44 protein-coding genes and 1 pseudogene (1 of these 45 cut by a window edge) are annotated in these 57,671 nt (G+C 50.2%); 25 read left to right on the top strand and 20 right to left on the bottom strand.

The features are described from left to right. The first annotated feature begins 230 nt into the window (after nucleotides 1-230). From NATSA_RS10200 to pcaF, 7 genes are all read left to right on the top strand, one after another. Entirely contained in the window at nucleotides 231-1,526 is a 1,296-nt protein-coding gene (locus tag NATSA_RS10200) for a BaiN/RdsA family NAD(P)/FAD-dependent oxidoreductase (protein WP_210512278.1), read from the top strand. 66 nt (nucleotides 1,527-1,592) lie between these two features. Then, nucleotides 1,593-2,393, top strand: a complete 801-nt coding sequence (locus tag NATSA_RS10195) for a hypothetical protein (protein WP_210512276.1) — start codon at nucleotides 1,593-1,595, stop codon at nucleotides 2,391-2,393. Nucleotides 2,394-2,639: 246 nt separating this feature from the next. Next, nucleotides 2,640-4,262, top strand: a complete 1,623-nt coding sequence (locus NATSA_RS10190) for a hypothetical protein (protein WP_210512274.1) — start codon at nucleotides 2,640-2,642, stop codon at nucleotides 4,260-4,262. Next, nucleotides 4,262-4,975 carry a 3-oxoacid CoA-transferase subunit A gene (locus NATSA_RS10185; RefSeq protein ID WP_210512272.1) on the top strand — a complete coding sequence of 238 codons (714 nt, stop codon included), beginning with the start codon at nucleotides 4,262-4,264 and terminating at the stop codon, nucleotides 4,973-4,975. Before NATSA_RS10190 ends, NATSA_RS10185 begins: the two co-directional genes overlap by 1 nt. Nucleotides 4,976-4,992: 17 nt before the next feature. Beyond that, nucleotides 4,993-5,652 (top strand): 3-oxoacid CoA-transferase subunit B, encoded by a 660-nt coding sequence (locus tag NATSA_RS10180; protein ID WP_246481785.1) that lies wholly within the window; start codon nucleotides 4,993-4,995, stop codon nucleotides 5,650-5,652. Between the two features lie 94 nt (nucleotides 5,653-5,746). Continuing rightward, nucleotides 5,747-7,126: an aspartate aminotransferase family protein gene (locus tag NATSA_RS10175; RefSeq protein WP_210512270.1), complete on the top strand. Its 1,380-nt coding sequence runs from the start codon at nucleotides 5,747-5,749 to the stop codon at nucleotides 7,124-7,126. Between the two features lie 52 nt (nucleotides 7,127-7,178). Continuing rightward, the gene (gene pcaF / locus NATSA_RS10170) at nucleotides 7,179-8,396 is read left to right on the top strand and encodes a 3-oxoadipyl-CoA thiolase (RefSeq protein WP_210512269.1); all 1,218 of its coding nucleotides are present in this window, start codon (nucleotides 7,179-7,181) and stop codon (nucleotides 8,394-8,396) included. On the opposite strand, the gene NATSA_RS10165 is transcribed toward pcaF, so the two are convergent. Beyond that, nucleotides 8,377-9,834, bottom strand: a complete 1,458-nt coding sequence (locus tag NATSA_RS10165) for a M48 family metalloprotease (protein ID WP_246481784.1) — start codon at nucleotides 9,832-9,834, stop codon at nucleotides 8,377-8,379. The two genes, pcaF and NATSA_RS10165, sit on opposite strands and share 20 nt — an antisense overlap. A 183-nt stretch (nucleotides 9,835-10,017) precedes the next feature. Here NATSA_RS10165 and NATSA_RS10160 point away from each other — a divergent pair, with 183 nt between their 5' ends. Continuing rightward, on the top strand, nucleotides 10,018-12,096 hold the full coding sequence (locus tag NATSA_RS10160) for an acetate--CoA ligase family protein (RefSeq protein ID WP_210512265.1): 2,079 nt from the start codon (nucleotides 10,018-10,020) through the stop codon (nucleotides 12,094-12,096). A gap of 241 nt (nucleotides 12,097-12,337) precedes the next feature. On the opposite strand, the pseudogene NATSA_RS15780 reads toward NATSA_RS10160, so the two are convergent. Beyond that, a pseudogene (locus NATSA_RS15780) lies at nucleotides 12,338-12,622 on the bottom strand (septal ring lytic transglycosylase RlpA family protein); the annotation flags it as partial. A gap of 231 nt (nucleotides 12,623-12,853) precedes the next feature. Continuing rightward, on the bottom strand, nucleotides 12,854-14,632 hold the full coding sequence (gene ggt, locus NATSA_RS10150; protein ID WP_246481792.1) for a gamma-glutamyltransferase: 1,779 nt from the start codon (nucleotides 14,630-14,632) through the stop codon (nucleotides 12,854-12,856). A 376-nt stretch (nucleotides 14,633-15,008) separates the two neighbouring features. Here ggt and NATSA_RS10145 point away from each other — a divergent pair, with 376 nt between their 5' ends. Together NATSA_RS10145 and NATSA_RS10140 are read left to right on the top strand one after the other, a co-directional pair. Further along, nucleotides 15,009-17,399: a penicillin acylase family protein gene (locus NATSA_RS10145; protein WP_210512259.1), complete on the top strand. Its 2,391-nt coding sequence runs from the start codon at nucleotides 15,009-15,011 to the stop codon at nucleotides 17,397-17,399. Beyond that, the gene (locus NATSA_RS10140) at nucleotides 17,396-17,773 is read left to right on the top strand and encodes a hypothetical protein (RefSeq protein ID WP_210512257.1); all 378 of its coding nucleotides are present in this window, start codon (nucleotides 17,396-17,398) and stop codon (nucleotides 17,771-17,773) included. The genes NATSA_RS10145 and NATSA_RS10140 overlap by 4 nt, the downstream gene beginning before the upstream one ends. Here the strand turns inward: NATSA_RS10140 and NATSA_RS10135 are convergent. From NATSA_RS10135 to NATSA_RS10120, 4 genes are all read right to left on the bottom strand, one after another. After that, nucleotides 17,751-19,796, bottom strand: coding sequence for a CocE/NonD family hydrolase (locus NATSA_RS10135; protein ID WP_210512250.1), 2,046 nt, complete (start codon nucleotides 19,794-19,796; stop codon nucleotides 17,751-17,753). The genes NATSA_RS10140 and NATSA_RS10135 overlap by 23 nt on opposite strands. 40 nt (nucleotides 19,797-19,836) lie before the next feature. After that, entirely contained in the window at nucleotides 19,837-21,165 is a 1,329-nt protein-coding gene (locus NATSA_RS10130; RefSeq protein ID WP_210512249.1) for an ATP-grasp domain-containing protein, read from the bottom strand. Between the two features lie 19 nt (nucleotides 21,166-21,184). Next, a complete protein-coding gene (locus NATSA_RS10125; RefSeq protein WP_210512247.1) occupies nucleotides 21,185-22,516 on the bottom strand; it encodes an ATP-grasp domain-containing protein in 1,332 nt (443 codons plus the stop codon). Between the two features lie 120 nt (nucleotides 22,517-22,636). Further along, nucleotides 22,637-24,424, bottom strand: a complete 1,788-nt coding sequence (locus NATSA_RS10120) for an alpha-amylase family glycosyl hydrolase (RefSeq protein ID WP_210512245.1) — start codon at nucleotides 24,422-24,424, stop codon at nucleotides 22,637-22,639. A 117-nt stretch (nucleotides 24,425-24,541) separates the two neighbouring features. On the opposite strand from NATSA_RS10120, the gene NATSA_RS10115 reads away from it, so the two are divergent. After that, nucleotides 24,542-26,515, top strand: a complete 1,974-nt coding sequence (locus tag NATSA_RS10115; protein WP_210512243.1) for an ABC-F family ATP-binding cassette domain-containing protein — start codon at nucleotides 24,542-24,544, stop codon at nucleotides 26,513-26,515. A gap of 227 nt (nucleotides 26,516-26,742) precedes the next feature. Here the strand turns inward: NATSA_RS10115 and NATSA_RS10110 are convergent, their stop codons facing one another. From NATSA_RS10110 to NATSA_RS10100, 3 genes are all read right to left on the bottom strand, one after another. Then, nucleotides 26,743-28,161, bottom strand: coding sequence for a RagB/SusD family nutrient uptake outer membrane protein (locus NATSA_RS10110; RefSeq protein ID WP_210512241.1), 1,419 nt, complete (start codon nucleotides 28,159-28,161; stop codon nucleotides 26,743-26,745). Between the two features lie 100 nt (nucleotides 28,162-28,261). Further along, on the bottom strand, nucleotides 28,262-31,288 hold the full coding sequence (locus NATSA_RS10105) for a SusC/RagA family TonB-linked outer membrane protein (RefSeq protein ID WP_210512239.1): 3,027 nt from the start codon (nucleotides 31,286-31,288) through the stop codon (nucleotides 28,262-28,264). Nucleotides 31,289-32,016: 728 nt separating this feature from the next. Continuing rightward, complete coding sequence (locus tag NATSA_RS10100) at nucleotides 32,017-32,781, bottom strand: hypothetical protein (protein WP_210512237.1); 765 nt, start codon at nucleotides 32,779-32,781, stop codon at nucleotides 32,017-32,019. Nucleotides 32,782-32,957: 176 nt separating this feature from the next. Here NATSA_RS10100 and NATSA_RS10095 point away from each other — a divergent pair, with 176 nt between their 5' ends. The 3 genes from NATSA_RS10095 (at nucleotide 32,958) to NATSA_RS10085 (ending at nucleotide 34,481) form a co-directional block, all read left to right on the top strand. Continuing rightward, nucleotides 32,958-33,848, top strand: coding sequence for a substrate-binding periplasmic protein (locus NATSA_RS10095; protein ID WP_210512235.1), 891 nt, complete (start codon nucleotides 32,958-32,960; stop codon nucleotides 33,846-33,848). A gap of 242 nt (nucleotides 33,849-34,090) precedes the next feature. Continuing rightward, nucleotides 34,091-34,249 (top strand): hypothetical protein, encoded by a 159-nt coding sequence (locus tag NATSA_RS10090; RefSeq protein ID WP_210512233.1) that lies wholly within the window; start codon nucleotides 34,091-34,093, stop codon nucleotides 34,247-34,249. Further along, on the top strand, nucleotides 34,215-34,481 hold the full coding sequence (locus NATSA_RS10085; protein WP_210512232.1) for a hypothetical protein: 267 nt from the start codon (nucleotides 34,215-34,217) through the stop codon (nucleotides 34,479-34,481). The genes NATSA_RS10090 and NATSA_RS10085 overlap by 35 nt, the downstream gene beginning before the upstream one ends. Before the next feature lie 107 nt (nucleotides 34,482-34,588). On the opposite strand, the gene NATSA_RS10080 is transcribed toward NATSA_RS10085, so the two are convergent. Beyond that, nucleotides 34,589-35,863, bottom strand: coding sequence for a U32 family peptidase (locus NATSA_RS10080; protein ID WP_210512230.1), 1,275 nt, complete (start codon nucleotides 35,861-35,863; stop codon nucleotides 34,589-34,591). Nucleotides 35,864-36,064: 201 nt separating this feature from the next. Here NATSA_RS10080 and NATSA_RS10075 point away from each other — a divergent pair, with 201 nt between their 5' ends. Next, nucleotides 36,065-37,507 carry a sialidase family protein gene (locus NATSA_RS10075; protein WP_210512228.1) on the top strand — a complete coding sequence of 481 codons (1,443 nt, stop codon included), beginning with the start codon at nucleotides 36,065-36,067 and terminating at the stop codon, nucleotides 37,505-37,507. Continuing rightward, nucleotides 37,504-38,220: an ADP-ribosylglycohydrolase family protein gene (locus tag NATSA_RS10070; RefSeq protein ID WP_210512226.1), complete on the top strand. Its 717-nt coding sequence runs from the start codon at nucleotides 37,504-37,506 to the stop codon at nucleotides 38,218-38,220. The genes NATSA_RS10075 and NATSA_RS10070 overlap by 4 nt, the downstream gene beginning before the upstream one ends. Nucleotides 38,221-38,336: 116 nt before the next feature. On the opposite strand, the gene NATSA_RS10065 is transcribed toward NATSA_RS10070, so the two are convergent. Together NATSA_RS10065 and NATSA_RS10060 are read right to left on the bottom strand one after the other, a co-directional pair. Further along, nucleotides 38,337-39,716 carry an ammonium transporter gene (locus NATSA_RS10065; protein WP_210512225.1) on the bottom strand — a complete coding sequence of 460 codons (1,380 nt, stop codon included), beginning with the start codon at nucleotides 39,714-39,716 and terminating at the stop codon, nucleotides 38,337-38,339. 135 nt (nucleotides 39,717-39,851) lie between these two features. Then, nucleotides 39,852-40,517 (bottom strand): TorF family putative porin, encoded by a 666-nt coding sequence (locus NATSA_RS10060; protein ID WP_210512223.1) that lies wholly within the window; start codon nucleotides 40,515-40,517, stop codon nucleotides 39,852-39,854. Nucleotides 40,518-40,881: 364 nt separating this feature from the next. Between NATSA_RS10060 and NATSA_RS10055 the strand changes: the two genes are divergently transcribed. Beyond that, on the top strand, nucleotides 40,882-41,952 hold the full coding sequence (locus tag NATSA_RS10055) for a serine hydrolase domain-containing protein (protein ID WP_210512221.1): 1,071 nt from the start codon (nucleotides 40,882-40,884) through the stop codon (nucleotides 41,950-41,952). A gap of 12 nt (nucleotides 41,953-41,964) precedes the next feature. On the opposite strand, the gene NATSA_RS10050 is transcribed toward NATSA_RS10055, so the two are convergent. The 3 genes from NATSA_RS10050 to NATSA_RS10040 all read right to left on the bottom strand — a co-directional run bounded on the left by NATSA_RS10050 (nucleotide 41,965) and on the right by NATSA_RS10040 (nucleotide 44,312). Beyond that, nucleotides 41,965-43,014: an iron-containing alcohol dehydrogenase family protein gene (locus NATSA_RS10050; protein WP_210512219.1), complete on the bottom strand. Its 1,050-nt coding sequence runs from the start codon at nucleotides 43,012-43,014 to the stop codon at nucleotides 41,965-41,967. A 25-nt stretch (nucleotides 43,015-43,039) separates the two neighbouring features. Further along, nucleotides 43,040-43,711, bottom strand: a complete 672-nt coding sequence (locus tag NATSA_RS10045) for an HAD-IB family phosphatase (protein ID WP_210512217.1) — start codon at nucleotides 43,709-43,711, stop codon at nucleotides 43,040-43,042. 385 nt (nucleotides 43,712-44,096) lie between these two features. After that, nucleotides 44,097-44,312: a hypothetical protein gene (locus NATSA_RS10040; protein WP_210512215.1), complete on the bottom strand. Its 216-nt coding sequence runs from the start codon at nucleotides 44,310-44,312 to the stop codon at nucleotides 44,097-44,099. On the opposite strand from NATSA_RS10040, the gene NATSA_RS10035 reads away from it, so the two are divergent. After that, nucleotides 44,302-45,468, top strand: coding sequence for a glycoside hydrolase family 10-like protein (locus NATSA_RS10035; protein ID WP_210512213.1), 1,167 nt, complete (start codon nucleotides 44,302-44,304; stop codon nucleotides 45,466-45,468). The genes NATSA_RS10040 and NATSA_RS10035 overlap by 11 nt on opposite strands. 564 nt (nucleotides 45,469-46,032) lie before the next feature. Here NATSA_RS10035 and NATSA_RS10030 read toward each other — a convergent pair. After that, complete coding sequence (locus NATSA_RS10030) at nucleotides 46,033-46,341, bottom strand: hypothetical protein (RefSeq protein WP_210512211.1); 309 nt, start codon at nucleotides 46,339-46,341, stop codon at nucleotides 46,033-46,035. A gap of 42 nt (nucleotides 46,342-46,383) precedes the next feature. Beyond that, nucleotides 46,384-47,868 (bottom strand): hypothetical protein, encoded by a 1,485-nt coding sequence (locus NATSA_RS10025; RefSeq protein WP_210512209.1) that lies wholly within the window; start codon nucleotides 47,866-47,868, stop codon nucleotides 46,384-46,386. Nucleotides 47,869-48,174: 306 nt separating this feature from the next. Between NATSA_RS10025 and NATSA_RS10020 the strand changes: the two genes are divergently transcribed. The 5 genes from NATSA_RS10020 to NATSA_RS10000 all read left to right on the top strand — a co-directional run bounded on the left by NATSA_RS10020 (nucleotide 48,175) and on the right by NATSA_RS10000 (nucleotide 54,694). After that, the gene (locus NATSA_RS10020) at nucleotides 48,175-49,011 is read left to right on the top strand and encodes a protein kinase family protein (protein ID WP_210512208.1); all 837 of its coding nucleotides are present in this window, start codon (nucleotides 48,175-48,177) and stop codon (nucleotides 49,009-49,011) included. Then, the gene (locus NATSA_RS10015) at nucleotides 49,001-49,927 is read left to right on the top strand and encodes a hypothetical protein (protein WP_210512207.1); all 927 of its coding nucleotides are present in this window, start codon (nucleotides 49,001-49,003) and stop codon (nucleotides 49,925-49,927) included. Before NATSA_RS10020 ends, NATSA_RS10015 begins: the two co-directional genes overlap by 11 nt. A 251-nt stretch (nucleotides 49,928-50,178) precedes the next feature. After that, on the top strand, nucleotides 50,179-50,445 hold the full coding sequence (locus NATSA_RS10010) for a hypothetical protein (protein WP_210512206.1): 267 nt from the start codon (nucleotides 50,179-50,181) through the stop codon (nucleotides 50,443-50,445). Continuing rightward, entirely contained in the window at nucleotides 50,442-52,484 is a 2,043-nt protein-coding gene (locus NATSA_RS10005; RefSeq protein ID WP_210512204.1) for an AAA family ATPase, read from the top strand. Before NATSA_RS10010 ends, NATSA_RS10005 begins: the two co-directional genes overlap by 4 nt. Beyond that, complete coding sequence (locus NATSA_RS10000; protein ID WP_210512203.1) at nucleotides 52,481-54,694, top strand: hypothetical protein; 2,214 nt, start codon at nucleotides 52,481-52,483, stop codon at nucleotides 54,692-54,694. The genes NATSA_RS10005 and NATSA_RS10000 overlap by 4 nt, the downstream gene beginning before the upstream one ends. Before the next feature lie 323 nt (nucleotides 54,695-55,017). On the opposite strand, the gene NATSA_RS09995 is transcribed toward NATSA_RS10000, so the two are convergent. Both NATSA_RS09995 and NATSA_RS09990 read right to left on the bottom strand, forming a co-directional pair. Then, nucleotides 55,018-55,506: a hypothetical protein gene (locus NATSA_RS09995; protein WP_210512201.1), complete on the bottom strand. Its 489-nt coding sequence runs from the start codon at nucleotides 55,504-55,506 to the stop codon at nucleotides 55,018-55,020. Beyond that, nucleotides 55,499-56,191, bottom strand: a complete 693-nt coding sequence (locus NATSA_RS09990; protein ID WP_210512199.1) for a hypothetical protein — start codon at nucleotides 56,189-56,191, stop codon at nucleotides 55,499-55,501. The genes NATSA_RS09995 and NATSA_RS09990 overlap by 8 nt, the downstream gene beginning before the upstream one ends. Before the next feature lie 410 nt (nucleotides 56,192-56,601). Between NATSA_RS09990 and NATSA_RS09985 the strand changes: the two genes are divergently transcribed. Then, nucleotides 56,602-57,510 carry a phage NrS-1 polymerase family protein gene (locus tag NATSA_RS09985; RefSeq protein WP_210512198.1) on the top strand — a complete coding sequence of 303 codons (909 nt, stop codon included), beginning with the start codon at nucleotides 56,602-56,604 and terminating at the stop codon, nucleotides 57,508-57,510. 75 nt (nucleotides 57,511-57,585) lie between these two features. Beyond that, on the top strand, nucleotides 57,586-57,671 hold the beginning of the coding sequence (locus tag NATSA_RS09980; protein WP_272491772.1) for a VapE domain-containing protein. It continues 685 nt past the right edge of the window; 86 of the gene's 771 nt are visible here — the first part of the coding sequence; its start codon is at nucleotides 57,586-57,588; its stop codon lies beyond the right edge, outside the window.

Below are 57,671 nucleotides of genomic sequence, written 5' to 3'. Positions count from 1 at the left end.
GTCACTTCATGAAATGTCCATGACCGGGCTGGCGCCCGGACAAACAGGCGTATGATTAAATACGGTCATGGCATTTCACTTCGTGACCTTCGGTTCATCTGACCATATGAATCAAAAATTATAAACACATGAAACGGCATACCTCTCTCCTGGGGCTATGCCGTTTTTGTTTTTCTGGGTACCTTTACCGGGAGAAGGTTCAGTATCCAGGTGTTCAGTAACAAGGTTTCATGTTCTATTCCGATGTACTTATTGCCGGAGCCGGGGCCGCAGGACTGACGGCCGCGATTTTTGCCGCGCAATCCGGTTCCGCTCCGGGTTCCGGGTTCGGCACACAAACAGGCAAAATTTGCGATGAAGACTCCGGTTCTCATCCTGAAATTACGCTGCTTGAACGGACAAACCAGCCCGGCCGCAAAATTTTGATGTCCGGAGGAACCCGCTGCAATGTCCTCCCTGTAGAGGCGACCAAAGATGATTTTATCACCGAATCTTCGCCGAATCGCCTGCGTAATGTCTTCAAATCATGGTCGGTTGAAGGCTGCCATGAGTGGTTTTCATCGGAAATCGGGCTTGATATGGCATGTGAGAAGGCATCCAACAAATGGTTTCCCAAAAGCAATTCTGCAAAGGAAGTACGGGATCTTCTGGTGAAACGCGCCCGGAAACTGGGGGTAACGATACGAACATCGTCGTCAGTCACGGACATCAGCCGGACCGGTGAGTACTGGAAGATAACCACCGCTTCCGGAGAAACGCACATAGCGCCAAAGGTAATTCTGGCCACCGGCGGAATGTCTATCCCGCGTACCGGAACGGATGGAACCGGCCACTCCATCATGCAGCAGCTGGGACATTCGCTGCATGAGCCGTATCCGGCGCTGACGCCACTCAAGGGACCGCATCCCGGACGGGAGCCCCTGCCCGGCGTATCGCTTGACGTTGACATTGTTCCTGAAGCCAGACAGTCAAGCACCTTCGGCTCGCGGCGCAGCGGTTTTCTTTTTACCCATGACGGATACAGCGGGCCGGCCGTGCTCGATGTGTCACATGTGGCAGTTAAGGCACTGGCTGATGATCCATCCGGATATAAGGCGGCCCTGCGTGTCAACTGGGCAGACAAGGGCGCGGACTGGTGGCGGGAACAGCTTCAGGGCAGCTTGACGACCAGCGGGCTTCTTGCAAAATACCTCCCCAGAAGACTTGCAGACAATCTGCTGGAAGAAGCCGGCCTTCAAAAGCTGAAAACCGCTCAGCTCACCAAAAAACAGCGCAATCTTATGATCAGCATGCTGACCGAATACAGGCTTGTTCCGACCGGGCATGCCGGATTCAGCAAAGCCGAAGTTACGGGAGGCGGTGTTCCAATCGATGAAATCAATCCGGCCACAATGGAGTCGCGGATCCTTCCCGGAATTTATCTCTGCGGTGAGATCCTTGATGTGTTCGGCAGAATCGGCGGCTTTAATTTTTACTGGGCATGGGTAAGCGGCCGGCTGGCCGGAAGATATGCGGTTACTTCCTGATATTTTTTTTCCCGTTTTACTGGTATTATTCTGGTATCTGCCCCATCAAACCCAACCAATTCCGTTATGACCATCAAACACTATTTCCACTTGCGGCCTGTCTTCATCCTTTTGCCGCTCATTCTGTTGCCGCTGCTTTCCACTCCCGGTAATACTTCAGCCCGCGACTCCGGCAATGTTATCATCGAAACCGAAGCCGGTGCGGTGTGGTTTTCACGGAACGATGTGCGCATTCCCAACGAAGGCGGCACCAAATTTGACATGATCGATCTCATTGGAAAAGACCCTTACGCCTATTTCAGGATCCGCATCGGCTATCACATTACCGACCGTCATTACATCCAGGGTCTTTTTGCTCCGCTCGAAGTCTCGGGAACCGATGAGCTGGAAAGGGACGTGTTCTTTAATGAAACCACCTTTGCGGGTGCGACTCCGACCAAAGGAACCTACCGGTTCAACACGTACCGTCTGACCTATCGCTATACATTCTACAGAACTTCTCCGTGGACACTTGGCGTTGGAGCGGCCGGACTTGTAAGAGATGCCAAAATCGAGCTTGAGCAAAGTGCAGACGATAATGACGGGGAACTATCCGATCGTGACACCGATCTGGGCTTTGTTCCGCTGATTCATTTCATGGCCAGAAGAGAACTATCAGACCGAATTTCAGTTACTCTGGATCTGGAAACGCTGGGAAGTCTGCAGGGCCGTGCAACGGATGTCTCTCTGATGCTGGATTACAGCCTGAGAGACCGCATTGTGCTTTCAGCCGGCTACCGGCTCCTGGAAGGCGGTGCGGATGTGGACGATGTTTATAATTTTTCCTGGATCAATTACGGTGCAGCCGGATTGACGATCCAACTCTGATGATTCCATATTCAGCAAATGGCTTCCGCAGCACGCATATTCAAATAATTACCACAAGACTTTTCGTATTTATTTTTTACGGATTATTGCATTTTATCAGATACTTTTTTATCAAGTTGTTAGACTGAATAATAAAGTAAAACGGTATACATTATTTATTATACAGGGATAACCTGCCCGTTTTTTATTTATTTGCTGTCTTTTATCTATTATTGACATTGTATACTGCTCAAAATATTAACCACCATGGCATCTCCGGACACCCTGAAAAAATCCGACCCGGTATCCGAACTGCATCCCGCACCGGATACTGTCTCACCCATTAATGATAAATTTGTGGAACTGCTGATGGACCGTTATCTCTATACAGATGACATCAGGTCCAATATCATCAGCGAAAATCTGCTTCCGAAAGGGGTACTGGCCCGTCTTGATGCAGCTTATCCTCAGTACTCGGGAATTCAGGAGTCCCGGGAGTTCATGTTCACCGGCAAGCATCACTATTCCGGACTTAAGGGCTTCCGCGAGATCGTGGCCATACTCGAAAAAAACGGTATCGATATCGGGCACATCGCCGAACGCGAGCTGTTCATTGATGTATACCGGTTTCTGGCCACCAAACATGTACTGAACAAGATCGACTGGAATGATTTTGAGAATGACTCCTTGTTTCAGCTGGTCATGCCCCAGCCCGGCATGATTGACTCCGGTGTGGTGAACGCCTATATCAACGCCGTGTCGGAAGAGGAAAAGGCACAGATCGTCCGGGAGCATCAGAAAAATACCAATCCGCATGACGGGAATCAGCTGCTGAACAAGCCCTGGTACCTGAACGATGCCGGCGAACCGGTAGTGCTCAAAGGCAGTCAGCACAAATATCCCCCCTGCCAGCTGATCTTTGACAAAACAACGCAAAGCTGCTTTGCTTTCTGCACTTATTGCTTCCGTCACGCGCAGGTTCGGGGTGATGAAGACATGTTTGCCCAGGACGACATCGGTGAGATACATGAGTATCTGAAACGGCACAAAGAGGTAACCGATGTGCTGATCACCGGAGGCGATGCCGGACATATTCCATTCGGGCGACTTGAAAAGTATATCACTCCGATTCTTGAAGATCCGGAGCTGCTGCATGTCAAGACACTGCGTCTGGGCTCGCGCGCTCTGACATTCCATCCCGAGATGATCCTTCAAAGCGACTATGACAAGTTTCTTGACCTGTTCCAGAAAATTTATGACCATGGCGTGCAGGTCGTCTGGATGGCTCACATATCCACACCCCGTGAAGTCATCAATCCGTCGGCCATCGCTGCCATCCGGCGCCTGAAATCCCGCGGGGTGACCATCCGCAGTCAGAGTCCGATCATGAACAACATCAGCCTGTTCAAGGATGAAGACGGGAAGGTGGATGTGGACCGTTCGGCGCAAAACTGGATCGATCTCGGAAATGTTCTGGGCATGCTGGGTGTCGGATTTCACTCGATGTACTGTGCACGTCCGACCGGAGAGCACCACTACTTCTCTGCGCCGCTTGCCGACATCCTGGAAATATTCAACAAGGTATACCGTGAGCTGCCATCGGTAAACCGGCCCTCCCGGTATATCACCATGACCTCATCGGCGGGCAAGGTTTCACTTATCGGTGCAACGAAGATCAACGGCCGGGATGCCTTTGTGCTGAAATTCAATGAAGCGAGAAATATGAAATGGATGGACGAAGTATTTTTTGCCGAGTATGACCGTGAAGAAAACACTATTGAAAACCTGAAGCCCTTCGACTCGGATACCTATTTTTACGAAGAAGAACTTGAGGAAATAGAGCGAACACTCGCCGAACAGCTGCAACGCGAGTTCCAAAAACAAAATTGATGATCAATAAAATTGTCTCTACCCCGGCTGAAGCAGTCAGCACAGTAAAAGACGGTTCTGTGGTAATGATCAGCGGCTTTGGTGAGGCCGGCAGTCCCATTGAACTGATACACGCCCTTATTGACCACGGTGCCCGGGACCTCACTGTAATCAGCAACAACACCGGCAGCGGCCATGTCGGACTCGCAGCCCTGATTGAAAACCGTCAGGTTGCCAAAATGATCTGCTCCTTTCCACGGACAGCCAATTCACGGGTATTTCCCGAGCTCTACAAAAACGGGGAAATAGAACTGGAGCTTGTCCCTCAGGGCACACTGGCCGAGAGGATCAGGGCCGGTGGCGCGGGCATCCCCGCCTTTTACACCCCTGCATCCGTGGATACACCTTTGGGTGAAGGCAAAGAAGAGCGGGTATTCGACGGGCAGAAATATGTTATGGAATATGCCCTGAGTGCCGATTACGCACTTGTCAAATGCCAGACTGCCGACCGCTACGGGAACCTTCTTTACAACAAAACAGCAAGAAATTTCGGGCCGGTCATGTGCACCGCTGCTGAAACATCCATAGTTCAAAGCCGGAACATCGTTCAGGCGGGTGATATTGACCCTGAAACCGTTGTCACCCCCGGCATTTTTGTTGACAGCGTGGTGGAAGTTGCCGATCCGGCCGATGAATCCAAACTTGTAGCCGAAGACAGGAGATATCCATGGTAAGCTCCGGAAGTACATCAATGAAAGAAAAAACAAGCCGCACACCATCCCGATGGGACGTGCCGGCCATGGCACAAAAAGTCGCGCTGGATATCCCGGACGGATCCTATGTCAATCTGGGAATAGGAATGCCGGAACTGGTCGCAGATTATGTCCCGGAGAACAGGGAAGTTATTTACCATACGGAGAACGGTTTACTGGGCATGGGTCCGGTTCCTGAACCCGGCAAAGAAGATCCGGAGCTGATCAACGCCGGGAAAAAATGCGTCACAGCCATTCCCGGTGCCTGCTATTTCCATCATGCCGACAGTTTCACCATGATCCGCGGAAGGCATATTGATATATGCGTGCTTGGTGCCCTGCAAATTTCCGAAGAAGGCGATCTTGCCAACTGGTCGACCGGCGAACCGGGTGCCATTCCGGCGGTTGGCGGTGCGATGGACCTGGTGGCCGGCACCAAAACCATCTACGTAATCAGCCGGCACAACACCAAGTCCGGCGACCCGAAAATCGTGTCATCATGCACCTATCCGCTTACAGGAAAAGCAGTGGTTGACCGGATCTACACCGATCTTGCCATCATCGATGTGACCGCTGACGGACTGTTTGTGCGGGAAATGCATCCCGAAATCACATTTGATTATCTTCAGCAGCAAACCGGTGCCAGGCTTCACCGCTGACAGCATCTGCCGATAACATACATGAAATCCGAAACTCGTATATAATACCACCCGAAACCAACCTCTCACTGAATATCATCTCAGTGTACTCATTATGGAAACCCCATCCAGCCGGTCAGACAAGGAAAAACGATCCGGAGATCGCATATACAAGGAAGCCTGCGATGTCATCGCCGGCGGTGTAAGCCGCAATACCGTTTTTCGCCGGCCTCACCCCTATTATGCTGCCAGCGCATCCGGCTGCTATGTGACCGACATCGAAGGTGTGTCCCGCATCGATTTTGCAAACAACATGGCCTCTCTGATTCACGGTCATGCCCATCCGGAAATCAACAAGGCTGTTACGGAACAGCTTCAGAGAGGAACGGCCTACACGATGGCAACAACGCCGGAGATAGCCTTTGCCCAGCTGCTCAACAAGCGCATACCGTCATTTGAAAAAATACGGTTTGTGAACTCCGGAACGGAAGCGGTCATGACCCTGATCAAAGCGGCCCGCGCTTATACCGGCAGGGAAAAAATCGCAAAAGCCGAAGGCGCTTATCATGGCAGCTACGACTATGCCGAGGTCAGTCAGACATCCAATCCGTCCAACTGGGGAGATCCGGACCAGCCCAACTCTGTTCCGGTGGCCAATGCCACGCCGCAATCCGTGCTGGACAATGTTGTCGTGTATCCCTACAACGACCTGGAAAGGACTCTCGCCATTCTGGACAATCATGCCGGTGACATTGCCTGTGTGCTTGTTGATCCGGTTCCGCACAGGGTCGGGCTGTTCCCCGGCACGCAGAAATTTATTGCCGGTTTGTACGACTGGACTCGTGAAAACGGCGCTTTGCTGGCTTTCGATGAGGTTGTGACCCTGCGCGTGAATTATGGCGGGGCCCAGGCAGACTATCCTGACAAACCGGATCTGACCGCAACCGGAAAAATCATAGGCGGCGGATTTCCGGTCGGAGCCGTAGCCGGCCGCTCGGATGTCATGCGTGTACTTGATCCGCGTGAGTCCAGGCTTTTGTTCCCGCATTCCGGAACATTTTCGGCAAATCCTGTTACGATGACGGCAGGCTATGCCGCCATGAGCTTGTTCGATGAGAAAGCGGTAGAGCGGATCAACGACCTGGCCGGAATGGCTGTCGGTCAAATCAACGAGGCTGTTTCTGTGGCTGACGTACCGGTTTCAGTGACCGGTGCGGGATCGATGTTCCGCATCCACCTGAAAGAAAGTTCGCCGGAGTCCTACCGTGAGGCCTATCAGCCGGCTGAAGAGACAGCGCTGATCAAGGAGCTACTGGATTATCTGTATATGCAGGAGCAGATCATGATGATCAACACCTGTACCTGCATGCTTTCCACCGCCATTACAGAGGATGAGATCGTGCGGCTGTCCGAAGCCATGCTCAACGGTTTCCGGCACATCAAACCGGGGCTGGACAAGTTGCATGACAAACAAGCTGCACCGAAGCATGCATAACCGGAACGGGAGCATCCCGCACCAATTCTGCCGAATCCCAAACGTATAAGATATGAGCGAAGCGTATATTTGTGATGCCATCCGGACACCCGTCGGCAAATACGGCGGCAGCCTGTCCTCTGTCCGGGCCGATGACCTGGCCGCCATACCCATCAGGGCCATCATGGACCGCAACCCGGGAATTGACCCGCATGATATCAGTGATGTGATTATGGGCTGTGCCAATCAGGCCGGTGAGGACAACCGGAATGTAGCCAGGATGGCGCTGCTGCTCGCAGGCCTGCCGGAAACCGTCTCCGGAGTCACAGTCAACCGTCTTTGCGGATCCGGAATGGAGGCTGTCGGCGCAGCGGCACGGGTGGTCAGATGCGGGGAGGCGGACCTCGTTGTGGCAGGCGGTGTGGAAAGCATGTCCCGGTCGCCATTTGTCGTCGGCAAAGCAGAAACTGCGTTTTCACGCTCAATGAGCATGCAGGATACCACGATCGGATGGCGCTTTGTAAACAAAAAGATGCAGGAGCTGTACGGGACTGAGTCGATGATGGAAACAGCTGAAAATATCGCGGATGAGCATGGCATCAGCCGGGAGGATCAGGATGCTTTTGCCCACTGGAGCCAGGTAAAAACGGCCGAAGCACAAAATGACGGCCTTCTGGCCGATGAAATTGTGCCGGTGATCATCCCCCGGCGCAAGGGTGACCCGGTGACCGTAAGCAGGGACGAGCATCCGCGGTTGTCTTCTCCGGAAAAGCTGGCATCGCTCAAACCGGTGGTTCATAAAAACGGGACCATAACGGCTGCCAACGCATCGGGTGTGAATGACGGTGCCGCCGCGCTGCTTGTTGCGTCGGAAAACGCTGTCCGGAAATACGGCCTGAAACCTGTCGCCCGCATTGCAGGTATGGCCACGGCGGGCGTGCTGCCGCGCATTATGGGAATGGGGCCGGTACCTGCCACAGAAAAGTTGTGCAGGAGGCTGGATATGAACCTGGCCCGGTTTGATATTATTGAACTGAATGAAGCTTTTGCGGCGCAGGCTCTGGGCTGTACGAGGGCCATGGGGCTTTCTGACAATGATGAGCGCATTAATCCCCGCGGCGGGGCGATCGCGCTCGGACATCCGTTAGGCATGAGCGGTGCCAGGCTGATCACCACCGCCTTCCATCAGCTTCAGACCGGAGATGCACGAAACGCACTGTGCACCATGTGCATAGGAGTCGGTCAGGGAATCAGCATGGCAATCGGGAAAGCTACTGGACAGGAATTTTAAGGAATCTGCCCGATTCGATTTGCTCATCCAGCTCTGCCTGGTTGATGATTGCTACCTGCTCGGCGGAAATATTCATCGGCAGCTCGTCCGGCAGGAAGTCCTCAAACCGGCCGTCCCTGTCGGCGCGACTGACTTGCAGTGTAACCGGGCGGACATCGAGTATATCCCGGTCCGTCAGTTCATCAAATGATTCAGGAACTGCTGTAAAAGCAGATTCGTACTCCTCAAAGGAGCCCACCGGTGTGTAGTTGATAAAGCGGTAAATACGGTCGTCATATTCAACTGCCCAGATCAATGCACGTAAATCCTCCTGATCCTGCTCAATGGTTGCATCTGCCTTATAGGCTGTATATCGTCCGCTGCTACGGGTTTCCGAGCTGCTGTTCACAGAGATCCCCTCCTGCGCCGTGACACCTTCCACCGACTCCCGCGCAGATTCCGACTCTCCGTCAATCCGGAATATCATCACCGCGTTTTCGGATGAACTGACCAGGATTACCTGCTGTCGCTCATTGATAAGCCGCCATCTGTCGGGAACGGAAAACTGAAAAGCCAGCTCCGGATGGACGAACCGGTCATTGTCCAAAAATCCTTCCCGCGGGTTTTCACCGAAAATCATTCCGTCAAGCAGTTCCATGTATTGCTCTTCATTTTTTTCGGTTTGTTCATACCCTTTTTCAGCCCATTCACGGGCAAGCTCCGGAATCGTTTTCTCCCTTTCGCCGGGATCGGGGTGACTTGAAAGGAAAGAAGGAATGGAGTGTCCGGCTTCTTCGGAAATACGTTTCAGGCTTGTAAAAAATGCGGCGCCCTCACCGGCGGCATACCCTGCCTTGGCTGCGTACTCCACTCCAAGCCGGTCGGATTCCCGCTCGGCATCCCGACCGTAACTGAGAAAAATAAGCTGTGCGGCCTGGCTGCTCATGTTGAGAATACTTTCGCCGGGCAGTCCCAGAAATTCCTGACCAAGTACGGCCCCGCCAATGATGGCAATTTGTCCCAGCGACTGCCGCATCGCCCTTTGAGAGGCATGCCGGGCGGCAACGTGGCCGATTTCGTGACCGACGACCACGGCCAGCTGCGCTTCATTGTTGAGATGTGCCAGCAACCCCCTGGTTACATAGACATATCCGCCGGGCAGGGCAAATGCGTTAACGACAGGACTGTCCAGAACCCGGAAATAGAACTCGGTTTCGCGAAACTGCCGGTCGGTGTCCTCTCGTCTCATGTGGCTGACTTCAAGCAGTTTGTGACCGAGTTTGTCCACAAATTCGGTTGTATTGTGGTCATCGAACAACCCGTACTGGGCAGTAAACTCCTTGTCGACTTCCTGTCCGATCTGTACTTCCTGATTCCAGGAGTAGGCCATGAGCCGTTTATTTCCGGAAACCGGATTTCGCTGAATAGTACACCCGCCTGCGAGCAGGATAATAGTCAAAAAAACTATGGAATTTCGTATTATTCGGATCATAGGGAGTTGCCTGTCGTTATGGTTTACCATAATATACGCTTTCTGAAATCTTGCCGGAAGTTGATGATTCATATAATTTAACAGCTTTGCCGATTCCAGGCCGGAGTCAGACGCAATTATTCTTCACCATGTCATCCAACTAAAGTCATCATGCTGAAAAAGTTCTTTACGCCTCAGAAAATTGCCGTCATTGGTGCATCAGGAGATCCCAACAAACTTGGATACGATGTTATCAATAATCTTTTGCGATTCGAGTTTCCGGGATCGATTCACCCGGTGAGCAAATCGTACAATGAGATTCTTGGAGTGACCTGTCACGTATCCATCGAAGATCTGCCGGATGACATTGATCTGGCACTGGTTATCATTCCGGCAAAGGCGGTTCCCGGTGTAGTGGAGAAGTGCGGGGAAAAAGGTATCCGGAATATCATCGTCATGAGCGGCGGTTTCAGTGAGACGGGTGAACAGGGCCGGATGCTGGAAGAAAAGCTGAAAGAGACGGCACAAAGGCTGGGCGTCCGCGTTATCGGGCCGAACTGTATCGGTGTGATCGATACGCACACTCCGCTCAACACCACCTTCATCATCGGCATGCCCGAAAAAGGGGAAATCGGATTCATTTCGCAATCCGGGGCTCTTGTGGTTGCCGTGATAGACTGGGCAGCCGGATCCGGGATCGGGTTTTCACGAATGGCAAGTCTGGGCAACCAGATGGACATCACCGAAACCGACATGATTGATGAGATCGGTCAGCACCGGGAAACAAAAGTTATCACCGCTTACGCCGAAGGGATCACGGACGGACGTAAGTTCCTGCAAAAAGCCACCGAAATTTCACTCAGCAAACCGTTCATGATTCTGAAGGGCGGACAAAGCGACAAGGGTGCACTTGCCGTGTCATCGCATACCGGCGCTTTGTCCGGAAGCAATGATGCCTACAACGCGGCATTCCGCAAAGCGGGTATCCTGAAGGCAGAAAACATGGAGGTGATGTTTGATTCGGCCCGTGCTCTTGCCTGGCAGCCGCTGCCGAAAGGCAACCGGGTGGCCGTACTTACCAACGCGGGCGGGCTCGCCATTCTGACTGTGGACGCCATCGAAAAGAACGGGATGGAGATTGCACCGCTGACGGAGGAGACGAAATCCTTTCTGAAGACGAGGCTGCCTGCGGCTGCAAGTGTCAACAATCCGGTGGATGTTCTGGCAGGATCGGGTCCGGCTGTGTACGGGCTTGCCCTTGATGCCCTGCTTGCTGACGAAACGGTCGATGCCGTTGTGGTCATCCAGGTCCCGCAGGACTGGTTTCTTCCGTCCGGACTGGCGGAAGTGGTTGCTGAAACATCGAAACTGCACCGGAAGCCGGTACTCACTTCCATTATGGGCAAGGAATCATCCAAAGAGGCGCTGGAAATTCTGAACAAGCGGCGTATTCCGAATGTGCCGTTCCCTGAAAGAACAGCTGCCATTCTGCAGTACATGGTTGAGCGGAAGGATTGGCTGGACCTCATTAATGAAGAGCAGGTAACTGCCTTTGATGATATGACGGAAACACCTCAAAAGCCCTCCGGCGCAGACGAACTTGCCGCATCGCAACAGTGGGAGGCTCTGGCCGGAGCCTACGATATTCCGCTTCCCGAACAGGACAAAGCGTCTGATGCTGACGAGGCAGTCGGCCTCTCAGAGAAAATCGGTTATCCGGTTGTCATGAAAATGATTTCGGAAAAGTTCACGCATAAATCGGATGTCGGCGGGATTAAAATGGGGCTGAATAATGAAGATGATGTCCGTAATGCCTGGAATGAGATAACCGCAGCAGCTTCGGATGCCGGTGCGGAATTGCAGGGTGTTCTAATTCAGAAGATGCTGACAGGCGGACAGGAAGTGATTATCGGCATCAAGCAGGATCCGCAATTTGGTCCGCTGATTGTTTTCGGGACCGGCGGTACTGAAGTTGAGCTGTACAAGGATATTGAAACAGCAATTGCACCTCTGAACGAAGGTGAAGCCCGGCGTCTGATCGCTTCTACCATAGCCGGAAGAAAGCTGAAAGGCTGGAGAAATCTTCCTCCGGCGGACATGGATGCCGTGGTGGATATTCTGATCAAAATGGGGAACCTGGCAGCCGGTCATCCGGAAATTCAGGAGATGGAGATGAATCCGCTCTATGTTTTAGAGCAAGGCAAGGGAACTTACGCCATTGACATCAGAGGGGCACTCCGGTCTAGTTGATCTGCTTGACCAGCCCGTCGTATCCCTGCTCCCGGAGCAATGCGAGGTCTTCCCTGGCACTTTGAATGCTGTAATAGGTGCCGTGATAGACCATGTACCTGCCGCGCTGAAACATATCAACGTACTCGACCCGCGCTTCACCGCCGACATCTTCTGCAAAACGCTCGGCGTACATCGGACCGCTGTATTCCGCCAGCTGAATGGTGAACAACTCCTGCTCCAGGTCATCCGGAATGTCGCCGCCTGCTTCTACCAGCTCCAGTCTGACTCTGGCCGTACCCGAATCAAGCATATCTATTTCCTGTGCAGCAGCCCGGGAAAGGTCGATGATCCGGTCGCCGACATATGGGCCGCGGTCGTTGATTCGGACCTTTACCGATTTTTCATTTTCCGTATTTACTACCCGGACTACCGTGTCAAACGGAAGGGTGCGATGGGCGGCTGTAGTATCGTTTTCATTATAAATTTCACCGTTTGAAGTACGCCTTCCATGAAAACCAGGGCCGTACCAGCTGGCGACGCCTTCCTGAAGCACCTCCGGCACCTCCTCCCGGTCCGCCTCCGGAAACGCGCATGATGACACCATCCACGCAGTAAGCAACACCACTGCGAACACAACCGAATAACCCAGTTTATTTATCATGATTTCAGCAGTATTGAAGCCCCGGCCGGCATAATTTCGTGTCTGCCAGGTGTTATTGTTTTTAAAAATACAGCCAATACGTAATTATGCAACGGATTTACCGGGAAAAATCATTCACTCACCCATTACTACCCCTTCTCTGCGGCCATCTGCTCCGCCGAACCAGCCCTGCTCAATGCGCTGAACAGCCTGGATTCCACTGGTCAGCGAACGTTCTGAAATTTCATGGCCCTGATCCTCCAGATCACGAATTACCTCTTCGGGGAATCTTCCCTCCTCAAGCACGGACGGCCCGTTAAAATTGGCAAAATTGGGCATGTTAATCGCCTGCTGTGCATCAAGTCCGAAACCCAGCATTCCGGCCAGGGTTTTTGCCGTGTAATGGATAATAGCAGCGCCTCCCGGGGAGCCAAGCGTTGCGACCAGATCACCGCTTCCGGAATCGAAAACAAGTGTCGGGCTCATACTCGACCGCGGTTGTTTGCCGGGCTGCACCCTGTTGGCTATCAGCCGGCCTTCATCATCTTTTGGCTCAAAAGAAAAATCTGTCAGCTCGTTGTTAAGCATATAGCCCCCTCTCAGCCCGGTTCCCCCGTCAGCCATCACACGGCTGCCAAAGGCCTGCTCAATAGTCGTGGTCATGGACACAGCATTTCCGTCAGGATCGATAACACTAATGTGGCTTGTTCCTGCATCGGGCTGGACGGGGTGCTCACCGAACATTTCGGCTAACTCGCCCGGTTCGCCCGGCTCCGCCTGACCCATCGATTCAGAGCCAATGAGTGATGCACGCTCTGACAGATAATCAGGTTGAAGCATGCTTTGCCAGTCATCACCAGGAGCATGAACAAAATCAGGATCGCCGACATAGCGGCCGCGGTCTGCAAAGGCCAGTTTGGATGCCTCCAGGAACTGGTGCAGCCATTCGGCCGAGGGGATGGTGTCGGCCCGCAAGGGTTCCGGAGGCGGATTCAGGTTTTCCATGATTCCAAGAATCTGCATGACAGCAAGATGACCGGAGGAAGGCGGCGGAAATCCGCACACCCTGTACTCCCTCCATGGATTGCAAAGCGGTTCTGTTTCCGTTTCGCGATCGGGATAGCGGGTAATATCGCCAATTCTGATGGTACCGGGCCGGTCATGCCGGCGGACACGTTCCACCAGGTTATCCGCCACGGCACCCTGGTAAAACGCCGAAATTCCCTCTTCGGATATACGGTTGAGGATGCGGGCAAGCGCCGGATTTTTCAGTGTATGTCCGACCGGATGCGGTTCCCCCTCTTCATCAAAAAAATAATTGCGGGCAATCTCATCATCAGCCAGCCTTTCATCAGCAGAAACCTGCTGATACAGCCGTGGTGTGATCCGGAACCCCTCCTCTGCCAGTGTGATGGCAGGCACGAACAAATCCTTCCATTCGAGCTTGCCGTGCCTGCGGTGGGCGTCACGGAGCATCGCCAGGGTACCAGGTACACCGACCGAAAGACCGCTGTGAACAGCATCCGTAAAAGGAAGCGGATCTCCGTTTTCATCCAGAAACATTTCCTGGTTCGCACCGTCCGGAGCGGTTTCACGTCCGTTAAATGCGGTAACTTCGAGTCCGTCCCAGTGCAGCAGGAATGCTCCGCCTCCGATTCCACTCGACTGAGGTTCAACGAGTGTCAGCACCAGCTGAATGGCAATTGCGGCATCAACGGCCGAACCGCCGTTTTTCAGAATCTGATATCCGGCATCCGCGGCCAGAGGGTGCGCCGCCGCAACGGCGAATTCAGAGGTTTTCCATCCGGGGTTGGAAGTGTATCCGGTTGCAATTTCCGGCTGTTCCGGCAGGTCGTAATCGACGGTTTCTGCATCCTGATCCTTCTGTTCGCAGGCTGCGGACAGGGTGAGCATGAACACCAGTATCAAAAGCGGAAAAACGTTGAAGTATGCTGACTTTTTTTTCACGTAGCTATTTATACTTTTATTAAGTGATTCCGGAGCTCTCTGTTCAGGACAGAACTGCCTGCCTGACAGAACCACCTGCAGAACCAACTGACTTTTCGAACATTCATCCTCAAAAAAATACATAAAAAGAACTAATCGGCAATCGTGGATTCTGCATTCATTTTGTTACATTTAAGATATGACCAATGCAGCTGGCGCGGCTGAAGGGTGGTTCCTGCGGTTATTCAACCTGATCCGGCTGCGACCCATTACATACCTGATAATCTGTTCATACAATATGAAGTCACGGCATATCCGGCTATTCAACGGCATTGTGTTAATTGTGATTGCAATTTTGCTGACCCGTGTTCTTCATCACCGGATTGATACCATCCCTCCGCCCGGACCATTCTTCAGCCCCTACACCGGATTCTGGCAAAACATGGAGTCAGAGGGGATCAGGGATCTGGTGATTAAAGATACACATCTTCAGGATGAGGTGATGGTCCGGTACGATGACCGTGGTGTTCCTCACATTTTTGCCAGTAATGATTACGACCTTTATTTCGCCCAGGGTTTTGTGACTGCAAGAGACCGGCTCTGGCAAGTTGATTTTCAGTCTCGTGCCGCCGGGGGACGGATCTCCGAGATTGTCGGTGAGCAGGCGGTTTCGTATGATCGTGCGCAGAGGAGGCTTGGGATGGGCCATGGCGCCGACGTTAATGCCGCTTCCATGATGGAAGATCCGGAAATTGCTGCGGCAATCCGCGCTTACACCGAAGGTTTCAATGCCTGGATAGATCAGCTGCATCCTCGTGATTATCCGGTTGAATACAAAATCATGGATGCCGAACCGGACCGGTTCACCGAGCGGCATCCGGCGCTTATGCTGATGAACCTATCCCAGACCCTGACCTCCGGCTCCCGCGCACATGCCCAGACCAATGCCCTGGCCCTGCTTGATGAGGATATATACCATATGCTCTATCCGCAAGAGCTTCCGTGGGTTGATCCGATGATTCCGCCGGACCAGGAGTGGGATTTTGACCCTCTTATCCCGCAAAAACCGGATGACGACTTTGTCCCCGGAATAACGGATGAACTTCCTTTAAACGAGCCTCAATCTGGTATTGGGAGCAATTCCTGGGCTGTGGACGGAAGTAAAACGCAAAGCGGATACCCGATGCTGGCAAGTGATCCGCACCTTAGTGTCACACTTCCCTCGATCTGGCATGAAGTACAGCTGAACAGCGAGAATATCAATGTCTATGGTGTTGCTCCCCCGGCTGCACCCGGGGTTGTCATCGGATTCAACGAGTTAATCGCATGGGGGATCACCAATGCGGGGTCGCAGGTGCTTGATGTTTATGAAATCGAATTTCGCGATGAGAGCCGCCGGGAGTATCGTCACGACGGTGAGTGGAAGCCTGTTGAGCGGAGGATTGAAAAGATCCGGGTCAGAGGTGCTGAGACAGTGCAAGACACAGTTCTTTATACTCATCATGGTCCGGTCACCCAACCTTTTGATGAGACCATCGCATCGGAACGTTATCCCAAAGGCCATGCTGTAAAATGGCTGGCTCACCAACCGGGAAATATTCTGAAGGCTGTTTACGGTTACAACCGGGCGCGGAATGAGCAGGAATTTGAGGATGCCATGCGGCATTTTACCAATATCACTCAGAATTTCACCTATGCCGACCGTGAAGGAAACATTTCCATCGGCCATTACGGACAGTTTCCGGTTCGGTTCAGGGACCAGGGATCCTACATCAGCGACGGCAGTGATCCGGCATATGACTGGAATGAGTTCATTCCGTTTGAACATCTTCCGCGCAGCACCAATCCCGAACGGGGATTTGTAAGCACGGCAAATCAGAATCCTGTTGCTTCCGGCTATCCCTACTTTCTCGGCCGGTTTTATGCCGACTTCTCCCGCGGCGTCCGCATCAACAATTTGCTTGACGAGGCCGAAGATATGACAGCCGGCTTTTTCAAGGAGATGCTGATGGATGATCTTTCGCTGCATGCCGCCAAGATTCTTCCTTTCATGCTGCGCCGCCTTGACAACGATGACTATGGTGACAGGCGCGATACGATCATTGCCCTGCTCGAAGAGTGGGATTACCATTTTCGTCCTGACAGTCCCGTTGCCCATTTTTTCTCTTTGTGGGAACAAAAAATGCGCGATGAGTTATGGAATCCCCTGTTCAGTGAACATGAAAACAATGACATTTATATCAGGCGGCCGGATCGTACTGTAACTTACCACCTGCTGCTGGATGAAGAACATGATGTGTTCCGGACCGATGTGGACAGAAGCATTCAAGCTGCTTTCAACAATGCGGCAGACGAGTTTTTTGATAATTACGGAGATGATCCGGAATCGTGGCAGTATGGCTACGACCGCAATTTTTCCGTCGGTCATCTTGCTGACCTGCCCGGATTCGGCCGGGAGCGTGTGATCACAGGAGGCACGGCAGAAGCCGTCAATGCTGTCGGTTCCAGGCATGCTCCATCGTGGCGGATGATCGTTGAGCTCGGGCCTGAAATCCGCGCTTACGGACACTACCCGGGCGGACAACCGGGCAGGCCCGGACATCCCGATTACGACAAAATGATTGATGACTGGTCATCCGGAACCTTCCGGGAATTGCGTTTCTGGCACTCCGTCAACGAAGATGACGAACTCACATCATCGACAATCATTCTCAAACCAAACGAATCACAATGAATCCGGGATCTTCCGCAACGGCTCTTTTCGTGCTTGTCTTTTTGTCTGCACTGATACTGCAATTATTTTTGCCATGGTGGATTGTGGTGGTCATCGGCATTGGTGCAGGATGGATAAGCAAGCTGAAACCCTGGCAAACATCTGCTGTTGTATTTCTGGCTGTCGGGCTTCTCTGGGTGCTGTTTGCACTTTACCTGTCTGCAACACATTCAACGGCACTACTGGCCAGAATCAGCACCCTTTTCCAGCTGCCATCGGAATGGATGTTGTTTCCGGTGACCTTCCTTGTCGGTGCCCTGCCCGCCTCCATTGCGGCGCTGGGTGCGGGTCAGATCAAGCACTCCTCCCTGTTCAAACAAAATCCCGGGGGATAATCCGGTTCCATGTCCGAGAAAAAACCTTGAGATCATCCTCATAGGCATCCAGCTCCGCATGCAGGAAAAAGTGTTTGTCATCAGACCGCAGTACGGTTCGGGTATTGGTATGCACGCTCCAGTCCCCTCTTCGAAATGCCCGCTTTGCCTTGACCTCTCCTCTTACGGAGTTGAAGTTGGCCGTTTTGTAAGAATACCGCTCAAAAACACGATCTTCCATTTCCAGTTCAATATCTTCGATTTTCAACAATCCTCTGTCATTCTGCACCTCCAGCATGGAAAGGTCATGTGCCAGGTGCCTCTTTACAACCCAGTCGTGCCTGGCCGGCTGTATCTGCTTCACGGCGACCGGTTCTGCCCCCTCGGGTGCATCGAAAGCGGGCAGCTGAGAGTCTTCTTTTCGTGCAGGCCGGACCGGCATGTAGAGAATGGCCTCGCCTTCATAAACGGTCATTCTCACCGGTCTCGGCGGCGGCCAGGCCAGCGGCCAGTACGATGTGGACAAGGAGATCCGGAACCGGTGTCCCACGGGAAACTGCTGGGCCACATCGTTGAGCTGAACCCTGAAGCTGTATTTTTTACCCGGCTGCAGATACTGAGGATGCTCATTGCTGCGCTGATGCGTAAGATTCAGCAAGCCATACGTCACGCGGGTGGCCTTGTCGTCCGGGGCGACATCCGACAGCCGGACAGCTACCTGGGCAACTTTCTCATTCACACTGACATTCAGGTCTATCACAGGAGCCCCGAATATCTCCATCGGTTCCGTCAGCGGAGCACTTTCATAGACGAGCGATCCACCGTCCTCCTCCCGTTGATCGTTCGGAAGATCCGGAGGAGCGTTGTACGAACACCATTTACCGGCAAAAAGGCCCACACTGAGCGGCGACTGGATGGTCACGGCGGCTTCGGGCACTTTCGGTTCTCCTTTAAACCAGTGCAATTTTCTGTCGGATAATGCATAGCCGCTCATGGTGATGTGAGATGACGGCCAGGAATGTTCGGCAATCCACCGTCCCGGCTTCTGCTGGTACGTATTGGATGGAGGCACACTTTCCTGCATCCATACACGGTACATAGGTTCGTCCATAATTCCCGTATCCTTTCCCTTCAGCCAGTGATCCCACCAGCGCAGAGCTTCCTGGAGAAAACCGATGGCCGGACCCGGAACTCCGAGGTGGGGATATTTATGGCTCCAGGGACCGATCAATCCCTTGCGGGGCACTTTGAGGTGCTCCATCATCCTGCTGACCGCATTGGAGTAGCCATCCGCCCAGCCGCTGATTGCGTAGACCGGCACCTTTATCGCATCATAATCCTCACAAACCGATCCATGTTTCCAGTAATCGTCGCGGCGCTGGTGCTTCAGCCATGTTTCCAGCCAGAGTCCGCTGTTTTCAAGCCGGTTAAACCACATGTCGCGCCATTTTTTTCCCACCAGTTCAGGATCGGGCGGACAGCTGTTGAAGGCGAACATGATGGAAGCCCAGGAAAGATTATCCCCAAGGAGACATCCGCCCATATAATGAACATCATCGGCATAGCGATCATCCGTGGAGCACAGGCTGATGACACATTTCAGTTCCGGTGGCTGCAGTGCTGCAATCTGCAATCCGTTAAAACCGCCCCAGGAAATTCCCATCATACCGATATTGCCGTCACACCATTTCTGGGCGGCAATCCACCGGAGTACCTCAAGCCCGTCCTCCTGCTCCTGCGGGAGATATTCATCCATCAGCACGCCGTCCGACTCACCGCTTCCCCTGAGATCGACCCGCACGGCAGCGTAACCGTGTCCGGCGAACCAGGGATGCGCAACTGAATCCTGCCAGGCCTCCACGTCCCGTTTTCGATACGGGATGTATTCAAGGATGGCCGGGAAGGCTGTTATATCATCGGGACCGGGATCCGGGAGCCAGATTTTTGCTGCCAGTTTTGTACCGTCAGACAACGGGATGAACAGATTTTCGATCGTGGTGATTTGCCACGGGTAGTCTTGTCGTATGCGGAATGGATGTGGCATGGTAGCATATATTGAAGGTTTTAAAACAGGATTTCCGGTCTCAGTTTTTGGTGCTGTCCGAAGTCCGGTCCGGGTTGTTCCCGACGGGTGACATACGGAAGCTAAGTTCGCCAAGGCACAAGTTGTAGCGGCTCAGCAATTCCTTCCGGTTGTCCGCTCCCAGATATATGAGTGCACAAATATAGCTGTAGCTGTCCTGTTCGGGCAGATCGGACAGGTACATTCCGGGGCTGACATCCACCTGAATGATGGTCCCCGGGACACTGTTCCGGATGCGCTCGAGTTCGCGGTCACCGGGCACCTGCTCTACGAAGGCATCCCGAAACTCCCTGTAGAAACAGGCGGCAGCAAGTTTGTGCCTTCCTTTACCGTCAGGAATAGCGGGAATGCGGCCGGAGGCAAGATCAACCGGCACCTGGTGGTTGGAAACGCCATCCACTTTTTGGAAGAGTTCGCTGTGATGCTGGGCAATGCGGGTGTTGACCTCAAGCATGTAGATCTTGTTCATGCGGCGGTTCCAGAAAAACTCCATATTGAATGCGGAGTTGTTGAATGTGATATGATTCAGAAATGTTTTGCAGATGCGGGTCATTTCCCGCCGGATTCGCTGCGGAAGGACCGAGGGGTATTGATACCGAAAAAAAGCCGACCGGCCGGGATAGCGGATCGAGTCCACGATGCCGTGCACATGCAGCTCCCCGTCATGCATGCAGCCTTCGAGGGTGCACTGAAGTCCGCCAATCAGCTCTTCGGCAAGAAAGTAATGGGCTTTGACCTCCCGGACGTGATCGGGCATGGCGGGCTGCAGATAGTCCAGCAAACGGTCGAAAGGCCTTGAGATTCGTACGACCTGCTCCCGGATTACCGGTATGGCTTCATCCAGGTCCGATTTGTTTCTGATCATGAACCCCAGATGGGATCCGAATGATTTGACAGGTTTGATCCAGAACGGATAGGCAAGGGTGATCTCATCGGCCGGGTTGTCGCTGAAAGGGTCGAACAGACAGAAGCGCGGGATATGATCCGGAATGGACTGCTGCTGTTCGACGCGGCTCCAGTACTTGTGTTCGCATTTGATGAATGCATTCACCGATGCCGAGCGAAGCCCGAACCGTTCACAGAGCACAGGAACCATCGTGCTGACCGGGAAATCCATGTATCCGATAATCCCGTCGACTGTGCCCTGAAAGCCGGCAATTATATTTTCGGCCTTTTGGAGCAAATCGATAACCGGATACTCGTCCTGTTCGGTAACCTCCTCATAGGAAAGCAGTTCATGAAATTCATATTCATCAGCGTGCTGCAGGCCTTCAAGCCTGGCCCGGTTAAACTCATTGAGTCCGATCACAAACAGGTTCTTTTTTTTCATTTCCATGCCGGACTTTATATTACGGTTGCGATTCAATTCGCTGCCCGGGCGGCAGCAGGTCTGCCTGTTTGAATTCAAATCTTAGTCTTTCAACACACTCTCTGTACTTCCTGCCCAGATCACGATAGTTATTGGCTCCGAGGAAAATCCATGCCAGGTCGTAGCTGTAGCTGTCCTGCTCGTTCAGATCATAAAGCCGGACCCCCTCCGCAACTTTCACGTCAATAAGCGACCCGGGCACATCGCGCTGTATTTCTGCAATCTCTTCCGGTGTGGGTACCCGTGTGACGATCGCATCTTCCCACTTGCGGTAAAAAAACTTGGAAGCTCTGTTGTATTCCCCTTTTCGTTTGGGAAATGCGGGGTCGCGCCCCATTCCCAGCTCTACGGTAATCTGGTGATTGGAGGCGCCATCCACCTTTTCAAAAAGGTCACTGTGTGACTGCGATATCCGGGTATTTATTTCAAGCAGCCAGATCTTGCCGGTGGACTGGTTCCAGAAAAACTCGATGTTGAACGGATGATTGTCATAGCCGATATGTGCCAGCACATCTTCGGTGATTGCGGTCATGCGCTTCTGTACCGAAACGGGCAGCCGGGACGGGTAGTCATAATGGAAAAATGTCGATTTATTGGCATGGCGGATGGAATCAACCACACCATAAATATTTACTTTTCCATTAAAAACATATCCTTCCAGTGTACACTGCCGCCCTCCGATAATTTGTTCCGCTATACAGAAGCTGCCGTCCACCTTGCGGATTTCTGCAGGTACTTCAGCCCGGTCGAGGATGGCATTGAAGGGTTCGGCCATTCTTCCGATGTATTTCCGGATGACCCCGACGGCCCGGTCAAACTCCCTGCGGTTTTTAATGCGAAACCCGAGGTATGATCCGACTGATTTAACGGGTTTCAGCCAGAAAGGGAACTTCAGATCCACAGATGCATAAGGATCATCGGCAAACGGGTCAAGGGCGCAAAACCGCGGTACGGCATCGGGCACGATCTCTTTCTGAACTACCCGCCCCCAGTATTTATGCTGGCATTTCAGGATGCTCTCCAATGAGGGTGAGGTAAGTCCGAATTTCGGCCGCAGGATGGGGGTCATCATGCTGATAGGGAAATCAATATATGTCACGATGGCATCCACGGATCCGTTGAACTTTATCAGCTTTTTTTCCAGTTCGTTCAGCATGACCGGGATATTGTAATCATCCGCATCTTCAGCTTCTTCGGGCGGTATGAGTCCGTGAAATGTGTATGAGTCAAAGTTCCTGATGGATTTCAGTTTTTCATGATTGAATTCATTTAATCCGATCATGAAAACATTCTTCGAAGGCAGAGAAGGCATGGTGTCGTCCGGGAATAGCGTAAGTTGATGAGGGTAGGCCAACTACATCTGCAATAAAGTTAGCTCTATTCCGGATAACAAAGAAATAAATAATCTGTGCTATGAAAAAAATGAGGGTGGTTAATCGCGGGACAAAATCAGCACACTGTACGGGGCAATGCGAATCTTTCCAACGGGCGGGGAATCCTGATCTTTCGGTTCTGCATGCACCTCGGAACAACCGTTATTTCCAAAATCCGGATCATAGTGGTTGCTGTCACTGTTCAGGCGTACGATCCATTTCCCCGGTGACGGCATGACAATTTCATAATCATGCCGCTCATTTCCTGAAAAATTGGCGATTACAACCGTGCTGTCGCCGGGTCCGCCTTGGCTCCAGCGGTGCCATGCGATCATTTTCAGCTCGTGGCTCATATGAAACACATCCACTTCCTGGCCGGTAAGACCCAGTGTATTTCCATGTTTGTTGCGCCGCAGCGCGATAATATCCCTGTAAAAAAGATAGATGCCGTGAAAGGTTTCCAGTTTGGACCAGTCGACCGGATCCTGATCATGAAACCAGTCATCCTCCAGAAATTCCTGGCCCTGGAAGATCATGGGAATGCCGGGTGTTGTAAAAACGAGCGCGGCGCCAAGCAGGGATTTCTTTTTTGCCGCCCATGACGAGGCACTGCCGGGATCCACCTCTTCGGGTACCCTGGCTTTTCCGTTTGCCACCTCATCGTGGGATTCCGTGTAGATCACACGCTCGAATGCATTCAGATAGTACCGGTGAAGTATGGCATCCCTGATTTCGTCCATGTTGCGGTAGTGATCATGGCGGGCCAGAAGATTTTTACGGACGTTGTGCACGAAACGGGCATTCCACTGCGTATCAAATCCGGCACCACCGTCTTCCGGCATTTTGGTCAGGGCGGCGTTGTTCTGCAGATCCTCGGCAATGTTTATGGCTGTCGGCCGGAAATCCTTTATTTCCCCGGTAACCTGCTGCATCAGGCTCCATCCGTCCGGAAGATCACCTCCGGGATCGCCGTCATGCCCGTGAACATTCCGGATGTAGGATGTCATATCCCATCGCAGTCCGTCGATATTATACTCGCATAGCCACATGAGCGCATTATCGCGGATGAACCTGCGGACTTGCTCCCTGCCGTAGTCGGGGCGGGTATGCCCCCAGGGCGTTTCGGCCCTCCAGTCATTATAGAAATAAATGCCGCCCATATTGTTTTCACTCCAACCGTCGAACTGCCACAGGTCCAGGTCGTCCGGTCCGAAGTGATTGTAGACGACGTCGAGGATTACGGCGATTCCCAGCCGGTGCGCTTCTTCCACAAACTTCCGGAACTGGTACAATCGTCCGTATTCACTTTCCACTGCAAAAATGTGAGCCGGATTGTAACCCCATGAATAACTGCCGGCAAACTCTGCCAGAGGCATGATTTCAACCGCATTGATGCCCAGATCGCGAAGATATGGCAAGTGCCTTGCTGCGCCCTCGAGGGTGCCGGGACCGGACTGATCCTCTGTTTTGCCAAAAGTGCCAATATGAATTTCGTAGATAATCAGTTCATTCATCGGCGGCGGCTCGAAAGGCTTCATATCGCTGCAAAGCTGCAGTGGCCTGATGACACCATTGCCTCTGGAATCTGTCACTTTCCGGGCATAGGGATCGATGCGATAAAGCTCCTTGTCCCCGTTGATAATCCGGTAGCGGTACTCGTCGCCGTCCTTGACGCCCTCGATGTCGGCCTTCCATACCCCATTTTTGCCGGGTATCATGGGATTCGCCTGCTTGTCCCAGTTGTTGAACGAACCCGTTACGAAAACGTCATCAGCATGGGGTGCCCAGACCGAAAACCGGCATCCTTTGTCATGCAATACTGCCCCTTTATCTCTCAACAGCTCCATCGGTCCGGTGGTATAATGTTCGGGATCAAAAAGCGTTTAGCACATGTTTCCAATTTAGCAATAATCACGGTATAATCCAGCTGCCGCCGGTGGTGGTAATTACCTCAATTCCAAAACATGACGTATCTCTCAGCAGAACAGCTTTCCAAATCATTTGGCATCAAACCACTGTTTGAAGGACTCACATTCGGTCTTTCAAAGGGGGACAAGACCGCACTCGTGGCGCCCAACGGTACTGGCAAATCGACACTTCTGAGAGTGCTGGCCGGCAGCGAGACCCCGGATGAAGGCAAGGTGATGATTCGGAACGGCGTTCGCGTCGGCTTTCTCGAACAGGAGCCGCGCCTTGATGACCAACTGACCATCAGGAAATGCATCTCCCGGGACCGCTCAGATGTTGTTTCCACCATCCGGCGCTACGAAAAGGCGGTTAAAGCCCAGGAGGAGAAGGTAACCGAAAATTCCAGAAAGGAGTACGATGAGGCTCTTGCCGCCATGAACGCCGCTGATGCCTGGGATTACGAACAGCGTATGAAGCAGATTCTGGGCAGGCTTAACATTCATGAACTGGATCAGAGTATTGCTTCTCTCTCCGGCGGAGAGCGAAAGCGTGTCGCGCTTGCGTTTGTCCTGCTCGATAATCCTGACATTCTGCTTCTTGACGAGCCGACCAACCATCTTGACATTGAGATGATCGAGTGGCTGGAAAGCTATCTCGAAAAAAGCACGACTACCCTGCTGATGGTGACCCATGACCGCTATTTCCTGGATCGGGTATGCAATCACATTATCGAAATCGATCAGGGAAAGCTCTACCACCACAAGGGAAACTACTCATATTATCTGCAAAAAAAGGCCGAACGGCAGCAAGCCGAGGAGCAATCCGTCAACAAGGCCGGACAGCTGCTCAAAAAAGAGCTTGAGTGGATGCGCCGGGCACCCAAGGCCCGCGGAACCAAGTCCAAGTCACGTATTTCCGCTTTTTACGAAACCGAAGAAAAGGTGAAACAGCAGACCGGCGGACCAGGACTGCGGCTGGACATCTCGATGCAGCGCATGGGGAAAAAGATCCTCGAACTTAAAAATGTGAGCAAATCGTTCGGCAGCACGGTGATACTTGACAGCTTCTCCTACTCCTTCAACCGGGGCGAGCGTATCGGTATTATCGGCAATAACGGATCCGGCAAAACCACCTTTCTGAATATCCTTACCGGAGAGGAGGAAGCTGACGCAGGCTTCATCGACAAAGGGTCCACTATTATTTACGGCCATTATCGACAGCAGGGCCTGGAGGCAGATGAGAATCTGAGAGTTATTGAAGTGATAAAGGAGATTGCCGAAGTAATCACCTTGTCGGACGGCAGGCAGATCTCTGCATCCCAGTTTCTGGAACATTTCATGTTTCCGTCCAAAATGCAGTATACGCCGGTAGGCAAACTGAGCGGCGGTGAACGCCGAAGACTGGGCCTGATGATGGTTCTGATCAAGAACCCCAATTTCCTCATTCTGGATGAGCCCACCAATGACCTTGATCTGGAGACACTCACCCGGCTTGAAGATTTTCTTCAGGATTTCGGAGGGTGTCTGATCGTCGTGTCACACGACCGCTTTTTCATGGAAAAGCTGGTTGATCATTATTTTATTTTCGAGGGTAATGGTCACATCCGGGATTTTAATGGTACGTATCGTGAGTACCGGCAGGAACTGGCACAGAAAGAGAAAGGCGATCCCGCTACCGACCACAAATCATCCGATGGCGCCGGACAGAGCCGCTCCGGTTCAAAGTCAAAACAGCGTGCAGCAAACGGTAAGAAAAACGACGGGCACAACGTATCCGGCAACGGATCCGACGGGTTTGGTGCTGATGTCAAAAAAAAGCTGAGCTACAAGGAGCGCAAGGAACTGGGGGCTCTCGAAAAAGAAATTGCAAAGCTTGAAGAAGAGAAGTCAGAAATAGAGACAGCGTTAGCCTCCGGCACACTGGAATATGAGGATTTGCAGCATAAGTCCGAGCGGCATGGCGAGCTGGGAGCACTTATTGATCAGAAAAGCGAGCGCTGGCTTGAACTGGCCGAACGTGAAGGTATCTGAACGCGAGAGGTTTTTGAGCGCGCGAGAATTTGAGCGTATGCGTAATTAAATGCGAAAATATTTAAACGAGAGAGCTGTAACATAACAAAGCCATCCTGCCTCTGGCAGAATGGCTTTGTAAATGAGGCTCGTCACCTGTGTTTCTCCATTGAGTCACATTTTAAATGACCCATATGTCACTCACAGGTTTGGCATAAACCCGTACAAGATCACGGCTTATTACCGGATCAGTTGTATCCCGGATTCTGCTCAAGTTCGGGATTGACATCAATCTCACGGGCTGGGATCGGGAAGATCACCATGTCTGCGTCGTGAGGAATGACCCGACCCTGGTTTTCATCCTGGATATCCAGTCCGCGGCGTAGGAAATCATGCTTGCGATGCCCTTCGAAGCTGAGCTCAAGATACCGCTCATGCAGAATCAGATCCACCAGTTCATCACCATTGGCGAAATCATCTTCATCATACTCAGAAGCTCCGGCACGGTTACGGATCGTATTAAGATCGGTCAGCGCCTGCTCGTATTCGCTCAGTTCGGCTGCCGCTTCTGCGCGCATCAGGTAGACATCCGCCATGCGAAGCACGGGAATATTGTCTTCCTGGCTGCCTCCTACCCACTTGCCGGTGAAGATATCACCTTCTTCCGACTCATCGTCTGTCTCATAATGGAGGCCGCTCAGCCGTTCATCATCTTCTTCAAACGACTCCACGAGTTTGGAGAATGCACGGATGTCACCGCGGCCACCCTCTGAATCAGGGATATGGAAAGAAGCAATGGCATCGTTCACACCGATCTGATCGTCTGCACGGTTCTGAACGGCAAAGATAAACTCAGGACCGTTATAGTTGACGTCAGCCCAGGGTGTTACAACATCGGCAGACAACTGATACGGGGATGTTTCGATCACGGCGTTGGCATGATCATATGCCAGCTGCCATTCTTCCTGATGGAGGTAGACGCGTGCCAGAAGTGCCTGTGCGGCACCTACAGTTGCCTGACCGTCAAAGGCTTGTTCCGCCGGAAGATTGGCCTCGGCAAACTCAAGATCTTCAATGATCTGGTCGTATACATCACCTACAGAAGCTCTCGGGAGATTGAGATGTTCGCCCGGCTCATCGGTTGGTTCCAGAACCAGCGGAATACCGGGGTTGTCCCGGCCGTCAATGTAGGGTCTGGCAAAATAGCGTACCAGATGGAAATGGCTCAGCGCTCTGACAAACATGGCCTCTGCCTGCCATCCGGCAATAACTTCGCCGGATACATCCGGAACCTCTTCGGCACCTTCAATGATATTGTTGGCTCGGTTGACCGGATTGTAGGTATCAGCCCATATGTCCAGAATAGATATATTTGTACTGCTTATAGGATCGTAGTCTCTGATATTCAGGAACGTAGTAAACGATCCTGTAAAACGGGATACATCGGTCGGAAAATCAGCGGCCATAATGCCGATACCGCCATATGCACCACCTTCCTGCAGTCCGTCATACATTCCGACAACAGCCGCTTCAGCAGCGGATGCATCGGTGAAAATCTCTTCATCTGAGAGGGACTGCTCAGGCTCGATATTAAGTACATCGCAGGAAGCCAGGAAAAACAGTCCTGCAATGAGAGATACGGGTAAAATTGACTTTGGATATTTCATAATGAAAAGCTCTTTTAAAAAATTGGATACGGATTGATTACTGATTTTGAAGGAGATCTGATGCCGGTTACCTGCCGGCACCAGACCATATCAACATCAATCAAAAGTTCAGGTTGACTCCACCGGTGATGGTACGCTGTTGCGGCGGTGTAAAGAAGAGTTCGCCACGGTCGAGGTTACCTGATGCACCGTCTGCTGAACCTTCCGGATCCCCGACACTCAGGTTATGAGATGTCCAAAGATTGGTTCCCTGAACAAACAACCGGGCATTGGCGATTCCCAGTTGCTCAGTAAAGTTGTGAGGAAGGTTGTAGGAGAGGGTGAGTTCACGCAGCCGGATGTAACTTCCGTCTTCAAGAAAACGTGTGGATGCTCTCGTTGCATCATCAGCAAGGTCACCGAATACGTTTCTTGGAACATCGGTCTCGTCTCCCGGTTCCTGCCAGCGGTCCATGTAATCTGTATGCAGATTGAAGGTAGCAGGTGTCATCATAAACCGGTACGTATCATTGTACACGTCATGTCCGGTAGCATACTGGAAAAACACATCCAGACCGAATCCACGGTAATTGAATGAATTTTCAATACCGCCAAACCATGACGGGTCGACCTGTCCGGCAATTACTCGATCTCCGTCACCGGGATCATTGGTAATTTCACCCTCTTTATCAAGCCATTGTGCTTCTCCTGTCTCCGGATCTACTCCATGCCAGCGAATCAGATAAAAGCTTCCAAGCGGTTCGCCTTCTCTTACCCGCTGAAGTCCGGCGGAAATATCCTCTCCGTCTACGAGCTCTGTGACTTCATTTTCATTATAGGAAACATTGAAACGGGTGGTCCACTGGAATTCACCGGCGAGATTCAGAGTCTCGAGTGTGAGTTCGACACCCTGGTTGACCATACTGCCCACGTTTTGTACAACATTCTGAAATCCGCTGGAGTACGGAGTCTGAACGGGAAGCAGCATGTCATCGGTGCGGCTGTGATAGTAATCAGCCGAGAGTGAGACCCTGTCTTCAAACAGTGCAGCGTCCATTCCGATATCAAACTGATAAGTACTCTCCCAGGTCAGGTCCGGATTGGCCAGCTGAGAAGGATAGAGTCCCGGGAGATTGGCATAATCAGCACCGCCGAAGAGTCCTCTGGACTGAAAATCACCAATCTGATCATTACCCGTGATACCGTAACTTACGCGGAATCTGAGATCGGTAAAGGTGTCGATATCAAAGAAATCCTCTTCACTGATCCTCCATGCAACGGCACCGGCCGGGAAGAATCCGTAGCGATTATCTTCCCCAAAGCGGGAAGATCCGTCGATACGTGCACTTCCTTCGATTGTGTATCGGTCATCATAAGTATAAGTTGCACGGGTGAAATAAGATTCCATTCCGAAGTTGTCATCAACAAAGGAAGTGTAGTCAAGTACATCTGCAGCCGAAGCGACATTCGGGAAAAGGTCACTGACGAATGCCGTACCTGCTGCAGTTACCTGAAGACGCTGATGGCGCTGCAATTCCGTCCCGGCAACTGCAGTCAGCCTGTGTACATCCTCAAATGTGCGGGAATAATTGGCTGTCGCGGTGACTGTCCAGTTCTCAGTTTCACGCACGTTTTGTGAACCAAGTCCGGTTGGAGCACCGTCACCGGTAAGCTCAGAATAGCGGCGGTAATCATCGGAGTTGAGCAGGTCAAGTCCACCTGACAGTCTGAGAGTAAGATGCTGTGTCGGACGGACCTCACCGAAAAGATTACCCAGTACACGCCAGTGATTAGTGGAGTACTGATTGTTTTCTGCTACGGCAACCGGGTTGTCCGCAATATTCCAGGGATTGGCAAAATTGTAAATTTCAGCTTCCTCATCCTGATATATCGGGACAACCGGTGGAATGAGAGCGGCGGAAGTGAGTGTACCGGCAACCAGGTTATCGGTCGGTGCACGGTCATTCATCGTCCGGGTCAGTCCCACATTAGCACCTACACGGATGCGTTCTGTTGCATCATGCTCCAGGTTCAGCCTGGCGCTGAGGCGCTGAAATTCATTCTCAATGATATATCCTTCGGTTTGATGGTACGTACCGCTTACATAGTACCGCGTCGATACATCTCCGCCTCTTGCCGATACGCTGAGTTCCTGCAGCGTTCCGGTACGGAATGACTCATCAACAAAATCATATGTCGGAGCTTCATCAGCGTCCGGGACTTCCGGATAGTCCATAAATGTCTCAAATCCGGGAATTACTTCTCCCTGGGTAAGCAAGGAATAATTGTCAAATGCCTCCCGATATACTTCGGACCACTGGGGACCATCAAGTACATCCCAGTCAAACGTGGCATCGGTCACACCACGGAAATAGTTTACCGAAATGTCTGTACGGTCCATGGCCTCACCCTGCTTGGTAGTGATCAGGACAACACCATTTGCGCCTCTGGAACCATAAATAGCGGTAGCGGAGGCATCCTTGAGCACCTCAATGGACTCGATATCGCCCGGATTGAGATCAGCAAGAGCATTTGTGCGTTGACCAAGCTCCCCACCAGTTTCACCGGTAGTCACGGGTATACCATCAATGACATACAGCGGCTGATTGCCGGCCTGGATTGATGATGAACCGCGGACACGGACGTTAACAACTCCGCCTGCAACACCGGATGCGGAAGACACCTGAACACCTGCGGTTCGTCCCTGGAGGAGCTGTTCCGGAGTGGTAACCGGTGTATTTTCAATTTGTTCGGCGCTTACGGATGATACGGAACCGGTGACATCGCGGCGAACACGTTCGCCATAACCGACAACGACCATTTCGTCAAGTCCGACCATATCCACATCCATTTCAAAGTTCAGGATGTTTTCTCCCTCTGATATGGTTACTGACTCTTCAATTGTTGCGTAACCGACGTAAGTAACGCTGACCAGATGCTCACCGGTCGGGATATTCTCGATGACATACTGTCCATCGACATTACTCACGTCACCTACCTCCAGTTCTTCAATAAATACATTAACACCAGCCAGTGTTTCTCCTGTTTGGGCATCTGTGACCTCTCCTGTCAGGCTGCCGGTTTGCGACAAAGCAACCGGTGCTGCAAAGAGGCAGATCACCAATGACAACAGTACATTTCTGAACATATATAACCTCAGTCTTTATTATTGATTTTGTTCCCACCTGGAGCCGGAAAGGTCCGGCATATTCAATCTTTCTGTATGGAAAACCATCTTTCTATTGTTGATGTCTGCTTTAAGAACACCTTAAACCGATTCTAATGTACAGAGCCATCTATGAAGTAATGTCTGACCCAGTACAATGAAAGGACAACAACAAGATTTTTCAGCCGTAGTGCTTCGGCTAAAAAAGCAAAGTTAATGATTATATCAATTAACGCAAGACTCCCGGATATCCCTGAAAAATGAATACTTTACGGCAACCGGTGCGACTTTTACATATTCGCTTCAGAATAAATAATTTCAATAATTTAGCGTCTTTAAATTCTTAAAATACTGTAATAATCGTCCGATGTTAACGCATAAACAAACATGTATTTTAAGATCTTCGTATATCAATGCAGTACTGTATTTTATTGGGCTTAAATACTTCTTTTCAATACAATTACAATATGAAATTACATTTGATAAACTGAAATAAAACAGACTGGTTTGATTTCAATTATTGTCCTTGTTAACCTATTTTTATTTACTGGTAATTTCCAGTACATTTATTTTATTAAAGTTTTACATTTTTTAAATACAATATCTGGACACATCTGAAAAAAAAATTATAAAAGCAGCTTTGTGATCTGCAAAAAAAGCCCGCACTCCAGATCAAGTCATGAAGCACGGGCTTTTTATGGCTGAATATCTTAACGGCCGGATTCCATTATCAGCTGAAATAATCGTCCGCCCGGCTGTTCTTTTTTACGGAAAAAGAAATCCGAGTCAAATTCATACTCGTGATAATTGTCAATTGACGCGACGAAAACAAAATCGTCCCTGATATCAAAATCGATAGCCGAGATGCCGACGTCAATGTACCAGACATCGTCTTCCGAAAGATGTGAGTAGATGCTGCTGTCAAAAGTATGACTGCGCGCATTACCACTGAGTAATTCGGCCTCTTCTACCCATTCATCATCAGTGTCAATATCCAGCCATGCGATAAAGGAAGGCGGATCTTCATCGATCTCCCAGCTGAAACTGTAACTGGATGACAGATCAAAATCCGACGGAAATGAGGCCTGAATTAATCCCGGAATGGTAAGCGAACCCGAATATGAGTTGTCGTCGGCTTCAAGCTCGAAATCAACTTCCTGAGCAGGTGTCAATTCCAGGTCTGCAAAATAAAACCCGAACCAACTCTCGAGTTGAACAGGATTACCGTTCAATTTCAGACTGACACTCTCGAAATTTTCAGTGGTATTGATCATCACATAGGCATCCAGGTCATCCCCGAATTCTTCAACGGTCATAACCATGAATGAAATATCCTGACTCATCAGATTTTCCAGGGGAAGATCGGACGGATCTCCGCTGCCCTCTTCATTTTCATTGTTGCTACTGCTGCTGCAGGAGATAAAAGCAAAGGACAGCACTGCCAGAATCAATAGGATATTGGATACGGTTGACATATTTTCGTCGGATTAGAACTGATATTTTTGTGATAAGCTGCGTTTGGCACGGGCACTTCCGGAACAAGAGCGTGCTGTATAATGCCAAATACAGTGTGTGACAAACGCTATATTAACAATATTTTACATTGCGATTCATTATTTTTCTTTAAGATTCGACTATATATTTGATCATTATGACTTTTAAAAATCGCCGGCTGCTCTTTGCTGTCACCGCAATTCTGTTGCTTATATTCATTTCAATTCTGCCGGGCACAGTACAGGCGTCACAGGACAAGGGAGATCCGTGGCCAGAGGTTCTGGAAGAAGGTTCGGGTACGATTAAGGCACTCTATGTTCCGGCAGACGGATTCGCCTACAAAGATGATTCCGGAAAGCTGACCGGTGTGACTGTTGAGTTGCTGCGTGAATTCGTACAGTTTGTATCGGATACCTATGAGGCAGAACTTGAAATCGTTTTCGAAGAGGAAGAAAACTGGAGCCGGTTTTACCAGAGAGTAGTTGATGGACAAGACGGATTGATAGGATTTGGCAATGTCACCATTACCGAAGAGCGCCGCAGCGAACTTGCCTTCAGCCCCTCATACATGACCAATATTGCATCTCTGGTAACGCACGAAAATGCGCCCGGACTCGAGGCGCCGGAACGCATCGGAAAAACCTTTTCCGGCAGGGACGCCCTGGCCTTCGAGGGTACGCTTCACGAAAATAGGCTCACTGAAATCGTCTCAAAATACCATCCGGACGCCGAAATCATCATGGCGCACAGTAATGCTGAAATTATCGAAAAACTGTCATCAGGCGATGCCTATTTCGCTTACATCGACCTGTACAACTACTGGAGAGCCCGCGAAGAGGGGGCGCCGCTGCAACGGCATGATGTCGCTGATGAATCTGCCGAAGAGTTCGGATACATAATGCCTCTCGAATCCACCTGGGAGCCGGTCGTGAAGCAATTCTTCGGGAAAAACGGAGGCATCACGCAAACGGAAAAATACCGGGAGATTATGAAGAAACATCTCGGTACCGAACTGGCCCGCACCCTCCTGGATGCTGCCGATCAGTAAAAATCACTGAATACCGGCGCTTTTCTACAGGTAAACCGTGGAATTCAAAAAAGTCACATGAATCATCAGTTTTCCGGATGATGCTGCGCTCAAAATTCAGCAGCCTGTTCAAACCCGGAAATTAATTTGACTTGCCAATATTTCCCTTCCCGTATATATTAAAAGGTAAATTATTTATTGAAGTGTCTTTGACTCAAATCACTTTTATTTATTAAAGCTGTATATCCAACTGCGGAGGTATTATGAATATTTATTTACGTCCTCTTTATCTGCTTTCTGCCTTGCTTCTGATCACCGTCGGCAGTTTTGTCTTTTTCACCAGCTGCAATGATGATGCCGAGCCGCGGGCCGACATCTCCCCTCTTTTTGAACCTATTCCTCCGGAGGTACCAGGTTACTGAAGATCCGGATGACAAATATGTATTCCGTGTATCTCCGCTCAGGAATGTTGAACTGACATATCCCTACTTCCATGACTGGTCGGCTGCTACACTTGAAGAAGCGGTTTCTGTTATGGGGCAAAGCCAGTCAAACCGCACATTTAATGACGAGGAAATTGAACAGATGGTGGCTTTTCTGAAAACACTCACCGGTGAATTTCCGACAGTTACCCATCCCTCTCTCCCCAGGTAAGTGCGTCTCGTGACAAGTGCGCTACGCTATACAGCGTTATCAAATTTCAGGGATGCATGCGGGTCAAACATACAGTAGCCGGGCAGGCCGCGGTACCGGCTTCCGGATCATGCCGGCACGATTTTGTATAGCTTGTCAGCCCGGCGGGCCTTATCCGGAAGCGGCAAAGTAACCAGATCGCCGCGTACAGCTTTGGCTGCAGGCTGATCATCGATCCGGAGCTCTTCAACATGCGTGCTGAGCGCACCGGTGGTCGGACCCATGATCATGATTTTGTCGCCTTTTTCAATGCCGTCTGTTTCAACCTTAAAAACACCAACTCCGGCGTTTCTGTAGTAGTTCTGGCAGGGACCTATGTATATTTTCCGCTCTTTGGACTTTGACCCATGCACGTCACTCCACTCGCCGATAGTCCGGCCAAGATAGTAGCCGTCCCAGAACCCCCTGTTATATACTGATGCCAGCTCGTTTTCCCATTCCGCGATTTTTTCCGGCGTGAACGTGCCTGACCGGATCGCTTCGATGGCCTCGCGGTAGCACGTTACCGTTGTCCGGACATAATCGGCTGACCGGCCGCGCCCTTCAATCTTGAGTACCCGCACACCGGCATGCAACACCTTGTCCAGAAAGGGAATGGTACACAGATCTTTGGCGCTCATTATGTACTCATTGTCAACCTCAAGGTCGTACTCCCCTTTTTTATCCGTTACGATGTAGGGACGCCGGCAGTTTTGCACACATGCGCCCCGGTTGGCGGAGGAGTTATGCGTATGCAGGCTGAGGTAGCATTTGCCTGATACGGCCATGCATAACGCGCCGTGAGCAAAGACTTCCAGCCGGACCGGTTGTCCGGAGGGTCCGGCAATCTGCTGCTCCCTGATCTCCGCGGCAATCCCGGCGACATGTTCGAGTGTCAGCTCCCGCGCCATAACCATCACATCCGCCCAGCGGGAATAAAACCGGACTGCCTCAGTGTTGGTGATGTTGCACTGAGTCGACATATGAACCGCCATTCCCGCATCCCGTGCATACTGCATCACAGCCGGATCCGAAACGATAACTGCCGAAATGCCCGCATCTGCAGCTGCATCCACCATCCGCTGCATGGCTGAAAGATCCTCATCATACAGCACGGTGTTCAGAGCCAGATGGGATTTAACATTGAACTTCCTGCATTTGGCGCTGATTTCGGGCAGGTCACCGAGCGTAAAGTTCTTTCTGGAGCGGGACCTCATGTTAAGTTTGTCCACTCCGAAATAGACCGAATCTGCTCCGGCTTTCAAGGCAGCCGCAAGCGACTCCATCGATCCGGCCGGTGCCATGATCTGGATATCATCAGCGATTCCCGGGCCATCTGCGATATTTTTGTGCTTTATTGTCATCAGGAAAATCAGGGAGCAGGAAGGAATCAGAAAGTGCCTGCAAAGTTATCCAGCAAAGTTTCATCATACAAAGTGTAAACGAAGTTATTGCGACGTTGTGATAAATATATGAACCGGACCGCAAATTATTGAACAAGTACCGGATTTTTGCTTATTTATCAGAAGAGATAACCGCAGCGGTTCCAACCAGCAGTGAATATCATGCCGACCCACAGCCATTTGTTCTGGATGTTTCTGAGTTCAACCGTGATGAGATCGGTCATGGCCGTTCTGCTGTTTGCAGGTATGATGATCTGGACGGCCTGGGTGCTGCTGGCGAGTGTATGGGCCGAAGCCGACAGAACCGATAAAGACCCGGGCAACTACGTATCATGGCATGACGCAGAGGAAATTGCCGAAGGGCCCGCTTATCAGGGGCCGTGGCGGATGAATGATTCGGATTTCCGGTATGTGGATGATGCTTCCGCGGCCATGGATGATCACGGGAACACGGCACTGGTGTGGGTCGATCAGGCCAAAAAGGATGTTCTGTTTCAGTGGCACGGATTGCAGGATGAGGCGGATCGCGGTGATCCCGTCGTTGTATCGGACAGCCCTGATACCTTTTCCTGGCTCCCGCGCGTCGCCTTTTGTCCGAAAGACGACAACATTATATATGTCCTTTGGCAGGAGATTGTTTTTTCCGGAGGATCGCATGGCGGAGAGATCTTCTTTGCCCGGTCAACCGATAGCGGGGAAACGTTCAGCGAACCTGTGAACCTGTCGCAAACTCCGGCCGGTGCCGGCAAAGGCCGTCTGACTGCACAGAACTGGGACAACGGCAGTCTGGATCTGGATGTGGGGCCGGACGGTTCGGTTTATGCGGTCTGGACCGAGTATGAAGGAGCTCTTCGCATCAGCCGGTCCGTTGATCAGGGAGAATCGTTTTCAGAACCGCTGACGGTGTTTGACCATCCGGAAAAACCCGCGCGCGGTCCGGCCCTGTCGACCGGACCTGATGGCAGAATTCACCTGGCATGGGCGGTTGGCGAACAGCAATGGGGCGATATAAAATATGCGCAGGCAGCAACCCCGGAAAATCGCGACGAGATGCCGGAGTTTTCTGAGCCGGAAGTGCTGATCGAATCCGGCGGCCATTCCGACGCACCCGACCTTGCCGTTGACAGCGGCGGAACCCTTCACCTGGTTTATGGCGAAAGTGCAGACGGGCCGTTCCGGGCCTATCATATATATTATGTCAGTGCAGCAACCGGATCCGGACCGGGGCTGGCCGACTTGTCTGAACCGGCGCGCATATCCACACCGCATCCCGGCGACTATGACAGTGCCCATTTTCCGTCACTGAAAACCGGCGAACAGGATCAGATATATGTGACCTGGGAGCTTTTCCCCGATGTGCGCAGGCGTCCCGTCGGACTGGGATTCACCGTTTCGGTCAACGCTGGAGCTGACTTTGCGGGGCCTGTGGTTGTTCCGGGTACGGGAGATCCGGAGGACGGCACTAACGGAAGCAGACAGGGCCTGCTGTCCAATAAGCTGGCTGCAGGTCCGGACGGAAGTTTTTCTATTGTAAACAGTTCGTATCTTGATGGTGAACAGAGCAGAATACGGCTGATAAAAGGAGCTGCAAATAATAAACCATGACCGATAGTACAAGCATTTTAAAACCGGGACCCCTTGCAGGGGCGATTTCAGGAGACGTTATTGGATCGAAATTCGAAGGAGCCTACATCAAAACAACCGAATTTCCAATACTCGATGAGGATAGCGATTTCACCGATGACACGGTGCTCACCATTGCCGTTGCTGACAGTCTGACCAGCAATAAGCCATTCTCCGACACGCTGTGGGAGTACGGACGCAGGCATCCGGACCGCGGCTATGGCGGCATGTTTATCAGTTGGCTGCAGGAAGAGCGTCCAAAGCCCTACGGCAGTTACGGCAACGGATCTGCGATGCGGGTGAGTCCTGTCGGTGCGGCCTGTCAGTCCATGGAAGATGTCCTGGAAACCGCCGGAAGATCGGCTGAAGTCACCCATAACCACCCCGAAGGTATCAAGGGTGCGAAAGCCATTGCGGCTGCTGTGTTTCTGGCGCAAAACGGCAGCTCGAAAGAGGATATCCGGAATTTCATTGTCCGCAGCTTTAACTACAATCTTGATTTCAGGCTGGATGATATCAGGGCAGGATATGAGTTCAATGCCACTTGTCAGAGAACCGTGCCGGAAGCGATTGTGGCTTTTCTGGAAAGCGATGATTATGAAAGTGCTGTCCGGTTAGCCGTTTCTATAGGCGGCGATACCGATACCATTGCGTGCATGACAGGCGGAACTGCCGGTCCCGTCCGCCGGTCATAAATACCGGAAGACGGGAATCAAAGCAGCGCATGCAGTTACTTATCGTTTGGTTTTTGGGGTTCGAGTTGGGTGTTTTGGTTTGCCATGTTCCTGGTGGTTGTGATGTCAGTTTAGAACTACTTCAGCGGGTTGGCTTCCACTGTACCCGGTACGGACTGGCCTTTGATACGATTGAAGTTTTGATAGGCACTGATACCGTGTTCGGCAATATCCAATCCCACGTTTTCGGCTTCATCGGTTACCCGTACACCAAGGGTGTATTTGATAGCTCCGAACACAATTAAGGAAAAGACGAAAGTGAAGCCAAGAACGGCAAGCGTTCCGAGCAACTGGGTTGTAAAGGCAACGTCGGCCACAAAAATACCGACGGCAAGTGTGCCCCAGATACCGGCGAAACCATGCACACTTACGGCACCAACCGGATCGTCCAGCTTCATTTTGTCCAGCATCATCACACCGAACACCATGATCGTTCCACCAACGGCACCGGAGATGGCGGCTGTCAGAGGGGTAAGCACGTCGGCGCCGGCGGTAATCCCGACCAGACCTGCAAGGACACCATTAAGGGCCATTGTGGCATCAAGTTTTTGGATGATTACATAAGTTACCAGCATAGCGGTAAGAGATCCGGCGCTTGCTCCGATGGCGGTATTAACAAATACGTAGGATACCTCAGCAGGATTGGCGCTCAGTACAGATCCTCCGTTGAACCCGAACCAGCCGAACCAGAGGAGAAACACGCCGATTGTGGCGAGAGGAATGTTATGGCCCGGAATCAGCTTGATTTCACCATTTTCATATTTCCCCTTGCGGGCACCGAGCAGCATGATGCAGGCCAGGCCGGCAAATCCACCGACGCCGTGAACCAGCGTAGAACCGGCAAAATCATAGAAGCCCATGGCGTCCAACCATCCGCCGCCCCACACCCAGCTGCCTGTAACCGGATAACAGAAAGCGAGCAGAAGAACTCCGAAAACCATAAACATGGAAATTTTAATCCGTCCGGTGACACAACCGGATACGATGGTTGCAGCCGTGGCGGCAAACATGGCCTGGAAGATATAATCAGACCAGATGGTCATGTCTTCACCATATGCCGGGGTCAGGAATGCGACCGGATCGGAAGCATCAAAACCGATACCGAGCCCTCCGAATCCGAGGAATCCGTTAAAATCTCCGGGATACATAATCTGGAAACCAACGACGGCGTAGATCAGAATACCCGAGCAGAGAATAAAAATGTTTTTGTAAATGACATTGACAACATTTTTACCCTGAGTCATTCCGCTTTCCACGGATGCAAATCCCAGGTGCATTATGAATACCATGAACGCACTGATGAGTATCCATAAATTATCAACTACAAATTTCGCATAATCTGCGGATGCTGCAAACTCCTCCATGGTAGTGTACTCGCTGGCATGTACGGCTGTACTGCCCAGCAATATGATACCGGTAAACAACGCTGCTTCTTTATATAATCGTGATGCTGTCATAATGTAATCTGTTTTTTCAGGGTTTTGATTGGACACACGCCGGCGTGGTGATGCGGACAAGGTTTACTCCGGGACACTTTCCTGCAAACCGGCGGAGTCATTGGTGGTTAGAGTGCGTGATCGTAACCGTCCGGATCACAGGCTGATGCCGAACACAAGGTGCAACAGTTCCGATTCCGGGTTCCAGACCAGCGAGGATGTCATCCCCAGATCAAAGTCTGGTGTGATTGTCATGTCGTAATCGTAAGAAAGGCCGACATTGATCAGACCAAATCCATCGGTGCCGTATTCTGCAGATTCGTATGGGGAAAAACCTGCAAAAATGCCGACAGACCGGAAATCATAACCCAGTTCTACATACATGGAATTGTCATCGTCTCCGTAAACGAACACGCCCGCAAAAGCATTAATGAAACCTTCATATCCAAGCCCCAATTCGATTGCGTGAGAGTCAGAGTCATGTGGCCAGGTACCGCCGGGACCCGGAAACGTATAATCGGTAGCAATAAAGGTGAAATCACCGGCATCTGTACCAGCCGTATATGCCACCCAGGGAGAAATTTCCTGTCCTGCCGGATTGCCGTTTGTTGCAAAAGCACCCCAGACCCCGACTTCAAACCCGCCATTGGTGTAATTCAGCTCCGGCTGAATACTGGGGGAGTCTCCGAAATCAAATCCCCGCCATACATAACGGTTCATTGCATCTACTCCGAGGCTAACCTGCGCTGCGGTACTAACGGCAGTTGAAACCATTAGCAAGAAAATGAGAAATGTAATTTTGCTGATTAGCAACTTTGTCATAGATTACTCCTGTTCTATTGGTTACTTGAGAGTGATTGATAGAATTCACAGGGGGCATCGTTTCTTCCCGGTCACGATGTTCCCCTTTTTTAACTTGCATCTGAAAGGCGCGAAAAACCATACTGACACACCCGGCTCATTTGCTTATTTTATAAACTCCGCTCCTTTCGGTGGCTAATTTATGAATATGATTTCACTAATTGCAATAATAATTTTATGCAAATTCATCATTTATAGTAATTTATATCGAATACGCATGTAAAAAGCGCTTGCAAAGTGATAAAAAAAATGTGCTTTTTTTTGAAACAGCCTGTCGCAAGAGGGCCGAACCTGAAGTTCGTCACCATTTAGCCTTTTACTTTCCATGAATAACAGCACTGCAATATCACGGATTGAAGCCCGGTTCAGGGACCAGGTGCGGAAAGACCCGAATTTGAAAAACGCTTACTTGCTTGTTCATTCCAACAAGACAGAATTATATCTCAATCTGGCAGAAGGTCCGGGAGAAAACGGCAATCCGAACCCGGATCAGCCTGTGTACATGGCCAGTGTCGGCAAGCTGTTTACTTCTGTACTTGTTGCGATACTGCACGAACTAAAGGCACTGTCCTTTGAGGATAACATCAGCCGGTATCTCGATTTCGGGCTAATGGACGGCCTGCATGTCTATAAACAGAAGGACTATTCTCAGCAAATTCAGATACGACACCTGTTGAATCAAACTTCAGGGCTGCCTGACAACTTCTACCCGTTGTTTGAAAAAATGCTTGCCGATCATAGCTTTGCTATCAGTCCCAGTGAAAGTATCGAATGGGCCAAGAAAAACCTCAAGCCATCTGCCGCACCGGGGAAAAAATCTTATTACACCGACACCAACTACTATCTGCTCGGGCTGATCGTTGAAAGAGTTTGCGGCGAGCCATTCCATGCCGTGATGAAAAGACTGATTTTTGATCCGGTCAATATGGAGCACAGCTACATGCTCCAATACTCAAAACCGGAAAAAGAGCCTGCATATAAAGAAGCCGGCTTCTATTACAAGGATACCCGCCTGAACGACATCAGGGGTTTTGCCGGTATTGACTTTTCAGGCGGCGGCGTTACAGCGCCAATGAATGATTTGCTCAAATTCATGCAGGCGCTGACAGGACACCGTTTGATATCGGAACATACCCTGGGAACCATGCTCACTGATAAAGCTCCTTTGTATCCGGGATGGGATTACGGATATGGTATCTGGCAGGTTCGTCCCATTCCAATAATCCTGCCATCCAAATACAAATCATGGGGTGTACTTGGTGCTACCGGCGCATTCATGTTTTACCATCCGGAACTGGAAGCATTCGTCATCGGAAGCTTCAATCACCAGTCATGGCAAAAAAAATGCGTACGGTTCATCTTCCGTATTATGAATACATTGCACAAGCTGCGTTAAGGCCGGAGCCTGTCATTCCACAAAACAGGATTTCAGCCAGGGATCATTGCGCATCAGATGCTCTGCTTCCGGCAGGCAGTCGCGCGAAGAAAGCACTGTGTAAAAATCCTCTTTCATTTCGGGCGCAAGACGAACGGCTTCTATCCAGTCGGACAGCTTGAAGGGATCAGACGCGATGGCATCCCAGAAGCCGGTCTTCTCGAACAGTCCGGCAATGGTTTCCGAATTCCGCTTTTGGAGCAGGCTGACAAGATAGGTGGCAACTCCGACTTGGAGGCCATGCAGAGCCGGCTTGCTCTTCAATGAATCCAGCGCATGGGAGATCAGATGTTCGCTGCCGCTTGCAGGACGTGATGACCCGCAAACGCCCATCGATATGCCATTGAGCATCAGTGCGGTTCCCAGCAGCCTGACTCCTTCAAGATCGCGCTGAGGGCGGGCAATGAACTGAAAAACCGTTGAGTCTGATAGCAATGCGGCGAAATCGTCTATTTTTGTTCCGACCGCGTGAAAAGCAAGCTTCCAGTCGGTGATCGCTGTCAGCTTGGCTACCAGATCGCCTACACCGGAAAGCCACAGTATTTCAGGCGCTTCCAGGCAGACTTCGGTATCGATCACGACTCCAAAAGGCATACTGGATGGCAGCGATTTTCGGCGGCCTTCCAGGCTCAGACTGGACTGTGGGCTGCACATTCCATCGTTGGATAGTGACGTTGGAATAGATATATAAGGCAAGCGGCTCAGGAACGAGACATATTTGGCCGTATCGAGCGCCTTGCCACCGCCATATCCCAGGATAGCCCGGGTCCCGGAAGGCAATTTCGTAAAAAGCTCCCGGGCCTGCTCGAATGAGGCTTCTTCAACGGCCCGTTGATTCCTAACCGAAATCTGTTCGGCCTCAAGACCTTCACGAAGTCGCTGCATTAAATTCGTTTTCAGATCACTGCTGTGAAGAATCACGACATCCGTAAAATCATTTCGGCGAGCGTATATCCCGACGCGTCCGGCAGCTCCGGCTTTGATTCGGACAAGGCTGGGTATGTCTATTTGGGTGTGTTGCATATGTATGCTGACCGATAAATAAAGATTATCTCTGATCCAGAAGCGTATCTGCTATTTGTTTCCAGTTATTAAAATAATGGAAAGGACGGCCTTTTCCAGTGAGGTAATCGGCCAGAATGCCGCGGGCGAACAGGCAGTCTCCACTGACAATCATTGCAGCCTCAATATCGGGACGGCCGTCTCCGGCAAAGGCTGCCTGCGGATCCTGCGAAAGGGCCCTGCGGACGATCGCTTCTTTATCTATACCCTTTTCGGGATCATAATAGGGTGAGTTCGTTGGCAAGGTCAGCTCCAGGCCGTTTTCGGGAGTATATGTGCCGGGATTGGCATGCACTTCCAGATCAAGCCCTGCTTTGTACAGCAACCGCTCGATGTACCACTCACATCCGGCGGAAGCAACGATAATCTTCCATCCGGCAGCTTCAAGTCTGGTCACGGAATCACGGAGTGTCAGGTCAAGTTCCATACGGGCCAAGGCGTTTCCCATACCCTGGTGATCCGTCCGGATTGCACCGAAAATGGATGCCATTGCCTCAGAGTGAGATAATTTTCCGTCCAGATAATCCTGCCAGTAATCATGGTCTGCAGCCGTTGGCAGATGCCGGCGGGCCATATCAAAAAAGTCGTATCTGGTCATGGTGCCGTCAAAATCTGAAACCATGATCCTTTTGTGGTTTTCCGGAGGATTGCGGGGCATTTTTCTTTAATTTTCCACTAAAATGGCACCTTTGTCGTCCGGAAACAAGGTTTTTTCACATCCTGTGGCCTGATTAAATGATTGCGTACCTGGCAGTAATACTCTTTATGAAGTTCTGGATCTGAATCACCTCGAAGCCTCTTTCCGGTACACCACTGAAACTCAGTCTATATATGCGTAAAAGCGTGTGAGTGTTGAAATGCACCCGGCTCATTCCCACTGCCTTGCCAGCTGCAAGCGCCGCATCTCACCTGAGTCAATCATCTCCTGCAATCGCTTATTTCGTTCCGGGGATTTGCTGGTAAAGTGCCAAGCGCCGCAAAACTCACACTGGTACACGTTCTGCGGCCCCTGATCAGGAGTAAAGTTGCGGTGAATGTGTATATCAATCAGCGCCGTCTCTGCGAGAACCTTTGTACTGTAACTGTTTTTTCCTGTCTGACACCTCATAAAGCTCAATATGAAAAAGAGTTTGCCGGTTTTGTTCTCTGCCGCCGTGAAGGTATCCAAGTATAAAAAAAATATCCCTTTCTTGCTGATGGAGATGCAAAGCCGGATTTTTTTGGCTATCATCCACCCCCAAACATGAAATGCGGGCCATCTGGCTGACGACCGTTTTCGGACTGGACTGGCCGGCCACCGGACAAACCGCATCACAACAGGAATCATCGCTGCGTGAAATTATCCGTCAGGCGGATGAGCACGGCATCAACGCCGTCTTTTTTCAGGCAGTTTCGCGGTCCGATGCCTTTTATCCGAGTGAGCGGCTGCCGTGGGCGCCCTGGCTGACCGGAAGTGCCGGGGAAGATCCGGGATGGGATCCCCTGCAGGTTGCCGTCGAAGAGGCTCACAAACGGGGCATGGAGCTGCATGCCTGGTTCAACGTGTTCAGCATCGGCAACGAGGCGACCGACATCAGTGAAAGCGCCGAGCCGCTGCATGTTCGCTTTACCCATCCCGAATGGGTGGATACGGTTTTTGTGGATGACGGTGCCGACCGGTACTGGCTGAATCCCGGCCGCCCGGAGACCCGTGAATGGGTGATTGAGAATATTCTGGAGATCGTGGAAAAGTACGACGTGGATCCGATCCAGGATCATACCCATGAGTCGATGGATTTTGCATGGATGCTGAACGACTGGATGGTGCACCGCGAGGGCCGGCATGTGTACGCCGGGCTCGGGACTTACATCGAAGAAGTGCAGGATGAGCTCCCTCGTCAGATCGATACTACGCGGGCGATTGGAGCGCAGGGACATGCGCATTTTCGGCAGGCGTTTCTCCGGGAGCAGGACCTTGATGGACGATATGATACGCCTGCGCTTGTCCCTCCGATACCATGGATTGGGGATGAGCCGCCACCGGCGCCGGTTGAACTGGCGGCTGAGAGGGATCAAGGGTCGGAGGAGCAGGCATCCGCTCACCGAAAGGTGCACCTCACGTGGGATAAACCCGCGATAGGACGTGATCCCGATCCCTTTCTGCGGTTCGCCATTTACAGGGTGCCGCACGGGAGCTATTCGGATATTTCCGGCGTTATTTCCGATCCGCGGAACCTGGTTTATGTGACCGGGCAGACCGAATATCTCGATCATATTCCCTCGTCCGGTCATGAAGAGTTCGATTACCTGGTCACCTCACTCACGCGCAATCACATCGAGGGTGATCCCGCGATGGCGTCGGTCACGGTTACCTCAGCGGATGAGGAGCCGGAGGTTGTTCAGGAGATTTCGCGGAAGATGACACTGGTGCATTGAGGAATATTATGCGAAGATAAAGCTGCATATGATCCCTTCACTGGCCGGAAAGAACAGTTTATATACAGTAGATTCAATAATAAAGAAAGGAAATGGTTTAAGTATTGGTAACAAAACTGGTAATACCATATCAAAAAAAACCCGTCAAGCAACTAAATAGCAATTACTTGACGGGTTATCAAGGTGGGCCCGGAGGGACTTGAACCCCCGACCAATCGATTATGAGTGAATGGATTTTTCCTATTTAATGACTAAATACATCACTTTTTTATAGATATATCACCACTTTCGTCACCACTTATTTGCTTTTGTGTGAATAATTATTCCCAAAAGATATCCAATGTCACGCTTGGTTCTGCATTCATGCTGAAGAATGGATTTGGTTTTTAGGAAGCAGATTAATTTTCGTGATTTCGTCTGCTGGAATTAACCCAAGCGATATACTCACCCCCCCCGGCGTGTAATAAAGATAACAGCTAGAAGATATAATGATCCTTTAGATCCAGGAAGCCGAAATATCCGGAGATGTAGGGTCACTTACTTATCTGATAAACTTTTCATCATTTAATACGCAGTCTCGGCCTCGGCTTTGAGTTCTGCAACCTCACGTTTAAGTTCCTTGATTCTGCTTGCTAGGTCACGAACCTGTTGATCCCGTTCACCAAACATATTCCGTAATTCCTGATATTGCAACTCCATTTCAGAGATTACTTTTTCCAAGTTTTCTATCTTTTCTTCGTATTTATATTTCTCATACCAGCGCTCGTCGTACTGTCCTTTTGCCCAAATTCCCGTTATGATGCTCACACCTACGGCAATACCAGTGCTGATTTTATAAGCGATTACTGGAATTGCTGGAATTATTGGTAACATAGCTTTACTCCATTATTTTAGATTAGAATTAAGTTTTTTCTCTTATGACATTGCCGCCTCAAAAATCCGATCTGTTTCTTCACATTCGCTCCTGATCACATCAGCCATCTTATCAATATGATCAAGTCTTATTGCCAGTGATTCGGCCTTTTCGAGGTTTTTATGAAATTCAAGCCGAATATTCCGATCGGCTTCTCTTACCTTGGTGATAACCCAACGGCCCCCAAGTTGCGCACCCACGAGTATAGGAACACCAGCTAACCCTAAAGGAGAAAGTACCAGCGGTAACAGGTCCAATGCTATCTTCAGGGAACCACCGGCCATTGCGTCAGCTCGTGAGATTTCCCCATTCTGTACTGCCTCAACTTCGGACTGTATGTCCATGCCAATTGCCAAAAGACAAAAACCAACACCAACACCCTGCTGAGCAATTATTTTTGCTGACTCGGGTGGGATATTCTGGGTCATGCAGATGTGATAAATTCCTGCATCTGCAAGTACACCACCTGCGCCGAACAAACCACCCTGAATTGCCGCTTCACCAATCTCGGCGCCATTAATTTCGCCATCTGAAGCAGCTTGCGTGATCAATGATACCACGGCAGCTGAAGCCGCCGCTAATCCCATACCTCCGGCCATTCTGGTGGTGACTCCCTTCCACTGATATGCACGTGCGATATCTTCACGAAATTGCATCAGCTTCGAACGCGTAACGGGATCCAGTTCATCAGTGGTGTAACTTTGCAAATCTTCATGCAATTGCTTGGATCGGGAATCCAGTTCTCGAATACCTCGCAGGCGTACTTTTGCCTTCTGAAGTTTTAAAGCCTGGTGTTTTGTAAACGCATCTTTTGCAATCCGTGGTGTACCATCCTCATTGACGAACCGGGCGTCAACATACCCGATTTTGCCATACCCCGGAGACTTTGTCATTTCCACCAATTTTTTGGAAATATAGGCGCCCGAACCTGTTTTTACCTGCCCATTTTGTTTCGTAATCAGCATCCCATCATTTGTTCGGAATCTAAAAATCAGGTCTTTTTTACTTGCCTGGTCCGGAGATAACCGGATATCTCCAACATTTTCTGCAATTTTTAGAGGCGGGTTGGTAATTTGAGCATCTCCTCCCGCATGCAGAACCTTATAATCATGGACAGCAACAACTTCTGCTGTTTTTCCGCATGGATTAACGCCCCCAATGAGACTTTTTAGACTCTTTCCATTGGTGACCATTTGTTTACAGGTGATGGGTTTCAAGCCGTTTGGCAATCCGGTACCATTCCCTAATGACGTTGCAGCTTGACCAGCATCACGTGAACCATGTGCAGCAATTGGGCTTGTTTGACGAAGTGCTTCAGCAAATATTTTTTGCTGATCAAGAATGCCTGGATCAGTAACCGGATTTGCAACACCCCGAGTTGATGATAGGATAAAACTGCTACTTGCGGCAGTAGCTCCGGCGTTGGTTTCTTTTTTTCGTAACCGTGTTCCGGAATTTTGAGATGAATTGTCTTTTGAATAAGCCATAAGGCCTCCATGTCTAGCATTATTAAGAAGGTAGGCTCCCTCTTTTTTTAAGCTGGAGGCCATTTCCTCCCTTAACCACTTTGGTTAAGTTCTGAAATGTCGTATGTGTCGAAACGAGTCAGATGGCTAATTTTTTTAGCGATCGCTTCTGCTATGTAAGGTACTTATATCAATAGAACACAGAATTCATGATATTCGCAAGACGCTTCCTATAAAATTTGAAAAATCTAATTCAATTAACATTCAGAATTATGATTTTACCCATGTCGATCTTTTTTAAAAAAATCTTTATAACAAAGCGTCACAGTGATTTCATTAGAGAACCTGCCTAAGCAAATCAAAATTCAAAAATATGAGCGTGATTTCGATAAGCATAACGCCCGAATTCAAAAGCTTTACTGGCAATTCGCAATCATGTACCTGGCTCATTGTCTGAGAGCACAAGAAAAGCCCGATGCCGACTTGATTTCCAGAACCTACCGTTCGACATTTTTCGAGTCTGAAAAATTGTTTTACGCCATTCTTGAAAAATTCAATGGCCTGGACACATCCGAGGTTTACGCAACCATTGTCTCAGACTCCCAAAAAGAGCTATTGAGCGAATATAACCGCTATTTCTGGCAAATTTTAAAAGCGGTGCAATCATTTCTTAAGCAGTCTAACATTGATTTCAGGTATCTGGATCCCGAGTCTGCCGAAATGATAGATTTATCGATTGTCGATAAGCGCCAACCACACTTGGAACCCGTTTCCAAAAATCTAAAGCGATTGCTTGATGCCGGTAATTACGCCTACACAAACAACATGGTATTTATCGACAGAAAGAATAATCAAATACCCCGAAATTTACGAATGGCGCTTAGTGAGAGCGCTGAGAAGCTGATGATGGCAGATATGGCACTTCAGGCGATACAGTATCTGAAAGACTATTTGCTTTTGGGTCAGGAGTATTTCAGCCCATATATCAATGTGAAAGGTCCCAATCAAGCAGTCACAGACGCTATGGGCTTGGATCCCAAGCTGAACAATGAACCATTGGCAAGGCTGAACTACCATATCCGGCTAAAATATCGCGATCATGCTGGTGCCCAGTTCAAAAAGGAGTCCATAGCCAAAGCATTACGGAGGTATTTTGAAGAATAAAAGCGCCCTGTTAACCCTGGAACAGGCCCAATCAAACATTTCGTCTTTTAAATGGGAGCGTTATCAGCGCGACTTTGAGCCAGAGCCCCCCCACCTCAAAGAAGTGTATTGGACAATCGTAGTGCGCGATTTGCTCTCCATGAGTGAAGAGGACTGGAAAACCTTTCCGGATAGATTCTACCGCTCATTTCTGGGCACTTTCTATAGAGCGAATGAAATGAATCTCAGACTGATGAATAGTTTCTCCGGTATTAGCGGATTTGAGTGGCACGAAAAAAAATCCAAGCTGAAAAGTTGGGATGAACGGCTGGGCAAGATCGTATCGTCGGAAGTGATCATCCTGCGTGAAAATATACGTACCCATTATCAGACCGGTAACATACACAAGATTGAACCGAAGGAATCGATCCCCCTTCGTCAGTTTGACCATTACCACAAACAGCTGGCTCAACGGGTTTCTGCCTTCCTATGTAATCATATCAGATATCAGGGACAGGAGCCCCATAAAAGGACTCCCGAGGAAGTGCCCCCCGAAATCAAAGTAGAAAAGCCGGTTATCGCCGAGTTGCAAAAACGTGCAGATACCTTTGTGCGAGCCAATGCCACGCGCAGTATTATCAATCATATTGAGCAGTATTTTGGCTCACCTGACACGCTTATCCACGATGAAAAAAGAACGGCAAGCTACCGTGCTTCCACAGAAGCAACCCGGCGTGTTTTCACTGCATACGTCAAGGTAGCCGGACCAACCCAGGCATATAACGACCTTGTCACCGAACGCCCCAAATGCAAACGACTCAGTGTCCAGGCTCTTACTGACATCATCATAAACAGATACCGCGACCAGAACGGTGATGAACTAAAACGCAACTCGGTAAGAAAAGTCATTCTCAGCATCAGGAAAAAGGAATCTTAGCGCGATTCTGCAGAGCCTTTTTTTGTTGATAAAGCTTGGGTAACTCCAAGCTTGCCCATCTCTTCCATTCCGCTGGAACCCATTCTGCTCCATTAAGCCGCTGACTCACGCCTAACCCGGGCTATCCTGACTCTAATTTTTGGAAAATCAGGGACAGTAGACAGGTATTCAGTGACTACTCCCTGTATAGCGAGGCTTTCTTGGTTTCTTCGTGGCATGGCAATAATGCCACGTAATCTAAAAAGCTAAAAATGGAACATATAGATATAATTAACAAGAAGTTAGACGCCATACTTTCATCTCTGGGCGTTTCGCCCGCCAAAGGCAGTAAATATTTAACAGCCAAACAGGTCGAGGCCGAATTCGGCATCAAGGCCCAGACATTACGCAACCGAAGCAACCTGGAATCATCTCACAAACGATTCATCCCGTCTGTTCGCCTCAACGGCGGGAGACAGAAATACTTCGAGCGGAAAGTACTCCAACGGATGATCAACACACGGGAGGAGCGCGTATGAAGACACTTGAACTGAAAATCAAGATTAGCGACACCGAAGCTGGCGTTGCTGTAAATTCAAAAACTATCAGAAGTGCCGGAGACCCCAGCTGGAGCTTTTTGCAACTCTACGAAATATCAGCAGGCGATGTTTCCTACCACACCCGGATCACCGAAGCTGCTCCGAATAACTCGCAAAAACAGCTTTATATCGATGAAGCAACCGCCCATAACCTGGGACTGAATGACGGCCAAAACACCTCGATTATGCTGAGCAAAGCTCCAAAAGCGACCTACATCCAGGTTGAGGAAAAAAAAGCTCGAGACGGCAAAGAATCGAAACATGAGCTTGTCCCTGGAATCCAAGTCAAGATTGGCCAAACCTATACCTATGAGCAGCAGGCGGTCACTGTCACATCCTGCGATCCTGATGGCGGCTACGTGGCAGATGATACCGTCATTGAAGTTCTAGGCCAGCGCGATGGCAAGCCAACCCCCTCAAGGCAAAAGGTCGGTGCCAAGGTTGGAAAGTCGGCAGAAGAAGGGTTCTCCTCGCTTATCGGTATGCACGATGTGATTGAAAAAATCCGCAGTCGCATTCTGCTTCCGATCCAGAAACCGGAGCTGGTAAAGCAATACTTGGGATCCCCTTTGAAAGGAGCCATCCTGAACGGGCCTTACGGGGTGGGAAAAACAGCTCTGGTCAGAGCGATCGCCAAAGAAGCGGGAATACCCCTGATTCAGGTTTCGTTGACCCAGGCACTGAACCCAGGCAATATCTACGAAATCTACAAGCACGCTTCCAGTGAGCCAAACGGGGCCTTCGTTTTCTTCGACGAGATAGACACTGTTGCTCCAAGAGACGCCGACGGGCTGCTCCGTCTCGCTGTCACGGCCATTCAGGAGTGCATGGACGGCTATAAACAATACCCCGGGGTTGTTACACTGGCCGCCACAAACCATCTGGGCAATGTCGCTGAACCCCTGCTTCGGGGTGGCAGGTTTGATGAAATCATTGACCTGAAGCTTCCTGATCAAAACGGCCGAAATGAGCTGTTCAAGCACTTCACAAAAGGCCTGAAAATAAAAAAGGGCATTGATTATGATCGCCTTGCTAGTATTACCAGCGGATATTCCGGGGCTGATATAGAGTCGGTAGTAAAGCAGACAGGCTCAGAAACCTTAAGTAAAGCCACTCATGATGACCCGGGCGCATTTATTACCCAGCAGTCCCTGGAAACCTGCCTGAACAGCCACGCACCCACTGGTGAACGAAATATGGGGGTTACCAATCCCAAGTTCTCTTTCGACGACCTTTTCGGAATCGAAAGGCTGGTAGCAGAAATCACACCCATGCTGGATTTGGTCAGTGGCAAAAGGCGGAGTACCCTATCCAACGTAAAAAACGTACCCATGCTGCTTTACGGACCGCCGGGTACGGGAAAAACCAGCTTTGCACAGGCAATAGCCAAGTACCTTGAGGTGCCCTTTGTTGCCCGCTCGGCAGGGTCTTTCAAAAACAAATACGTTGGCGAGTCGGAGCGAAACGTCAGAGAGTTGTTTGGCTTGAGCCGCACCTATGCTCCACTGGTCATCTTCATCGACGAGATTGATGCCCTGGGTTCTCGAAGAGGAAGCGGTGACCCCCACGGTGATCAACTACTCAATGAGTTCCTTTCTGAGATGGACGGTGTGGCTGGCAATAATGGTGTTTATATCATCGGTGCCACCAATCGGCTGGAGATGCTGGATGAGGCATTGCTGTCTCGTTTCTCTTATCAAACCGAGATGGCATTACCCACCAGTGACGAACGTCAGCAACTGCTCGAGGGGCTGTTTGGAATGCTTCCGGACGAGTTAGTGGAGATCAACTTCGCCGAAATAGCCAACAGCACCCGTGGCTGGTCACATCGCGATTTAGCCGGAATGGTTAACCTTTGCCGGATGAACTATGACTTGAGTAAGGTAAAACGCTTTACCACAGGGTATCTGAAATCATTGACTGGCAGCGACAACAGCCCTACTATACCAGAACCTTCCACAAACGGAGTACACAGATGAAGTCAGCATACAACTTCTATAATCGACACATTGCCGGGTTGAGCCCGGAAACTGCCCTTGGACAAAGATTTCCCCTTCGGGGGAAGTCTCCCTTCGGGGACGGATCCATCGAAATCAGTGAGAAAGGTGATTTTGTCTGCCGGGCTACCGGTCTGAAGGGCGACGCCATATTCTTCCTTCAAGAACTCTATCCCCTGCTCACCACTAAAGGCGCAGAAAAAGCCATCGAAGTAGAAAGTGATGAAACTTCGGAACTGGATCCAGCATTAATCACCGACAGGCTTAAAGCGTTTCGCGAGGATGAAATAGCTGTTGCCTCGTTAAGGGATCAATCCGGGGTTTCCGCAGGTTTGCTGCGAAAGATTCCCGTATGGGCCGATCACGACGGCAAAAGTCTAAACGCAGTCCAGTTCAGCAAGAGCGGGAATCCGATATGCGTGATCCAATGGCAGCTTGACGACAGACACGAATCGCTGACCGGAATTCCAAGGTTAGACCCTGAACCATCAGCCAGCAAAATCTGGTTTGTCGAAAATCCACTGGAAGCCTACGCATTGCGACTCAAACTGAATGAACCCGTATATATCCGGCCGAACCATGAGTACCTTGACTATGGTGATTACCAGAAGTTGACTGCTGACAAGCATGTGGTACTGCTGAGGCACTATGAGCATGGAAACTGGGAGTACAGCAGCTTCCCGCTGCTGGAGAAACTTCTCCAGTGGGATAGCAAATGCCAGTCCATAACCATTGAGCATTTGACCGGTGGTGAGTCCCTCCTATCATGGATCACATCCGATGAAAACAAAAAGAAGCTGCTTGCAAAGGCCGATGGCAGCCAGACGGACCAACCCCACTATGACCGTGATACCTATCATGAGTTTATCGCAAAGACCGGAACGCAACCCATGTTCAGCCCGCAGGATTACCAGGGCGATCGATACTGGTATAAAATCAACGACGGGTCTTTTGTGCATTCCAATCCGATTAATATCTGTTCTCAGAAAGAGCTGCATGACAATTTCGGTATAAAAGCCGATGGAGGGGCGAATGATCAGATACGACTTTCGAGAGAGTCGATCCTGAATATTGACGTATCTGTGGGACAGCTGCTGCCACGGAACACCTTTATCCAGCTGAAGAGGTTTATTTCAGATTACATATACTTTGAACATAGGGAATTAGCCTCATTGCTTGCCCTTTGGATCATGGGAGGATATGTCTACCGCCTTTTTACAGCATATGCCTATTTGCATCTGAAAGGGGATAAAGGTACGGGCAAAACGACACTTCTGGAACTTATAGCACTGGCCGGGTTTAATGGCTTACTTGAGTCGCAATCCACAAGGGCCAGTATCACTGACCAGGTGGACAAACTCGGCTGCACTCTCTGCCTTGATGAATTTGAATCCTCGTCACTGGGAACCGGGGATGACTACACTCAGATGCTTAAAGGAGGGTATAAAAAGGGAGGCAGCTATTCCAAGAAATCCGGAAACAAATCGGTCCGACTGGAAACATACTCACCAAAGGTTCTCGCGAGTATAGATCCCATTGGCGATGAGGCACTTAAAAGCCGCACCATACCTATGACCACAACGCTCGTTCCAAAATCAAAACCGGTCAATCTCTGGAATCCTGACAACAGCTTGGTGCAAAGAAGAGCAGATATCATTCGAAATGGCTGTTATGCCCTGGGATTGTACCATCATATTGATATCGCCCGGCTTTACAATAGAGTGCCTATGAATATAGAGCTGCCCAGCGAAGGGATATTGAACAGTAGAAAACGAGAGGTTGTCGCGCCACTGATAGCTATTGCCCAGCTGGTTGACACCGGCCACCATCCGCAGGCTGAAACAGAGCTGATGCAGGCAATTGAGATTGCGTGGGATGCTGAACACGCCGCGCAGGCCACTAATGAAAAACTTCTTAGCGATATACTCAGTAAGTGGAATCACGAGGCGGACTTTAAACAATACAAAACCAAAGATTACATCACCTGGATTGATAACGGATGCTGGAGTAAGTCCAGCCTATCCAACCACCTTGGTGGCAAAAGCAACGTGCTGAATTGGCTGAGCCAGCTAGCGGGAGTGAAGAAACAAACTATATACATAAATAAGGAGTTCGGAACGAAGAGCTGCACCGGATTTCCAGAGAATCTAAAAATCAACGGCAAGCCATTTAGAGACTGGTTTAGCCGATAATCGCCGATTACAGTCTAATAGAGCCTATTCTAAAATCCTAAACGATCTAAATAAAATAACCCAAAACGATATATTCAGGGGAAATCAGCTGATAACTTATTGTGTGAGCGCAGGTTTTCCCCTGTTTCGTTTAGAATCCTTAGAAATTTAGATCCGGGCCTAAATCTACTTCATGTAGCTATGAAGGCCGGTTTTATTCTAAAAATTAAAATAAAACTTAACTGGACCGGAATTTAGATTTCGGGCTCCCCCTCCCTTCATGCACCCAATCTCAACACGCTTTACTTGTCAGCACTACCTGCCCGTATGACACGCCGCTCCTTTTATCTTTCCGCAAAACGCTCCTCAAGCCCGGCAACATAAGCATAAGCAGCCTTTTTCATCTGTCTGATCACTGTTTTACAGTTATCAGCCAAATCATGCATCCTCACAGCTTGGTTATCTTCATCATCCCAGGAATTTCTCTCTATGTCCATGGTTATGGCGGTTAGTGCCTCCACACTCCAATTCTGGATCATCTCATTCGGACAACTTTTGATGTGTTTGAGCTTTTGCAATGCATTTTGTCTTTGCCTGGAAAACAGTTCACTATCGGAATGATTTGAAAACTCGTAATAACTCCGTTTATCCGAGTCCGTTAGATCCATCATGCACAATTCCAGCCAAAGCAGATTATCATAATCCTTTACTAATCGGGCCAGTCGTATGGCCAAAGTCATACAACGTGTTATATCAACTTCTGAATTGTCATGCTCTTCATAAAACTCAAAAATCAGCTTTCTAAAGGTGGTATTAAACGTCCGTTTATTCATTACCCGTTATGTGGTTTTCGACAGGTCTAAGCGCCAAATCAAAAGTGAAAATTATTACCCCCAGCAACGCTATCCGGAAGAGCTCCAGATGATTTACTGTTTCGTGATCTTCAAAGAGTTGCCCCGCAAAAAGACGGTCGGCTTTGTTGAAAACAACATCCTTGATGATTTCAGACAGATTAGGCCGGCGGCAAGTATGCTCCATAGACTGCCTATCAAAAAAGGGCATGTTTTGATAGGCCCGTAAGAGCCAGTCTGAACCATGATTTATCAGATGAAAACTGATCTGGCATATTGCATTACGTTCTTGACGAGATCGCTTATTCAAAAACCGATTATTCCGGACCACGCTGGAGACTGTCTCCATGCTGAGCATCTCAGCGCTCTGGTTATATCCTTTAATAAGGCTGGTGTCCCCGGCGACAACCCGATGTTGAACAGGTATTCCAGAGTTCTCGCAGTATGACAGATAACTGGTTTTGACGTAGTGCCAAATTTCACCGGAATTATTAAATGCGCCGATCTTCTCCCTCAATAGGGAATCCCGGTCCGCCTGATCAGACAAAGTTGCCAAAGTGCGCTGAAACTCCCTGTCGGTGTCAGTGGAGGCAACCTGTTCCGGCACAGGTGTGTTCTTCAGTGTTTCTCTGATGTGAGTCAAGAAGTCCGGTGTTATCCAGGTCATAGGGAACAATATTTATAATACATGAAAACCCAATTCAATAATAGGTTTCAATATAAATATGAAAAAAAGTGATTTTTATTGAAAATAAACTTGACTACTCCACAATCTTGGAATAGATTATATATAGATGATTTAATAATTATTTATTAAATAACTAAGTAAATATTGTAATAACACAATAAAATAATAATAAGTAAACTATGAAAGAAGAAACCTATAAAAAATGAAAAAACATCCCTTCTGTTCTAAAGGATAAACCGCAGTGGGTATTGAGAGACGTAAAGAAAGTACCTTATCAACCAAATGGTCAGCCTGCCAAATCCAACGATTCGGCTACATGAAGTACTTTTGATCAGGTTGTTGACGCTTTTGATAAGCAAACCGGGCGCTTTGCTGGAATTGGTTTTGTTTTGAGCCACGAAGATCCTTTTCTGGGACTTGATTTAGATGGTTGCCTGATCAATGGCAATATATGCCCTTCTGCCCAGGCAATCATTGATCAGTGCGATTCCTATACCGAGATTTCGCCCAGCGGGGAAGGCATCCGCATTATCGGCACAGGAAAGATTCCTGTAGGCTTTGACAATAAATACGATATGACTGGTGATGGATTCAAAGCCCTTGAAATATATGATAAGCTCCGCTACCTGACCATCACCGCAGATGTTCTCGGAGAGCCCCGGGAAATCAAGCCCATCGACCTGAATAGAATAACCTTGCCTCAAAGCAAGTCCGCAGATCCCGGGAAAAAAAGTAAGCCATTGGGCATGGCAAACCACGAACTGCTACTCAATCGCATTCGAGCTGACAAGGAAGGCATGAAGTTCACGATGCTTTATGATCACGGGAGCTTGGTTGATTACGGGGGCGATCAAAGCCGGGCGGACATGGCCCTGGTAACCATTCTTGCCAAATGGACCAACTTCGATCCCGTGCTTCTGGATCAACTCTTCCGCGGTAGCGCTCTGATACGTGAAAAGTGGGATAAAGTCCATCATGCAGACGGGTCAACATACGGGGAAATGACTATTCAGCGTGTACTGGAAAACCGGCCCATATTCCACAAAAACGAAATCGAGGGTTTTCTGCGCTTCCACTATGATTTTCAATTCAATGTGGTTTTGGAACGGGTAGAAATGCGCAGGCGTGGTGAAGAGCAATGGCAGATCGTGGATGACTATGAATTCAATTCCATTCACCGACATATACAGAACAAAAGCGGACAGATTGGCCATCAGGCATTGCACGGGATATTGCAATCTGACTTTACCCCGAAGTTCGATCCTTTCATGGAATATTTCACCAAACTGCCCAAATGAGACGGGACCACCGACTACATCGGCGAGCTTGCCTCCAAAGTAAAAACCACGGATCAATCGTATTGAGAGTTTTGTCTGCGCAAATGGCTTGTTGCTTTGGTGGCCAGTGCCATTGATCCCAATATAGTACCGCATCAAGTTTTGCTGCTGAAGAGCAAGCA

The organism is Natronogracilivirga saccharolytica, assembly GCF_017921895.1.
GTDB lineage: Bacteria > Bacteroidota > Rhodothermia > Balneolales > Natronogracilivirgulaceae > Natronogracilivirga > Natronogracilivirga saccharolytica.
The sequence above is the reverse complement of the archived record's forward strand: the minus strand, read 5'-3'. Positions and strand labels throughout refer to the sequence as shown.

Bases quoted from the DNA above. Each gene is read 5' to 3' on its own strand.
- NATSA_RS10045 (WP_210512217.1), bottom strand. From the start codon at position 43,711: ATGCCCCGCAATCCTCCGGAAAACCACAAAAGGATCATGGTTTCAGAT.
- NATSA_RS10160 (WP_210512265.1), top strand. From the start codon at position 10,018: ATGCTGAAAAAGTTCTTTACGCCTCAGAAAATTGCCGTCATTGGTGCA.
- NATSA_RS09995 (WP_210512201.1), bottom strand. From the start codon at position 55,506: ATGAATAAACGGACGTTTAATACCACCTTTAGAAAGCTGATTTTTGAG.
- NATSA_RS10040 (WP_210512215.1), bottom strand. From the start codon at position 44,312: ATGGCCCGCATTTCATGTTTGGGGGTGGATGATAGCCAAAAAAATCCG.
- NATSA_RS10050 (WP_210512219.1), bottom strand. From the start codon at position 43,014: ATGCAACACACCCAAATAGACATACCCAGCCTTGTCCGAATCAAAGCC.
- NATSA_RS10115 (WP_210512243.1), top strand. From the start codon at position 24,542: ATGACGTATCTCTCAGCAGAACAGCTTTCCAAATCATTTGGCATCAAA.
- pcaF (WP_210512269.1), top strand. From the start codon at position 7,179: ATGAGCGAAGCGTATATTTGTGATGCCATCCGGACACCCGTCGGCAAA.
- NATSA_RS10120 (WP_210512245.1), bottom strand. From the start codon at position 24,424: ATGGAGCTGTTGAGAGATAAAGGGGCAGTATTGCATGACAAAGGATGC.
- NATSA_RS10005 (WP_210512204.1), top strand. From the start codon at position 50,442: ATGAAGACACTTGAACTGAAAATCAAGATTAGCGACACCGAAGCTGGC.
- NATSA_RS10135 (WP_210512250.1), bottom strand. From the start codon at position 19,796: ATGCCACATCCATTCCGCATACGACAAGACTACCCGTGGCAAATCACC.
- NATSA_RS10075 (WP_210512228.1), top strand. From the start codon at position 36,065: ATGCCGACCCACAGCCATTTGTTCTGGATGTTTCTGAGTTCAACCGTG.
- NATSA_RS10125 (WP_210512247.1), bottom strand. From the start codon at position 22,516: ATGCCTTCTCTGCCTTCGAAGAATGTTTTCATGATCGGATTAAATGAA.
- NATSA_RS10030 (WP_210512211.1), bottom strand. From the start codon at position 46,341: ATGTTACCAATAATTCCAGCAATTCCAGTAATCGCTTATAAAATCAGC.
- NATSA_RS10095 (WP_210512235.1), top strand. From the start codon at position 32,958: ATGACTTTTAAAAATCGCCGGCTGCTCTTTGCTGTCACCGCAATTCTG.
- NATSA_RS10200 (WP_210512278.1), top strand. From the start codon at position 231: ATGTTCTATTCCGATGTACTTATTGCCGGAGCCGGGGCCGCAGGACTG.
- NATSA_RS10130 (WP_210512249.1), bottom strand. From the start codon at position 21,165: ATGAAAAAAAAGAACCTGTTTGTGATCGGACTCAATGAGTTTAACCGG.
- ggt (WP_246481792.1), bottom strand. From the start codon at position 14,632: ATGCTCACCCTGTCCGCAGCCTGCGAACAGAAGGATCAGGATGCAGAA.
- NATSA_RS10010 (WP_210512206.1), top strand. From the start codon at position 50,179: ATGGAACATATAGATATAATTAACAAGAAGTTAGACGCCATACTTTCA.
- NATSA_RS10195 (WP_210512276.1), top strand. From the start codon at position 1,593: ATGACCATCAAACACTATTTCCACTTGCGGCCTGTCTTCATCCTTTTG.
- NATSA_RS10190 (WP_210512274.1), top strand. From the start codon at position 2,640: ATGGCATCTCCGGACACCCTGAAAAAATCCGACCCGGTATCCGAACTG.
- NATSA_RS10185 (WP_210512272.1), top strand. From the start codon at position 4,262: ATGATCAATAAAATTGTCTCTACCCCGGCTGAAGCAGTCAGCACAGTA.
- NATSA_RS10065 (WP_210512225.1), bottom strand. From the start codon at position 39,716: ATGACAGCATCACGATTATATAAAGAAGCAGCGTTGTTTACCGGTATC.
- NATSA_RS10055 (WP_210512221.1), top strand. From the start codon at position 40,882: ATGAATAACAGCACTGCAATATCACGGATTGAAGCCCGGTTCAGGGAC.
- NATSA_RS10110 (WP_210512241.1), bottom strand. From the start codon at position 28,161: ATGAAATATCCAAAGTCAATTTTACCCGTATCTCTCATTGCAGGACTG.
- NATSA_RS10035 (WP_210512213.1), top strand. From the start codon at position 44,302: ATGCGGGCCATCTGGCTGACGACCGTTTTCGGACTGGACTGGCCGGCC.
- NATSA_RS10060 (WP_210512223.1), bottom strand. From the start codon at position 40,517: ATGACAAAGTTGCTAATCAGCAAAATTACATTTCTCATTTTCTTGCTA.
- NATSA_RS10100 (WP_210512237.1), bottom strand. From the start codon at position 32,781: ATGTCAACCGTATCCAATATCCTATTGATTCTGGCAGTGCTGTCCTTT.
- NATSA_RS10175 (WP_210512270.1), top strand. From the start codon at position 5,747: ATGGAAACCCCATCCAGCCGGTCAGACAAGGAAAAACGATCCGGAGAT.
- NATSA_RS10090 (WP_210512233.1), top strand. From the start codon at position 34,091: ATGAATATTTATTTACGTCCTCTTTATCTGCTTTCTGCCTTGCTTCTG.
- NATSA_RS10180 (WP_246481785.1), top strand. From the start codon at position 4,993: ATGAAAGAAAAAACAAGCCGCACACCATCCCGATGGGACGTGCCGGCC.
- NATSA_RS10080 (WP_210512230.1), bottom strand. From the start codon at position 35,863: ATGACAATAAAGCACAAAAATATCGCAGATGGCCCGGGAATCGCTGAT.
- NATSA_RS10140 (WP_210512257.1), top strand. From the start codon at position 17,396: ATGAATCCGGGATCTTCCGCAACGGCTCTTTTCGTGCTTGTCTTTTTG.
- NATSA_RS09990 (WP_210512199.1), bottom strand. From the start codon at position 56,191: ATGACCTGGATAACACCGGACTTCTTGACTCACATCAGAGAAACACTG.
- NATSA_RS10025 (WP_210512209.1), bottom strand. From the start codon at position 47,868: ATGGCTTATTCAAAAGACAATTCATCTCAAAATTCCGGAACACGGTTA.
- NATSA_RS10000 (WP_210512203.1), top strand. From the start codon at position 52,481: ATGAAGTCAGCATACAACTTCTATAATCGACACATTGCCGGGTTGAGC.
- NATSA_RS10070 (WP_210512226.1), top strand. From the start codon at position 37,504: ATGACCGATAGTACAAGCATTTTAAAACCGGGACCCCTTGCAGGGGCG.
- NATSA_RS10105 (WP_210512239.1), bottom strand. From the start codon at position 31,288: ATGTTCAGAAATGTACTGTTGTCATTGGTGATCTGCCTCTTTGCAGCA.